At 63.0% G+C, this 57671-nt stretch carries 47 protein-coding genes and 1 tRNA gene (1 of these 48 running past the window's edge); 16 read left to right on the forward strand and 32 right to left on the reverse strand.

Going from position 1 to position 57671, the window contains the following annotated elements; all coding sequences use genetic code 11:
- The 4 genes from Q0030_RS12315 to Q0030_RS12330 all read right to left on the reverse strand — a co-directional run.
- Nucleotides 1-44: the start of an acyl-CoA dehydrogenase family protein gene (locus tag Q0030_RS12315; protein ID WP_298366987.1), read on the reverse strand. It extends 1138 nt beyond the left edge of the window; only the first 44 of its 1182 coding nucleotides appear in the window; its start codon is at nucleotides 42-44; its stop codon lies off the left edge, out of view.
- 12 nt (nucleotides 45-56) lie between these two features.
- Nucleotides 57-794 (reverse strand): SDR family oxidoreductase, encoded by a 738-nt coding sequence (locus Q0030_RS12320; protein WP_298366989.1) that lies wholly within the window; start codon nucleotides 792-794, stop codon nucleotides 57-59.
- A 51-nt stretch (nucleotides 795-845) separates the two neighbouring features.
- Nucleotides 846-2360 (reverse strand): class I adenylate-forming enzyme family protein, encoded by a 1515-nt coding sequence (locus Q0030_RS12325; protein WP_298367313.1) that lies wholly within the window; start codon nucleotides 2358-2360, stop codon nucleotides 846-848.
- A gap of 87 nt (nucleotides 2361-2447) precedes the next feature.
- Complete coding sequence (locus Q0030_RS12330; RefSeq protein ID WP_298366992.1) at nucleotides 2448-3086, reverse strand: 2-hydroxychromene-2-carboxylate isomerase; 639 nt, start codon at nucleotides 3084-3086, stop codon at nucleotides 2448-2450.
- Between the two features lie 208 nt (nucleotides 3087-3294).
- On the opposite strand from Q0030_RS12330, the gene Q0030_RS12335 reads away from it, so the two are divergent.
- Nucleotides 3295-3807 carry a helix-turn-helix domain-containing protein gene (locus tag Q0030_RS12335; protein WP_298366994.1) on the forward strand — a complete coding sequence of 171 codons (513 nt, stop codon included), beginning with the start codon at nucleotides 3295-3297 and terminating at the stop codon, nucleotides 3805-3807.
- On the opposite strand, the gene Q0030_RS12340 is transcribed toward Q0030_RS12335, so the two are convergent.
- The 3 genes from Q0030_RS12340 to Q0030_RS12350 form a co-directional block, all read right to left on the reverse strand.
- Nucleotides 3804-4688: a PhzF family phenazine biosynthesis isomerase gene (locus tag Q0030_RS12340; RefSeq protein WP_298366997.1), complete on the reverse strand. Its 885-nt coding sequence runs from the start codon at nucleotides 4686-4688 to the stop codon at nucleotides 3804-3806. The genes Q0030_RS12335 and Q0030_RS12340 overlap by 4 nt on opposite strands.
- A 25-nt stretch (nucleotides 4689-4713) precedes the next feature.
- Nucleotides 4714-5757: an alpha/beta hydrolase gene (locus Q0030_RS12345; protein WP_298367316.1), complete on the reverse strand. Its 1044-nt coding sequence runs from the start codon at nucleotides 5755-5757 to the stop codon at nucleotides 4714-4716.
- A gap of 103 nt (nucleotides 5758-5860) precedes the next feature.
- A complete protein-coding gene (locus Q0030_RS12350) occupies nucleotides 5861-8182 on the reverse strand; it encodes a molybdopterin guanine dinucleotide-containing S/N-oxide reductase (RefSeq protein WP_298366999.1) in 2322 nt (773 codons plus the stop codon).
- 420 nt (nucleotides 8183-8602) lie between these two features.
- On the opposite strand from Q0030_RS12350, the gene Q0030_RS12355 reads away from it, so the two are divergent.
- Nucleotides 8603-9262, forward strand: a complete 660-nt coding sequence (locus tag Q0030_RS12355; protein WP_298367001.1) for a hypothetical protein — start codon at nucleotides 8603-8605, stop codon at nucleotides 9260-9262.
- Nucleotides 9259-9525 carry an HGGxSTG domain-containing protein gene (locus Q0030_RS12360; protein WP_298367004.1) on the forward strand — a complete coding sequence of 89 codons (267 nt, stop codon included), beginning with the start codon at nucleotides 9259-9261 and terminating at the stop codon, nucleotides 9523-9525. Before Q0030_RS12355 ends, Q0030_RS12360 begins: the two co-directional genes overlap by 4 nt.
- 129 nt (nucleotides 9526-9654) lie before the next feature.
- Here Q0030_RS12360 and Q0030_RS12365 read toward each other — a convergent pair whose 3' ends face one another.
- From Q0030_RS12365 to Q0030_RS12380, 4 genes are all read right to left on the reverse strand, one after another.
- Nucleotides 9655-10122 carry a hypothetical protein gene (locus tag Q0030_RS12365; RefSeq protein WP_298367006.1) on the reverse strand — a complete coding sequence of 156 codons (468 nt, stop codon included), beginning with the start codon at nucleotides 10120-10122 and terminating at the stop codon, nucleotides 9655-9657.
- A complete protein-coding gene (locus Q0030_RS12370) occupies nucleotides 10119-10640 on the reverse strand; it encodes a hypothetical protein (RefSeq protein ID WP_298367009.1) in 522 nt (173 codons plus the stop codon). The genes Q0030_RS12365 and Q0030_RS12370 overlap by 4 nt, the downstream gene beginning before the upstream one ends.
- Nucleotides 10641-10909: 269 nt before the next feature.
- Entirely contained in the window at nucleotides 10910-13078 is a 2169-nt protein-coding gene (locus Q0030_RS12375) for a hypothetical protein (RefSeq protein ID WP_298367011.1), read from the reverse strand.
- Nucleotides 13079-13544: 466 nt separating this feature from the next.
- Nucleotides 13545-14510 (reverse strand): CarD family transcriptional regulator, encoded by a 966-nt coding sequence (locus tag Q0030_RS12380; RefSeq protein WP_298367014.1) that lies wholly within the window; start codon nucleotides 14508-14510, stop codon nucleotides 13545-13547.
- Between the two features lie 437 nt (nucleotides 14511-14947).
- On the opposite strand from Q0030_RS12380, the gene fabF reads away from it, so the two are divergent.
- A complete protein-coding gene (gene fabF, locus Q0030_RS12385; protein WP_298367016.1) occupies nucleotides 14948-16210 on the forward strand; it encodes a beta-ketoacyl-ACP synthase II in 1263 nt (420 codons plus the stop codon).
- 225 nt (nucleotides 16211-16435) lie between these two features.
- Here fabF and Q0030_RS12390 read toward each other — a convergent pair whose 3' ends face one another.
- A complete protein-coding gene (locus tag Q0030_RS12390; protein ID WP_298367018.1) occupies nucleotides 16436-17032 on the reverse strand; it encodes a TetR/AcrR family transcriptional regulator in 597 nt (198 codons plus the stop codon).
- 94 nt (nucleotides 17033-17126) lie between these two features.
- Here Q0030_RS12390 and Q0030_RS12395 point away from each other — a divergent pair, with 94 nt between their 5' ends.
- Both Q0030_RS12395 and Q0030_RS12405 read left to right on the forward strand, forming a co-directional pair.
- On the forward strand, nucleotides 17127-18422 hold the full coding sequence (locus Q0030_RS12395) for an MFS transporter (RefSeq protein WP_298367020.1): 1296 nt from the start codon (nucleotides 17127-17129) through the stop codon (nucleotides 18420-18422).
- Between the two features lie 363 nt (nucleotides 18423-18785).
- Nucleotides 18786-21095 carry a tetratricopeptide repeat protein gene (locus Q0030_RS12405; RefSeq protein WP_363323452.1) on the forward strand — a complete coding sequence of 770 codons (2310 nt, stop codon included), beginning with the start codon at nucleotides 18786-18788 and terminating at the stop codon, nucleotides 21093-21095.
- A gap of 234 nt (nucleotides 21096-21329) precedes the next feature.
- On the opposite strand, the gene Q0030_RS12410 is transcribed toward Q0030_RS12405, so the two are convergent.
- Complete coding sequence (locus tag Q0030_RS12410; RefSeq protein ID WP_298367022.1) at nucleotides 21330-21920, reverse strand: site-2 protease family protein; 591 nt, start codon at nucleotides 21918-21920, stop codon at nucleotides 21330-21332.
- A gap of 392 nt (nucleotides 21921-22312) precedes the next feature.
- On the opposite strand from Q0030_RS12410, the gene Q0030_RS12415 reads away from it, so the two are divergent.
- From Q0030_RS12415 to Q0030_RS12425, 3 genes are read left to right on the forward strand one after another with little or no spacing between them, the layout of a single operon-like run.
- Nucleotides 22313-23836, forward strand: coding sequence for a pilus assembly protein TadG-related protein (locus Q0030_RS12415; protein WP_298367025.1), 1524 nt, complete (start codon nucleotides 22313-22315; stop codon nucleotides 23834-23836).
- 11 nt (nucleotides 23837-23847) lie between these two features.
- Nucleotides 23848-24405, forward strand: coding sequence for a TadE/TadG family type IV pilus assembly protein (locus Q0030_RS12420; protein WP_298367026.1), 558 nt, complete (start codon nucleotides 23848-23850; stop codon nucleotides 24403-24405).
- Complete coding sequence (locus Q0030_RS12425) at nucleotides 24402-24953, forward strand: TadE/TadG family type IV pilus assembly protein (RefSeq protein WP_298367029.1); 552 nt, start codon at nucleotides 24402-24404, stop codon at nucleotides 24951-24953. The genes Q0030_RS12420 and Q0030_RS12425 overlap by 4 nt, the downstream gene beginning before the upstream one ends.
- A gap of 175 nt (nucleotides 24954-25128) precedes the next feature.
- On the opposite strand, the gene Q0030_RS12430 is transcribed toward Q0030_RS12425, so the two are convergent.
- On the reverse strand, nucleotides 25129-27912 hold the full coding sequence (locus Q0030_RS12430; RefSeq protein ID WP_298367031.1) for a UPF0182 family protein: 2784 nt from the start codon (nucleotides 27910-27912) through the stop codon (nucleotides 25129-25131).
- 526 nt (nucleotides 27913-28438) lie between these two features.
- Between Q0030_RS12430 and Q0030_RS12435 the strand changes: the two genes are divergently transcribed.
- Entirely contained in the window at nucleotides 28439-33271 is a 4833-nt protein-coding gene (locus tag Q0030_RS12435; protein WP_298367034.1) for an NAD-glutamate dehydrogenase, read from the forward strand.
- A gap of 89 nt (nucleotides 33272-33360) precedes the next feature.
- Nucleotides 33361-33717 (forward strand): hypothetical protein, encoded by a 357-nt coding sequence (locus tag Q0030_RS12440; RefSeq protein ID WP_298367036.1) that lies wholly within the window; start codon nucleotides 33361-33363, stop codon nucleotides 33715-33717.
- Nucleotides 33718-33838: 121 nt separating this feature from the next.
- Here Q0030_RS12440 and Q0030_RS12445 read toward each other — a convergent pair whose 3' ends face one another.
- The 11 genes from Q0030_RS12445 to Q0030_RS12495 all read right to left on the reverse strand — a co-directional run bounded on the left by Q0030_RS12445 (nucleotide 33839) and on the right by Q0030_RS12495 (nucleotide 44588).
- Complete coding sequence (locus Q0030_RS12445) at nucleotides 33839-34237, reverse strand: hypothetical protein (RefSeq protein WP_298367039.1); 399 nt, start codon at nucleotides 34235-34237, stop codon at nucleotides 33839-33841.
- Between the two features lie 101 nt (nucleotides 34238-34338).
- Entirely contained in the window at nucleotides 34339-34845 is a 507-nt protein-coding gene (locus tag Q0030_RS12450; protein WP_363323453.1) for a carbon monoxide dehydrogenase subunit G, read from the reverse strand.
- A gap of 14 nt (nucleotides 34846-34859) precedes the next feature.
- Entirely contained in the window at nucleotides 34860-35696 is an 837-nt protein-coding gene (locus tag Q0030_RS12455; protein WP_298367044.1) for an XdhC/CoxI family protein, read from the reverse strand.
- 1 nt (nucleotide 35697) lies between these two features.
- Entirely contained in the window at nucleotides 35698-36909 is a 1212-nt protein-coding gene (locus tag Q0030_RS12460) for a VWA domain-containing protein (RefSeq protein ID WP_298367046.1), read from the reverse strand.
- Nucleotides 36906-37778, reverse strand: coding sequence for a MoxR family ATPase (locus Q0030_RS12465; RefSeq protein ID WP_298367049.1), 873 nt, complete (start codon nucleotides 37776-37778; stop codon nucleotides 36906-36908). Before Q0030_RS12465 ends, Q0030_RS12460 begins: the two co-directional genes overlap by 4 nt.
- The gene (locus tag Q0030_RS12470) at nucleotides 37775-40201 is read right to left on the reverse strand and encodes an aerobic carbon-monoxide dehydrogenase large subunit (RefSeq protein WP_298367051.1); all 2427 of its coding nucleotides are present in this window, start codon (nucleotides 40199-40201) and stop codon (nucleotides 37775-37777) included. The genes Q0030_RS12465 and Q0030_RS12470 overlap by 4 nt, the downstream gene beginning before the upstream one ends.
- Nucleotides 40198-40698, reverse strand: coding sequence for a (2Fe-2S)-binding protein (locus Q0030_RS12475; RefSeq protein WP_298367053.1), 501 nt, complete (start codon nucleotides 40696-40698; stop codon nucleotides 40198-40200). The genes Q0030_RS12470 and Q0030_RS12475 overlap by 4 nt, the downstream gene beginning before the upstream one ends.
- Nucleotides 40699-40709: 11 nt before the next feature.
- The gene (locus Q0030_RS12480; protein WP_298367055.1) at nucleotides 40710-41573 is read right to left on the reverse strand and encodes a xanthine dehydrogenase family protein subunit M; all 864 of its coding nucleotides are present in this window, start codon (nucleotides 41571-41573) and stop codon (nucleotides 40710-40712) included.
- A gap of 172 nt (nucleotides 41574-41745) precedes the next feature.
- Nucleotides 41746-42960 (reverse strand): MHYT domain-containing protein, encoded by a 1215-nt coding sequence (locus tag Q0030_RS12485; protein ID WP_298367057.1) that lies wholly within the window; start codon nucleotides 42958-42960, stop codon nucleotides 41746-41748.
- A gap of 464 nt (nucleotides 42961-43424) precedes the next feature.
- Nucleotides 43425-43811, reverse strand: a complete 387-nt coding sequence (locus Q0030_RS12490) for a hypothetical protein (protein ID WP_363323454.1) — start codon at nucleotides 43809-43811, stop codon at nucleotides 43425-43427.
- Between the two features lie 702 nt (nucleotides 43812-44513).
- Nucleotides 44514-44588: transfer RNA gene (locus tag Q0030_RS12495), tRNA-Glu, on the reverse strand.
- A gap of 512 nt (nucleotides 44589-45100) precedes the next feature.
- Here Q0030_RS12495 and Q0030_RS12500 point away from each other — a divergent pair.
- The gene (locus Q0030_RS12500; protein WP_298367059.1) at nucleotides 45101-45553 is read left to right on the forward strand and encodes a (2Fe-2S)-binding protein; all 453 of its coding nucleotides are present in this window, start codon (nucleotides 45101-45103) and stop codon (nucleotides 45551-45553) included.
- Between the two features lies 1 nt (nucleotide 45554).
- Nucleotides 45555-47870 carry a molybdopterin cofactor-binding domain-containing protein gene (locus Q0030_RS12505; RefSeq protein ID WP_298367061.1) on the forward strand — a complete coding sequence of 772 codons (2316 nt, stop codon included), beginning with the start codon at nucleotides 45555-45557 and terminating at the stop codon, nucleotides 47868-47870.
- Between the two features lie 313 nt (nucleotides 47871-48183).
- Here the strand turns inward: Q0030_RS12505 and Q0030_RS12510 are convergent, their stop codons facing one another.
- The 3 genes from Q0030_RS12510 to Q0030_RS12520 form a co-directional block, all read right to left on the reverse strand.
- Nucleotides 48184-49914 carry a methanol/ethanol family PQQ-dependent dehydrogenase gene (locus Q0030_RS12510; protein ID WP_298367063.1) on the reverse strand — a complete coding sequence of 577 codons (1731 nt, stop codon included), beginning with the start codon at nucleotides 49912-49914 and terminating at the stop codon, nucleotides 48184-48186.
- 123 nt (nucleotides 49915-50037) lie between these two features.
- Nucleotides 50038-50685: a Rieske (2Fe-2S) protein gene (locus tag Q0030_RS12515; RefSeq protein ID WP_298367064.1), complete on the reverse strand. Its 648-nt coding sequence runs from the start codon at nucleotides 50683-50685 to the stop codon at nucleotides 50038-50040.
- Between the two features lie 126 nt (nucleotides 50686-50811).
- Complete coding sequence (locus tag Q0030_RS12520) at nucleotides 50812-51147, reverse strand: hypothetical protein (RefSeq protein WP_050402671.1); 336 nt, start codon at nucleotides 51145-51147, stop codon at nucleotides 50812-50814.
- 65 nt (nucleotides 51148-51212) lie between these two features.
- On the opposite strand from Q0030_RS12520, the gene Q0030_RS12525 reads away from it, so the two are divergent.
- Nucleotides 51213-52193: an RluA family pseudouridine synthase gene (locus Q0030_RS12525; RefSeq protein ID WP_298367321.1), complete on the forward strand. Its 981-nt coding sequence runs from the start codon at nucleotides 51213-51215 to the stop codon at nucleotides 52191-52193.
- A gap of 216 nt (nucleotides 52194-52409) precedes the next feature.
- Nucleotides 52410-53306, forward strand: a complete 897-nt coding sequence (rpoH, locus tag Q0030_RS12530) for an RNA polymerase sigma factor RpoH (RefSeq protein ID WP_021077401.1) — start codon at nucleotides 52410-52412, stop codon at nucleotides 53304-53306.
- A gap of 99 nt (nucleotides 53307-53405) precedes the next feature.
- Here rpoH and Q0030_RS12535 read toward each other — a convergent pair whose 3' ends face one another.
- The 4 genes from Q0030_RS12535 to Q0030_RS12550 form a co-directional block, all read right to left on the reverse strand.
- On the reverse strand, nucleotides 53406-53927 hold the full coding sequence (locus Q0030_RS12535) for a hypothetical protein (RefSeq protein WP_298367069.1): 522 nt from the start codon (nucleotides 53925-53927) through the stop codon (nucleotides 53406-53408).
- Nucleotides 53911-54765 (reverse strand): arylamine N-acetyltransferase, encoded by an 855-nt coding sequence (locus Q0030_RS12540; RefSeq protein WP_298367071.1) that lies wholly within the window; start codon nucleotides 54763-54765, stop codon nucleotides 53911-53913. Before Q0030_RS12540 ends, Q0030_RS12535 begins: the two co-directional genes overlap by 17 nt.
- 80 nt (nucleotides 54766-54845) lie before the next feature.
- Nucleotides 54846-56165 carry a glycosyltransferase gene (locus tag Q0030_RS12545; RefSeq protein WP_298367073.1) on the reverse strand — a complete coding sequence of 440 codons (1320 nt, stop codon included), beginning with the start codon at nucleotides 56163-56165 and terminating at the stop codon, nucleotides 54846-54848.
- A complete protein-coding gene (locus Q0030_RS12550) occupies nucleotides 56162-56791 on the reverse strand; it encodes a TetR/AcrR family transcriptional regulator (protein ID WP_298367075.1) in 630 nt (209 codons plus the stop codon). Before Q0030_RS12550 ends, Q0030_RS12545 begins: the two co-directional genes overlap by 4 nt.
- A 348-nt stretch (nucleotides 56792-57139) precedes the next feature.
- On the opposite strand from Q0030_RS12550, the gene Q0030_RS12555 reads away from it, so the two are divergent.
- Nucleotides 57140-57562 carry a hypothetical protein gene (locus Q0030_RS12555; RefSeq protein WP_298367077.1) on the forward strand — a complete coding sequence of 141 codons (423 nt, stop codon included), beginning with the start codon at nucleotides 57140-57142 and terminating at the stop codon, nucleotides 57560-57562.
- Nucleotides 57563-57671: the final 109 nt, after the last annotated feature.

Raw genomic sequence — 57671 nt, forward strand, 5'->3', positions numbered from 1 at the left:
TCGTCGCGAAACGCCGCGTCTTCAGGGGATAGCGCCAACTCCATCTGCGATGCTCCCTACCACTTCTCGCCGAAGGGCCGAATTTCCAGCTCGAAGGTCCAGGCACTCTTCGGCTGCTGGTAGAGCTGCCAGTAGGACGTCGCGACCGAAGCGGGCGGCATCAACAGATCGGGATTGTCGAGCGCGTTCGGGCCGAGCGCCTCGATGCGGCGCTGCCGCACCCATTCGGTGTCGACGCCGGAATCGATGATCAGATGCGCGACGTGGATGTTCTTCGGTCCGAGCTCGCGGGCCATCGCTTGCGCCACTGCGCGCAGGCCGAACTTGGCACTGGCAAAGGCGGCATAACCGCTGCCGCCGCGCAACGATGCTGTTGCGCCGGTGAAGAAGATGTTGCCTTCGCCGCGCGCCGTCATCAACCGCGCCGCCTCGCGTCCGGCCAGAAAGCCGGAGTAGCAGGCCATTTCCCAGACCTTGCGGAACACGCGCTCGGTGGTCTCCAGGATCGGGAAGTTGACGTTGGCGCCGATGTTGAAGATGCAGACCTCCAGCGGCGCATGCTTGTCGGCGTCATTGAGGAATGCGGTGATCTCCTCCTCCTTGCGCGCGTCGAGCGAGCGCGCATGGATCTCGCCGCCGGCGGCCTCGATCTCCTTGACCAGCGGCGCGAGCCTGTCGCCGTTGCGGCGGCCGGCGAAGACCGTAAAGCCCTCGGACGCGAACTTCTTGGCGATCTCGCCGCCGATGAAATCACCGGCACCAATGACGGCCACCGTCTTGTTTCTCTTCTGCATGGTGTACTCCGGTCTTGTTTGAGTGAACTGGCTTGTGGCGTCGGCTCAGCCTCAGCTGCGCAGCGACTCCGCCAGCTTGTGCTTCAGGAGCTTGCCCGTCGATGTCGCGGGCAGCGCGTCCATCAGGATAATCTCCGACGGGCGCTTGTACGAGGTGAGTTGCGGGGCAATATGGGCCATCAGGTCCTGCACGGTGGCGGTCGAACCCTTGATCAGCTGCACAAAGGCAATGACCTCCTCATTGCCCTCGACCGGCCGGCCGACCACGGCGCACTGCACAACGGCGTCGTGCGTGCTCAGCACCGCCTCGATCTCGGCCGGATAGACGTTGAACCCGGAGCGGATGATCATCTCCTTGGTGCGCCCGACGATGTAGAGGACGTCATTCTCGAAGCGGGCGAGATCGCCCGTATTGAACCAGCCGTCGGGATCGATCGCCTTGGCGGTCAGATCAGGCGCGCGGTAATAGCCGCGCATCACATTGGGGCCGCGGACATGCAGCTCGCCGACGTCGCCTGATGCAACCGGCTTGAGATCGCGGCCGACCAGTTTTGCTTCGAGGCCCGGCATCACGGCGCCGACCGCGTGGTCGGCCCGCGGGTTGTCGGGCCGAACACCGGAGATGCCGGGCGAGCATTCGGTGATGCCGTAGCCGTTGAGCAGCGGCAGCCCGAGCTCCTGCTCGACCCGGGATTTGAGATCGAGATCGAGTGGCGCACCGGCCACCGAGATCACCCGCAGCCGGCCGCGATCGAGCTGCGGCAGGCCGGCGTTGCGCCGGTATTCGAGCAGGCGCTGATAGGTGGCGGGCACGCCGTTCAGGATCGTGATGCCCTCCTCGGCCATCGCCTTGACCAGCGCGGCCGGATCGTACTTGGCGACCAGGCGCACGGTGGCGCCGACCATCAGGGTCATTGTCAGCAGCGAGATGCCGACGATATGCGAGATCGGCAGCACGCAATATTGCACGTCGTCGGCCGCCATCTTGCGGAAACCCGCGGTGCCCCGGGCGCTAAAGAGGAGATTGCGATGGGTCAGCATCACGCCCTTCGGCGCGCCCGTGGTGCCGGACGTGTAGATCAGGACCGCGACCTGGTTGGCGCCATCGGCTTCGACCGGCTCGGCCGTGGTCGCCAGATTCAGGCCGGTGACGGCAACGCCGCGGAGCGGGCCGACATCCTGCACAACAGCCTCATAGCGCGCAGCATGCGCGGCCGCCTCTTGGGATACATCGGCGGTCAGCAACACACGGCGGGCGCCGCTGTGATCCCTGATCTGATCCAGCTCACGCGGCGACAGCCGCGGATTGACAACGATTGACCAGACATCGAGCCGGCTCGCCGCCAGCAGCAGGCAGGCCAGCGAAATCGAATTCTCGCTCACGATCATCATGCGGTCGCCAGCGCGGATGCCCAGCGCCTGCAATGCCTCGGCGACACGGCCGACCGTTCGATCGAGCTCGCGATAGGTCAGCCGCCCCTTGTCGTCGATCAGCGCCGGATGATCCGGTGTCGCCGCGACGTGGTGATCGATCACCTCGTGGATGCGATTCGGCAAGCCTTCCACACTTCCTTCGATAATCCGGATCGGCGCCTGCACTGAAACCTCCCTGTCGCTACCCTTTGGGCTTGTTGTGTTAAGGAATTTTTCCGCTCAGGCGGTCTTGCGCTGCCCGGCAGCTAGCTGTGCGACGATCTCTTCCTCGACTTCGCGCACCTTGTCCTTGCCGAAGAAGATCTCGTTGCCGACATAGAAAGTCGGCGAGCCGAACGAGCCGCGCGCGACCGCGTCGCTGGTGTTTTCGATCAGCTTCTTTTTGACGTCATCCTGCTGGGCACGGGCGATCAGACGATCGATGTCGATGCCCGAAGACAGGAACGCCTCGCGGAAGACCTGCGGGTCGTCCATCTTCTTCGGCTCAACCCACATGTGCTTGTAGGCCGCGCGGAAGTAGGGCTCGAACACACCTTCGAACTGTGCGGCCACCGCGCCGCGCATCAGCGCCAGCGTGTTCACCGGAAAGAACGGGTTCATCGCGAACTTCGTGACGTTGTGGCGGCGCAGGAAACGTTCGGTCTCGAGCGCGTTGTATTCGGGCTTGTTCTTGATCCCGCGCAGCGATTCGCCGGGCGACATGTTGCCGGTTGCCTTGTAGACGCCGCCGAGCAGCACCGGGATGTAGTCGAACTTGACGCCGGTGCGCTTCTCGATCCCGGGCAGCGCGAGCTCGGCGAGATAGGCGTTGGGGCTTCCGAAATCGAAATGGAATTCGACCTTGAGCGGAGCAGCCATGGAACGCCCTTCCCTTCGATGGGCGGCAATCACCTGTCGCCGCCGGTTGATCGTGGCTCGGACCATAAGTTCTATTTTAGAACTGTCAATATGATATTTGTCATCCAATGATCGTGCGACGGGCCCTGCGTAGGCATCCTATTGAAATGACGTAAGTTCTGTTTTAGAATTTTATGTGCGATACCGCCGCAGATCGCAGGAGACGCCGATGAAATGGGATACCCTCGAGGAGGAGCCGTGCTCGCTGGCCCGCACGGTCGCTGTGATCGGCGACCGCTGGAGCCTATTGATCCTGCGCGAATGTTTCCTGCGCATCCGCCGGTTCGATGACTTCCAGGCATCGCTCGGGATCACGCGGCATCTGCTCGCCGACCGGCTGAAGAAGCTGGTGCGCTTCGGCGTGCTGCGCAAGATTCCCTATCAGGAGGCGCCGAAGCGCTACGAATACATCCTGACGCAGAAGGGCCTCGACCTCTATCCGATCATCATGTCGATCGTGCACTGGGGTAACGTCCACATGGTCGATGCGCGCGGCCGGCCGTTGCTGCACGAACACAAGACCTGCGGGAAGATGTTCGATCCGGTCATGGTCTGCTCGGAATGCGGCGAGCCGCTGAGCGCGAAGGCGGTCCATGTGCATCCGGGCCCCGGTGCTCGGAAATCGTCGCCGGTGCACGCCAGCGCGCGGGAGCGCGCCAAGCGCGCCGCTGAATCGAGCTAGCTCATTCGGGGTGACGGCGCGGCCATCAGCGCGACGTTGCCGCCGAGCAGGCACCCGACAGCACGGCCGCCGGCGAAGCCGATGCGGACGCGGATTTCCGATAGACGCCCCATCGCCCTGCCCTGCAGGATTCGGATCTCCTGGTCGTTCGCAGCGACAAGGCCGGCATCGAGCAACCCGAATGCCAGCGCCGCGGCCGCGATGCCGGTTGCGGCATCCTCGCGATAGCCGGACGAGCGCGGGAATTGCCGCGCCTCGAACAGGCGCGCCTCGCGGTCGATCACCGCGAACGGATAGAGCCCGGTCGATCCGATCCGGCCGCACACCGCTTCGACGGCCTCGGCCGCGGGATCAAGCGCATTCAGCGCCTCGGGAGAGCGCATCGGAATCAGGGTCTTGATCCGCGACGTGACCGCATTGCAGGGCGTAGCCCCGCCGATCGCATCCGGCCCGACCGCGAGCGCCCGCAGCACGTCAGCGCGTTGCGCATCGGTGAGCGGAACGGTCTTCCCGGCCGGCTGGGTGATTTCGACACGGGGCTCGCCGCTATCATCCCGGTTGATGAAGCCGGTGACGGGACCGCTGCGCGTCGAGATCCGGATCTTATCTCCGGGCAGCTTGCCATGGCGCGCCAGCAGCCAGAGCGCGCCGATGGTGGCGTGGCCGCACATCTCCATTTCGTGGTTCGGAACGAAGAAGCGGAACGTGGCGTCGAAATCGTCGCTCTGCGCCGGCAACACGAAGCCGGACTCGTGACCATGGCGGCGGGCGACGTCCTGCATGTCGGACGCGCTCATGCCGCTTGCATCGACCACGATCGGACAGGGATTGCCGCCCTGCCCATCCACCGTGAACACGCTGACCATCTCGGCTGTCGTCATGATGTTGCCCGCTCGTCTCGCGTTGCTACTTGACCAGCATCGCGCCGGTTTCCGGATGCTGCAACCAGCCGAGCAGCGCCGCGTGGAAGCGCGCCGGCGCCTGGATCTGCGGCGAATGGCCGAGGTCGGGGAATTCGATCAGCTGCGCATGCGGGATCCGCTTCGCCGCCTCCTTGCCCAGCACCGGATAATTGCCGAGCGTCTTGCGGATCTCCGGCGGCGCGGTGTCCTTGCCGATCGCGGTGGTGTCCTTGTCGCCGACAAACAGCAGCGTCGGCGGCTTGATCTGCTCGAATTCGTAGAACACCGGCTGGGTCGCGATCATGTCGTAGAGCCGCGCCGAGCTCGACGCCACGGCGGCGCGGCCCTCCCCGCGATACATGCCGGCCAGCATCTGCACCCAGGTCTCGTAGGACGAATCCCAGGTGTCGGCATAGTAAGTCGCGCGTTCATAGGCGCGGATGCTGTCCGCGGTGACGCGCGTCTCGCGCTGCATCCAGCCGTCGAGGCTGAGCCACGGCACGCCCTTGGCCTTCCAGTCCTCCAGCCCGATCGGATCGACCAGCACCAGGTGGTCGGTGGCCTCCGGATACATCAGCGCGTAGCGCATCGCCAGCATGCCGCCGGTCGAATGGCCGACCATGATCGCATGCGCGATCCCGAGCGAGGCGAGCAGCGCGCGGCTGTTGCCGGCGAGCTGCTGGAAGGTGAATTGATAGCGTTCCGGCTTGCTGGATTTGCAGAAGCCGATCTGATCCATCGCGATCACGCGATAGCCGGCGCCGCTGAGCGCCTTGATGGTGCCGTCCCAGGTCGCGGCACAGAAATTCTTGCCGTGCAGCAGCACCGCGGTCTGCCCGTTCGGCGTCGCCGGCTTAACGTCGAGATAGGCCATGTCGAGCTGCTGCCCCTGCGAGCTGAAGCGGTAGTGCTTGACCGGATAGGGATAGTCGAAACCCTGCAGTTCCGCCCCGTAAGCCGGCTCGGCGGCCGATTGCGCCCATGCGCTGGACGAACCGAGCGCAACGGTCGCAGCGACGGCGAGATGAAACAGGGTTTTCAGGTGCATCTTGGCAAATCCGGAACTCGGGGGCGACGTCGTGATGCCGTAGCCGAACGGCTGGGCGCCATCCAGCGCCAACAGATGATTTGTTCGTGATCCGGCGGTGAAATTACGCCGGATCGAACGCCCGGATCGGCGGCAGATTGCCGTTGAAGCGCTCCACCTCGACGGTGGTGAGCTGGCCGGTGCAGCCCTGCGCGAAGGATGACGTGCCGACGTCGCGGGTCAGCACGTTCGGATTGCCGTGCACGCAGAGCGGCGCCTCCTCCTCGGGGTCCATCGGATCGTACCAGGCGCCGGTCGGCAGCTGCACCACGCCGGGCGCGATGCTGTCGGTGACATGCACCGCGGCAAGGCAGGCGCCGCGCGCATTGAAGATGCGGATGATGTCGCCATCGGCGATGCCGCGCGCCTTGGCATCGTGCGGGTTCATGCGCGCGACCTCGCGGCCGCGATGCTTGGCCTCCAGCGAGTGCCCGCCGAAGTCGAGCTGGCTGTGCAGCCGCGTCACCGGCTGGTTGGCGACGAGGAAGCACGGCGAGCCAGATGTCGGCGTATCGGTCTTCGCGAGCCAGACCGGATGGCCCGGACAATCCGCATCGCCATGGTCAGCGATCTTCTGCGAGAAGATCTCGATGCGCCCGCTCGGCGTCGGCAGCGGCCGCGCGACCGGGTCCTCGCGGAAACGGCGCAGCGAGCCGCCGTCGTCGAGATGTTGCGGCACGACCAGGCTGCCGCGCGCCCAGAATTCATCGAAGTGAGGGGCCTCGAGCCCGCGCGCGGCGAGCGCCTTGCGGGTCGGCTCAAAGAGATGTTCCAGCCATTGCCGCGAGGAGCGCCCTTCGGTGAAGGGCTCGCGGGCCCCTAACCGCTCGGCGAGATCGGCGAAGATCTCGTAGTCGTCGCGGGCGAGGCCGAACGGCTCGGCGATGCGGTGCATGGCGACCATCAGCGGATCGTTGCTGGAATAGCCGATGTCCTCGCGCTCCAGCGTCATCGTCGAAGGCAGCACGATGTCGGCGTGGCGCGCCGTCGCGGTCCAGGCGAGCTCATGCACCACCAGCGTGTCGAGCCGCGCAAACGCCTTGCGCAGGCGGTTGAGGTCCTGGTGATGGTGGAACGGATTGCCGCCCGCCCAATAGACCAGCCGGATATCCGGATAGGTGCGCGTCTCACCATTGTAGCGATAGGCGGTGCCGGGATTGAGCAGCATGTCGGCGATGCGCGCCACCGGAATGAAGTCGGCGACGCCGTTGCGCCCCTGGCCGAGCGTCGGTCCGGGCACCGCATTGACGCGACGCCCGTAATAACCGATCGCGCCGAGCGAATAGGCATAGCCGCCGCCGGGCAGGCCGATCTGGCCGAGCGCTGCCGCCAGCACCATGCCCATCCACACCGGCTGCTCGCCATGCTCGGCGCGCTGCAGCGAGTGAGACACGGTGATCAGCGCGCGCCGCCCGGCAAGCCGTCGCGCCAGCGTGCTGATCGCATCAGCGTCGATGCCGCAGATCGCCGCGGCCCATGCGGCGCTCTTGGGCTCACCATCCGACTCGCCGGTCAGATAGCGCAAAAACACCGGCCAGCCCTCGGTGTAGCGATCGAGGAACGCCTGATCGTGCAGGCCCTCGCTGACCAGGGTGTGGACGATGCCGAGCATCAGCGCGGTGTCGGTGCCGGGTGTCGCCGTCAGCCATTCGGCGCCGGCCTCGACAGGCAGATCGTCGCGCAGCGGACTGACCAGGATGAACCGGCAGCCGCGCCGCTGCGCCGCTTCCATCGCGCCGCGCTCGACATGCTTGCTGATCGAGCCGCCGGCCACCATGGAGTTCTTCAGCGCCATGCCGCCGAACGCCAGCACGATGTCGGTCTCGGCCGCGATCTGCTCCCAGGTGACGTTGCGCTTGGTGATGTCCTCGTAGCCGGTCAGGATCTGCGGCAGCAGCACCGAGGACGCGCCCGAGGAATAGGAGTTCACCGAACGGACATAGCCGCCGAGTGCGACGTTGAGGAAGCGATGCACCTGGCTCTGCGCGTGATGGAAGCGGCCCGCGCTCGACCAGCCATAGGAGCCGCCGAACACCGCGCCCGGGCCGATCGTGTCGCGAACCCGCGCGAGCTCGCCGCCGAGCAGATCGAGCGCCTGCTCCCAGCTGACGGAGACGAAGTCATCGCGGCCACGACGATCGTCCGGACCGGGACCGCGCTCGAGCCAGCCGCGGCGGATCGCAGGCTGGGCGATGCGCGCCTGGTGGCGCAGCGCGCCGGGGAAGTTGTTGATGATGCCGTTCGGATCGGGATCGCCGCCATAGGGCCGGACCTCGAGGCCCGCCTTGCCGAGCCGCGCCGAGAACACGCCCCAATGCGAAGTATGCGGCTTGAAACCATCGGACAGATCGAGGCCGGGATCAGGGTAGCCAATGGTTTCGCTCATCGAGTTTCCTTCATCCGCGGGCCGGCGGTCAGGCCACGCCGGTCGCAACGCGTCGGCCAGTATAGTGATCCAATCGGCGCGCGGTACCCGCTGACCGGATATCGCCCCGTGCCTTGCCGGCATAACTGCGGCGACGGTGGCGGAGCACCCCGCCGCAGGGGCGCGCAGCCAAAATATCGAAAACAACCCCATGCACAGTAGCGGGCGGGCCGCCGGCGTTCGACAGGTCAACTTGACACGTCGGGCAACTCAGGGGTATTTTTCCAATATTCCGAAATCGTGCAAGCGCCCCCTCGCCCCCAACAACGGGGCGACGATTGCGCTTGCGACCGAAACCCCTCCCCACAATTCAAATCGCACCGGCACCCGCAGCGAGTGATCGCCTGCGCGCGTGCCGCGCGCGCTCCGGAGACCATCGACATGACCATTGCACCTGACATCACCGTGCCGACGATGCCCGCCGCCAACGGCCAGTGCCAAGCCGCCGCGACACCGCGCATAAAACTCTCGCGGCGCGGATTCGCCATCGACCACCCCGACCGGAAGCTCGGCGAAGCGCTGATGGCGAACGCGCTGGGCGCCGCCGATCGCGAGGCGATGGACGGCATCCTGCGGCAATTGGTCAAGGCCAGCGTGAGCGGCGGCAAGGCCTGCGAGGTCAACCTCGCCTTCATGATCTCGATGGTGAAGAGCATTGGCCCGCGGGATTCCGTCGAGGCCATGCTGGTGGCGCAGATGGTGTCGGTGCATGTGATGGCGATGCGCTGCGCCCATCACCTCGCGCATGCCAACGACCTCGCCCAGCACGACAGCGCCGCGCGGGCGCTCGGCCGGCTCACCCGCACCTTTCCCGCCCAGATCGACGCGCTGAATCGTTATCGCAGCCAGCGCGAGCCCGCCATCACCGTGCAGAATGTGAAGGTGGAGGACGGCGGCAACGCCATCGTCGGCACCGTCACCCAGCATGCGAGCGTGATCGTCTCCGACCAGACCCCGGCCTCCGCGGCGCGGGCACCGAGGCCCGCGGACGCCAGGCAACGGCAGGACGCTGCCGATGCCAGGCAGGACGCGCAGGCATGAGCGGTCACGTCAGAACCACCAGCCCGATGCGGGCGAGCCCGCGCTGCGGCGCCAAGACCCGCAGCAGTGGCGCGTGCCGCGCGCCGGCGGTGCACGGCAAGACGCGCTGCCGCATGCACGGCGGCGCCAAGGGATCCGGTGCGCCAAGGGCAAACCGGAACGCGCGCAAGCACGGCCTGTTCACCAGGGATGCGATCGAAGAGCGAAGGCGGATACGGGAGGTGTTGGGGGAGGTGCGGAAGGTGCTGGAGGGGATGAAGTGATTAGTTGCGGTGCGTGCGCTAACTATATGCGCGATTCAGAGATCGTCCGAGCGTGATCCGCCCGGCCCGGGTTGAACCGAAGCCGAGATTGAGATAGATCGCAGCGACGACAGATATTTGAGTGCACTGTCACCGCAGTTGCGGCAGATAATTGATCGCGCGAGCAATCGACGCCAACGTGTCATCGGTCCGGCCGTATGTGAATTCGTCAGAGAATACTTCGACGGTCCCGGAGTTCTTTGGATAACGAAACTGATGTTGCAGATGATATTCACTCAGGCTGTCGATCACCTTTATCGAATTCGGCGAGAGAATAAGGCCTGCGTCGACAGCGAGTTCAAGCAATTGATTTAGATTGTGCGCCAAGGGTGGACGATCGATCTTTTTCGTCTTATCGACGCCAGCGTATTGCAGGTATGCCTTGAGCCCGTTCTCTAGCGCGAATCCAATCAGCAAAAAGAAAGGAAGTATGTGTGGTCTGCGCGTGCTCCTGTGATGAGCAGCCGCGATCGCGGCTGCCCCCTCCATTAGGGATACGGCGTAGGCCAGACGATCTTCCGGATCTTGGGGCAACGGCTCCGCTGGCACTGTGATCAATTTCCCTCACCATCCGCTGCGATCACGTGAAACCACAGCCCTAAAGATTTCTGCAGCAGAAACTTCCGTTCATCAGTTTGAACACTGATCTCGTTGCCAACATCAAGTCCGCTCATCAACGTCGAGACGATCTTGCCGCGTGCAGACTCATTGAGCTCTGGCGTGGTTGCCGCAATCAGCGCGCTGTAACCGAGCAGGCATTTCGCGACATCCGCTGCACCTTGCGCGCCGCTGCAAATCATTGTGATCGCGACCACATTCTTCTCGCCCTTCTTGGATTCGACCATCATGCCAAGCACGCTGCCGATCTTGAAGTTGCAGACGGTTCGCTTGTCCTGACCTCCGTCTAAACAGCCAGCCGGAACGACGTCATCCTTGATAGCCATCTTTGCGAGTGACTTTTTAATGTCAGCTCGCACCGAGACAAAGGTGATTGGTTGGAGGCTGTCCGTGTCCGCCCTGGCTGAGGCGGTGAAAAACGCGACGCAGACGGCCGCAAAGATGATCCTGAAAACCATCGTGGTCCAAAAAATTGCGAACTGAATTACGATCTACTATAGCGAGCGCGCTTTTTTCGGCCAGTACTTTCGATTGCTCATCGCGACAAATGCACCAGATTTAGCGTTTCTAAATCACGGTAACAGTGCTGGACTGCACCCCGTAAGTGAAACACGCTAATCTCTGTGACAGGCAATTGCGGTCACAGTGTACTGAATCGCCAACGAGGAGTTTAAGTGCACTGTCACCGTAATTCGGGCCGGGTAAAACAGGCACAAATCGACAATCCTCAGTCCGCCTTGATCGCAGCAGGGGGCACACTGATCCGCCCATTCGAGAACTTCACTGCCTCGAGATTTACCGCTTCGGCAAGACCTGCCCTTTCCAACCTCCGCCTTAGAAAGATTCGGGCCAACCCGTCTAGAAGCGAGGCCAGACCAATCTTGGGCCGCTCCAACGCATTCATAACCCCGTGATAGATACCGAACAGACCAAGCAGGACGCCGAACACAATCGACAATGGCGAGGACTTAGTTAGCCAGCCGGAAAAATAGTTCAGCACCGCTCCTCCAGCGAATAGCAGAATGGTGACAGTTCCGATGAGGTCGAATATGCGCACTGTTCTAGTCGTCCATTTTGCGATAGCGTGCACACTAGCCTCTCGCGACGTTCGGAGCGACATAGCCGCATTGAGCGCCGAATCTCGCTGTAAAGCAATTATCTCGGCGCTCGCGCGCAGACTCTCTGCCTCAGCGGCACGTTCTTCCTCAACTCTGAGATGCTCTGCTCTTTGAGCAGCATCAAGTCTGAGATGCTCGGCTTCTTGGGCGGCCAGCTGTGCGTCAAAAGCTTTCTTCTCCTCAGCTATGGTAGCTTGCCGCATCGCCTCTAAAAGCTCTGCCGCATTGTCAGCCGTGACGACCTTCTCATTGTTGAGCGTTTGATCGGCCAAGCGGCGAAGACTACGGTGATCACTGATAAGGAGCTCAAATTCCTCCATCTTCTCAGGCGTAAACTCCTTCAAGCGCTCAGCAACCGCGTCCCGCACCTCGCCCCGAACCCGCAGCACGCGCTCGCATGCGGCCAGCAATTGTCCGCGAGGTATGCGTTCGGCGACACCGAGCCCCGTTCTTAGCCACGCAACTGTTGCCAGTTCACGCTGATGTATGACCGGATTTTCTTGAGTTTCGTACAGAAGTCGGCTTGCAAGACAATATTGGCGCGAGTGCTGCACGAAGCGCGGATTGCGCGTGACGAAAATGTAGCCACACTGAAAAATGTCACCGCTGTGCCTGCCTGTTCTTAGGCGCATAGTGAGAGCAAGGCTTGCCGCATCGTGCTCCCTCGGTGCAACGTCATGAACCCAATTGATTGAAGAAAAGTAATCTTCGTAGAGCGCGTCGGTGAAGTATCGGTGCGTGTCCGGTCGTTGCTTTAGGTCAATTGGCAGAACTGTGATACCCGCGCGGTCCAGCGCACGCTGCGGATCATTCGCTACAGCCTGGACGTATTCGGGCATGACCTCGCGCTTAAGAATCGCCTCGTGCGTATAGCCATGACGCCGCACATCAGGAAGCGAAAGCATGCTGGTGAGATTTCTGCGAATTTCATCACACGTTACTGGGAACACAACGAGGTTGCAGCCTATGCCCTTGAGAGCGTCGAAGATCATTCGCACGTCTTCTTTTAGAACTGTTCCTGAACACCCCAAAAAGTCGAGCGCTAATGGCGCGTCAACCGCTACTGTCAAATTAACGCGACCTTCAATTCCAACCGGTCTAACGAAATCCTCGACGACCTCGGTTAGCAGCCCAATGGACGCGAGCTGAGCCAAATTTGGCACCGCGTCTGCGCGCTTCTCGCAGATGTGCTGAACGAACCTTGCCGCCATATATCGGTCATCGCTCGGAAGGGGCTCGCCTCCCTCCTCAAGCTCGGCGAGTATTCGCGTATCGTCATTGTCGAGTTTGAGCCGTGCAAGCTCGTTGCTGAATGACGCCGGATTGTAGGCATCGAGCGAGACCAAGAATCGTATCAGAATATCAGTAAGGTCTTGCCGGGTTCGCTTGTAGTTCAGCAGCTCACTTAGATGTGGCGAGAACGTCTCAAACTCGTCGATGATTTCCTTTAGGACACGATCGATTCCAACCTCATCTGTCGCTTTGCTCTCGTACGTGACGATGTATGCGGCTTGCTGCCCCTTTCGAGCCGCCTCCTTCAAGTAGCCAGCTTTGAGCAATCGAGGCGTTAAGGTATTGGCAATGTCAGTGGTAAAGCGCCATCGATACACCTTTCGAACACCGAGAGCCAAAAGACGCGGGTCAAAAAAACGACCATTCATCTTCTCTAAGATGGGCTCAAAGAATGGAAGGATTGCATCAAGGACATCCTGCTGCCCCGGCTGCAATTCGCTGAGCGCAGCGTAAACGCGCAGTGCGCGCCTTGTTACTCCTGACATGCTTCCCCCAAGCCGCCGCGAGCGCCACGCCACCTCTACCTGACCGAGAGACGCCCACAGGTTGTCGAAATGATTGATTCGACCAGACGATAGCCACAGGCATGCAGACTTAACAGCTATGCGAAAGTGGAATCCCTAGGAATCCAAAAGCACGTTGCATGCAATCTAAAGGGTGATTTGCAGGATGTTCTTGGATTATCAGCGCTTTTGGAACCGCTGACGCACCACCCAGAATGAAGCTGCGACCTCATATATCATTGAAATCGTGATATAAAACTCGAACGGACCTGCCCATCGGCTCTGCCGCTCGCTGCTAGGCCCTCCACCCACCTCACCCCTTCGCCAGGCTCGCATCGATCAGCAGCTTGGCCACCGTCAGCGCCGACTGCGCCGGCAATTACGGTGACAGTGCACTAAATTGCCCGCGAGGGGTTAAAAGCAGTGTCACTAAAATTGAATATGTGGCTCAATCCTCGCTTGAGCTGCTGAGATATCGTTCAAGTTCGTTCTTGGCTTCGTCGTATGTGAGATGTCGCGCCACGGAAACCTCACTAACAAGTCGTCCGAACGCCGCCCTATACATCTCGTCGCGGCCACGCGACGGTCGCAACTCGCGGACGACATGGGAGAGTTCGACGATATCACCAGATTCGATGCGGCTTAGGCGCTGTGTCATTTGCTGCCGATGGTCACCATCGCAACCGGTCAAGACCGAAAGAGCAGCTTCAATCTGAGCTGAACTGGAAATCTTACGCATACCAACGTTTGCCACCTTGGCCGTTGGCACACGCAAGGTCATGCCTCCTTCCACGAAGCTGATGACGAACAATTCTAGCTCCGCCCCTGCTATGTTTTGGCTCTCGATTGCAACAATCTGGCCTACGCCATGGGCGGGGTAGACGATGAACTCATTGACGGCGAATCCGTTGCGCTCACGTATGGGTAAGCTCGGCACTTCTTTCGGTGCCGCAGTGGCAACAGCAGGCTTGCTGCTCGCTTTGAGGAGTTCCTGAGCATGCGCCTGTTCGCATAGACCTCGGAGTGTGTGCACGAGATTGGCGACATGCTCCTTTGGTAGGGAGGCAGTCAGACGTTGCGTGTAGGCCTGCAGTTCCAAGCCGTCATGGTGACACGCCGGGGCCACGATAGATACGGTAGTTTTCAGCTCCTCGTTCTTGCGCGCCACCAAGACGGCGTTCGCGGCGTAACTTCGCGCAGTGCTCGCCCATTGCGCCTTCGCAAGATAGCCGCCCAAGCACATTCCCGGAGAGAGTTCGACCAGAAATGGCGCAAGGAAATCGCTTCCACGTGCGTGCGTAAGCGCTTCAATCTCGTCGTTCCAGATCGGTTCACCCCACTCATCAAAAGGTTCACTCTCCAATCGGACCATATCCGCCGGAATCTCAGGTCTTTTGCGCGTCCAGCTAAACACGGTGCAGTCTCCTTCGTCGCCGCCGCAACCACCAGGCACAAGTATGCAAAACGGAATCACAGAGATTCCGAAACAAGCGCCTCGCGCCGGATGTTGATTTGATCTAAGTTGATCAGGCCCGTCGGCGCGCGCATCAAAACTACCGCCAAGGGCTCCTACTTGACGGCAAAGCGATAACTTGCGTGAAGTTTTTTGATTTATCAATGCTTCTAGAGGTCGGCTCTGGCGCTCCCTAGCGGAATCGCCCTCCCTACTTCAACCTTCAGAGAGCCGCGTTCTAACCGCCAGGCGAAGGGAGCGTTGAGAGAGAAGTCAGCACCTTGACGTCCAGCCTCTTGAGTCAATACATGACAATCGTCATATAAAATGGACCCGACGCCCGGGCAGTCTCGCGTCCCGGCCACGCCGGTTCACACGAAGGGCGCGACAGGAGCACCATGCGTCGAATTGTTGTGACGGGCCTGGGGACGGTGTCGCCGCTGGGCTGTGGCACCGAACTGGTGTGGTCGCGGCTGCTGGCGGGGCGGTCCGGGCTTGGCGCATTGCCCGAGTGGGCGGCGGCGCTGCCGGGGCGGGTCGCGGGACAGGTTCCTGACAAGGCCGCCGACGCCGAGGGCGGGTTCGATCCGGATTGCGCGGCGCCGCGCAAGGATCAGAAGAAGATGGACCGGTTCATCCTGTTCGCGCTGCTCGCGGCAAGCGAGGCCGTGGCGCAGGCCGGCTGGATGCCGGCCGAGGCGGATGCGCAGGCGCGCACCGCGACCGTGATCGCATCCGGGATCGGCGGGTTTCCCGCGATCGCGGACGCCGTGCGCACCGCGGAGAGGAGCGGCCTGCGCCGGCTGTCGCCGTTCACCGTTCCCTCCTTCCTGGCCAATCTCGCGGCCGGGCACATCACGATTCGATACGGCTTCAAGGGGCCGATCGGCGCGCCGGCGACCGCCTGTGCGGCGAGCGTGCAGGCGATCGGCGACGGCGCGCGGCTGATCAGGTCGGGCGAAGCGGACGTTGCGATCTGCGGCGGCGCGGAGGCCTGCATCGATCCGGTGAGCCTTGGCGGCTTTGCCGCGGCGCGGGCGCTGTCGACGTCGTTCAACGACACGCCGGCCCGGGCGTCGCGGCCGTTCGACCGCGACCGCGACGGTTTTGTGATGGGCGAAGGCGCAGGCGTGCTCGTGATCGAGGAGCTCGACCATGCGCTGCGGCGCGGCGCCAGGCCAATCGCCGAGCTCACCGGCTACGGCACGACGGCGGACGCCTATCACATCACCGCAGGTCCCGAAGACGGCGACGGCGCACGGCGGGCGATGGAGGCGGCGCTGCGGCAGGCCGGCTTGCAGCCCGACCAGATCCAGCATCTCAACGCGCATTCGACCTCGACGCCGGTCGGCGATCTCAGCGAATTAGAGGCCATCAAGCGCGTGTTCGGGCGCGAGGGAAGCGTTGCCGTCAGCGCGACCAAGTCGGCGACGGGACATCTGCTTGGAGCTGCCGGCGGCGTCGAGGCGATCTTCACGATCCTGGCGCTGCGCGATCAGGTCGCGCCGCCCACGCTCAATCTGGAAAACGCCGATCCGGCTGCCGAGGGCATCGACCTCGTCGCCAACGTCGCGCGGCCGATGGACATCGAACACGCGATCTCGAACGGTTTTGGATTTGGCGGCGTCAACGCCAGTCTGGTGTTTCGACGCTGGACGTGAGGCGGCCGGCGGCTCACCTCTCCCCGGCGGGGTCGAGACGAGCGAAGCTCGCTCTGCCGAGACGAGCAAAGCTCGCTCTGTCGAGACGAGCGAAGCTCGCTCTGAGGTCGATTTGCCGAGCAAATCGGGTGAGGGGCCGCAGGTCTCACGAGAGACCGTAACCCCTCACCCTGCGCTCCCAAGGGAGAGGTGAACCTTCGACGCAGCTCCAACGTCGCATCCCCCTCACGCCTTCGCCACGCTCGCATCGATCAAGAGCTTGGCCACCGTCAGCGCCGACTGCGCCGGCCCCTCTTCGGACTGCTGGCCGGTGACGTAGATGCCTTCGATGAGCAGCAGCAGGCCATCGCCGAGCACGGCGGGGTGACGCGCGCCCATGGCGGCTGCGAGCTCGCGCAGGCGCTTGCGAAACACCTTCTTGTGGGCTTCGGCGACCTGCCGCGCGGGATTGTCTCGCGCCGGATATTCCACGGTGGCGTTGCTGAGGCCACAGCCGCGATAGCCCTTGCGCACCGCGCGCGTCGACAGCACACGAATATAGGCGAGCACGTGCTCGCGCGCGTCGTGATAGGATTTTCCGCCGGGACTCTCGAACTTCTCCCAGAAATCCAGGTCGTAATCGCGCATATAGGCGGCGGCGAGATCGTCCTTGGACGCGAAGCTGCGATAGAGGCTCGGCTTGGTGACGCCGGCCCGCTCGACCACCTCATCGACGCCGACGGCGCGGATGCCCTCGCGATAGAACAGCTCGCTCGCGGAGGCGCGGATCCGGTCGGCGGCCCGGACCGGACGTTCCGCAGCGGGCTCTGTGGCTTTCTTCATGACGGCTCCTTACGGATTTTACACACGGCACGCTTGACAATGTTACTTACCGGTACGTATACATGCCGCATCGCAATACGTACCGGTAAGTAACATGCCAGACACCTCCATTCAAGCCGCCCCCACCTCGCGGCGGCCGTTCGGCCAGAACTTCGCGTTCGTCGTCGTCGCCGTGATCTTCCTGGCGCTGCTCGCGTCCGCCGGCCTGCGCGCGACGCCGGGCGTGCTGATGCTGCCGCTGCAAAAGGCCTTCGGCTGGGACGTCGGTGTGATCTCCTCATCCGCCGCGGTTGGCATCTTCCTCTACGGCCTGGCGGGCCCGTTCGCCGCGGCCGTGATGCAGCGCTTCGGCATCCGCCGCACGGTGCTGGGCGCGCTGGTGCTGACGTCGGCTTCGACCGGCGCCAGCTATTTCATGACCGCCCCGTGGCAGCTGTTCATGAGCTGGGGATTGCTCTCCGGCATCGGCTCGGGCGCGGTCGCCAACGTGCTCGGCGCTACCATCGTCAATCGCTGGTTCACCACCAATCGCGGCCTCGTCATGGGGCTGCTGACGGCGTCGACCGCGACCGGCACGCTGATCTTCATGCCGGGCCTCGCGGCGCTGGTGGAATGGGGCGGCTGGCAGCCGGTGGTGCTGACGGTGGCCGCGTGCTGCGCGGCGCTGATTCCGCTGGTGTATTTTCTCGTGCCGGAGCGGCCGGCGTCGGTGGGCCTGCGCTCGTTCGGCAGCCAGCACGACGATCATGCGGCGCCACCGGCGGAGGGCAATCCGTTCATCGCCGCGTTCTTAAACCTGGCGCGCGCCGCGAAGACGCGGGCGTTCTGGTTCCTGTTCGCCACCTTCTTCATCTGCGGCTTTACCACCAATGGCCTCGTCGGCACCCATCTGATCGCGTTCTGCGGCGACCATGGCATCGTCGAGGTGCAAGCGGCGAGCCTGCTCGCATTGATGGGGTTCTTCGACCTGTTCGGCACCACGTTCTCGGGCTGGCTCACCGACCGCTTCGATCCGCGCAAGCTGCTGTTCCTGTATTATGGGCTGCGCGGCGTGTCGCTGATCTACCTGCCCTACTCGGACTTCTCGCTTGTGAGCCTGTCGGTGTTCGCGGTGTTCTATGGTCTCGACTGGATCGCGACCGTGCCGCCGACCGTGCGCATCGCCTACGAGGCGTTCGGCGACAAGAACGCGCCGCTGGTGTTCGGCTGGGTGGTGGCAGGCCATCAGCTCGGCGCCGCCTGCGCCGCGTTCTTCGCGGGCTTCATGCGCTCGGCCCAGGGCGATTATCTGCAGGCCTTCATGATCGCAGGCCTCACCGGCATCGTCGCGGCCGCCCTGTCACTGATGATCACGAAACGGCCGGCGCAACCGGTGCTCGCCACGGCGTGAGCACGCGCCGATTGAGAACCAGCCCGGCTTTCCGGCGGACGCGCAGGTCGCCCATCACGAGTGGGCGTCCCACGCCCGCCGGTTGCTTTCGCGGCAAAACAGATATCAAGCGGCGGGCCGGCCAAGGACCACCCGCTTCGGCCCGACTATTCCTCGAATTATTCCTGGAAGCCGTTGCGCAATCGAGAGCGATCTGCCAGTTTTTCAACCTTTCATGGACGGGCGATCCACATCGCGGGGCATCCGACATGTCGGGTAGCGTGAGGGCCAAGACTTGAAGCTCAAGGCCTGAAGCTCTTGACCCGCTTGTTGCAACTGCTTTTGAAAACCCGGATCGGACCCTAGAGCGTTTGAAGAAGCCGGATGCCCGAAACAGGTGAAGCTCAAAAGTCCAGTTCGAGCGCCTTGCAGCTCGCCTTCGCGCAGGCCGTCGCGCTGCATCAACGGGGACAGCTGGCGGCAGCGGAGAAGATCTATGAAGACATTCTTAGGCAGCAGCCAAGCAACTTCGATGCGCTGCATCTGCTGGGCCTGATTTCCGCACAGACCGGCCGCAGCCAGCGCGGCGTCGACCTGATCCGGCGAGCGATCGGACTCAACGGCAACGTCGCGGACGCGCACAACAACCTCGGCAATGCGCTGCGCGATTTGCGTCGCATCGACGACGCGCTCGCAAGCTTCGACAGGGCGATCGCGCTCAAGCCAAACCTTGCGCCGGCGCTCTACAATCGCGGACTTACGCTCGCGGAGCTTGGACGCCACGGAGAAGCGCTCGCAAGCTACGATCGCGTGATCGCGCTGGTGCCTGACCATGCAGATGCCCATCGAAACAGGGGCGCCGCGCTGAGAAAGCTGGAGCGGCTCGAGGAGGCCCTGGCGAGCCTGGACAGGGCGATCGCGCTCAAGCCCAACGATGCCGGTGCACACAACGATCGTGGCAATGCGCTCAATGACCTCGAGAGGTTCGATGATGCGCTCGCGAGCTACGATCGGGCGCCGGGAATTGCCGGTGCGTGTTACAACCGCGGCAACGTGCTGATCAAACTGGATCGTCTCGAAGAGGCAATTGCAAGCTACGACAAAGCGATCGCGCTGCGGCCCGACTATGCCGAGGCCTACAACAACCGCGGCACGGCGCTGTTGAAGCTCGGGCATGTTGAGGCGGCGCTCGCCAGCATCGACAAGGCGATCCAGTACAAGGGCGACGATGCGGCTGCCTACGCCAACCGCGGCAAGGTTCTATCCACTCTGGCGCGCTATGACGAGGCACTCGCTGCCTATAACAAGGCTATTGGGCTCAAACCGGACCAGGCCGAGATCGAAGGCTATCGTCTACACGCCAAATCCCACATGTGCGACTGGGTCGACTTCGATGCCGAGTGCAGCCAATTGATCGAGTCGATCAGGAATCGGGACGCGACGACGCCGCCATTTCTGTTTTGTAGCGTTCCTTCATCGGCCGCCGACCAACTGCTCTGCGCCACGCGATGGACCGCAAAGAATCATCCACCGTCTGAAAGACAGCGCTGGCGGGGCGAGCGCTACCATCATGATCGAATTCGCATCGGCTATTTCTCGTCGGATTTTTGCAACCACGCGACATCGCTTTTGATGGCAGGGATGTTCGAGTGCCACGACCGGTCGAAATTCGAGACGGTGGCAATCTCGTGGTCGCCCAACGACCCTACGGAGATGCGCCGACGGCTGGAGGTGTCGTTCGATCGATTTGTCGAGGTCCGGGACATGAACGACGATGAGGTCGCCGACCTGATCAGACGCTTGGAAATCGACATCCTGGTTGATTTGAAAGGCTTTACCGCGGGATCCCGCACCAGAGTCCTCGGCCGTCGGCCTGCCCCCATCCAGGTCAATTATCTGGGTTATCCGGGAACGCTCGGTGCCCCGTTCATCGACTACATCATCGCCGACCGTACCGTGATCCCGGATCACCATCGCGAATTCTACAGCGAAAAGGTGGTCGCCCTGCCGGGCAGCTATCAGGCCAACGACGACAAGCGGGTCATTGCCGATCGCGTGTTTACGCGCGGCGAGGTCGGGCTGGCACCGACGGGCTTCGTGTTCTGTTGCTTCAACAACAACCACAAGATCACGCCTGACATGTTCGATCGGTGGATGAGGATTCTCGGCCGCGTCGAGGGCAGCATGTTGTGGCTGCTCGAAGGCAACGCCCGCGCTGCCGCAAATCTGCGCAAGGAGGCGGTCGCGCGTGGCGTCGCTGCGGAGCGCCTCGTGTTCGCACCGCGCCTGTCGATACCCGACCATCTCGCACGCCATCGCCTCGCCGGCCTGTTCCTCGACAGCACTCCCTACAACGCCCACACGACCGCCAGCGATGCGCTATGGGCCGGCCTGCCGGTTCTGACCATTCTCGGCGACACGTTTGCCAGTCGGGTCGCGGGAAGCTTGCTCCATGCGATCGGGCTGCCCGAGCTCATTGCGGAATCGCCGGAGGCTTACGAGCGCATGGCGGTCGATCTTGCGACCGATCCTTCGAGGCTCGCGGCGCTCAGAACCAGGCTGGCGGCCAATCGGCTGACGACACCGTTGTTCGATACCAAACGTTTCACCCGGCATATCGAGGCCGCTTACACCGCGATGCATGAGCGCCACCGGGCGGGCATGGCGCCGGACCATATCGTCGTCCCAGCGTGATCGTTGCTGCGTCGCCAACTTTCGCAGCCCTGGGTCGTCACTGCCCGAAGCGATAGTCAATCAAGCGCGGCGATCAGGGGATGGATTTGAGCGGCAGCTGGTGTCCTCAATCAAGAGCTCGTCGGGCTCCAAGTTTGTCGTGCATGCGCTGACCTCACGGCGTCCTATCCCGCCGAACAATGTCAGCTATTCGAGGAGGTGTCTGAGGGAGGCGGCGAGCGCCTGCGGGACAGATCAGCCGATTACCTTGAACAAGAAGAGGACCGACACGCCAGTGGTGCTCGCGAGGACTGACAAGCCGATCCGCAGCAGACGCTTCTCTTCTCTCTCGCCGACCCGCCTGCCGCGGACAGCTTCGAATGCGATGAGAAGGAGGCGACCTCCGTCCAATGGCAAGATGGGGAGGAGATTGAACAAGCCGACGGAAGCGGAGAACGCTCCAATCAGCACCTCCAGCCTCATATCGAGCGAGACAAAAGCAGACCCGCCCCCCTCAAAGTCGATCGCAACAAAATCGATCGCGGCCAGCACCAAATTGAGAAACGGTCCTGCCGCGTAGATCAATGCTCGTTGCGCCAACGACGCTGTCGAGAACGACCGCCGGTTGGCAGCATCGGAAAGCACGCAACTGCCTCCGATCGGCAAGGCTCCCATCTTCCAGCGCGTTCCCGATCGGTCAGTGTGACCAAAAATTTCGGGTCCGAGTCCAACGCTCAGCGCTGCCACACAAAATCCGAAAGAGCGCGCCATCAAAAGATGGCCAAGCTCATGGACGAGGAGGACCCCCAACGCTCCGACAGCCAATATCGAGCAATCCAAATACACGTGACCACGTCCAGTCCGTCGCCACCAGGAGGCCGTCAGGCCGAAGCAAAATAGGCACTGTTTTCAGGAGTTACAGCCACACGTCATTTTTGGCACCGTGAGCTTCGATAGATAGAATCGTGCCTTCCCTTAGAATCTCTTCCCTGACACTCTCATTTTCAGTTCTCGACATTCAGCCTTCGTTAATGAAGCCGCCTTGATTTGTGGCCTCTGATTTTTAGCGGCCCAATGTTCACGCATTGCAAGTAAGCATTGCTTAAGAGGGTATCCTAATATTGCAGCTCTGCCGAAACCGATCGGCGGATAAGAAGGCTGCGCTTTCTCCGGCCCTCTGTTTGCAAATGCGAGAAGCGCCTCTGCCGCAGCGACTGGTGGCAATTGGGACGAAGATTATGCTCCGCCGCTTGATGCTACGTTTCGCTGGAAACTGCGCGGCTAACGTCGCAGTGATCTTTGCGCTCGCGATGTTTCCGACTATCTTTCTACTCGGCATGGCGCTGGATTACACGCATGAGCAGCACATGAAGGTCAACCTCGACGCCGCCACTGATGCTGCCGCGGTCGCCGCGGTCACCTCGGCGATGATGCAACAGAGCCCGCAGGTCGCCCAGGCTACCGCAAAGAACGTTTTCAACATCACCGCCAATCCTCTGGTGAACAACGGCAACCTGGCCGGAAAGCCAACTCTCACGGTCGCGGTCAATTGCAGCAAACCCGACGCCACAACGGGCTACTGCACCTACGCCCCCTGCCCCGGCACGGACTCGGTCTATACTGACGCCGTCAACTCAAACAACCAGGTCGTTCGCAACGTCCAGGTCTGTTACAACGCGGCGTCAAGCAACGCCTTCCCGGCCGTGCTCCAGAAGGCGAACTGGCCATTCGCAGGCCAGTCAGGCACACGCAACCAGAGCGCACCCAACATCAACTTCTATCTCTTGCTGGACGCTTCGCCTTCGATGGCCATCGGCGCGACCTCGAGTGACATCAACACGCTGATCGCCAACACGCAAAAGCAGGTCGACTCAACCGGCACCAAGGGGTGCGGATTCGCGTGCCACGAAACCAATCCTTCCGCGGACAATCTGGGAAATCCGGGCGGCGCCAATCAAGACAACTACGCCCTCGCCCGCAGCCTCAGCCTCACGCTACGCATCGATCTGGTGACGCAGGCAGTCCAATCACTGATGAATACCGCCTACCAGATATCGAACATCAATAGAAATACTTACGGGGTCGCGATCTATTCGTTCGATTATCAGTTGAACAGTAGTTCGCCGATCTTCGCGCCTTCCGGAAAACCTGGAGTGGTGCGAACTCCCGTGACGCCCGCCTCGACGACGAGCTACACGGTGGCGACTATCCAGAATGCAGCCTCCAGTATTCAAGTCCTGCCCGTGTACAAGAACAACTGGCTAACATCGTCGAACAATAATAGCGACGCCGACACCAGCATCGCGGGTGCGCTGAGCGGTCTCAACCAGATCATGCCGACCCCGGGGAATGGCACCAACGTCGCTAACGATACGCCACAGGCAGTGGTGTTTCTCGTGACCGATGGCGTTGAGGACGTGAACATTTCGACCGACCCGTACACGGGCTCCTGCAACAAGACTCTCACCGGCAAGCGCTGCCAGCAGCCGCTAGACCCCACGATCTGCACCACCATCAAGAACAGGAATATCCGGATCGCGGTGCTCTACACCCAGTATGACGACGCGGCGCTCCATAAAAGCAACGCCTGGTACGATCAATGGGTCCACCCCTATAACGGGACGCCCAGCCAGATCGAGACAAATCTGCAATCCTGCGCCTCGCCGGGTTTGTACACCGAGGTCCAGACTGGAGGCGACATCACGGGCGCACTCCAGGCGCTGTTCCTTAAGGTCGCGTCCGACCCCCGTCTGACTCAGTAGAGAAAGCAGTCATGACCGCCACGCACGCCGCGCCCATGACCAAACGCCGCTGGCACACGTTCTTCGCCGACCGGAAGGGCGCAACCGCGGTCGAGTTCGCGCTAGTCGGGGCGCCGTTCATCGCCTTGCTGGTCGCCCTGATCCAGACCTTCGTGGTTTTCTTTGCCCAGCAGGCCCTGGAAACGGTGGTGATCCAATCGAGCCGGACGATATTGACAGGGCAGGCGCAGGCCCAGAACTTGACCCAGAGCCAATTTGCCCAGACGGTCTGCTCCAACGTTGTGATCTTGTTCAACTGCAGCAAGCTGATGATCGACGTCCAGGTGGCCGGCGCATGGACTTCGGCGAACGCGGGCGCGCCATCGCTGACCTTCGACAGCAACGGAAACGTGACGAACACCTGGCAATTCAACCCCGGCAATCCCGGTGACATCGTAGTCGTGCGGGTGATGTATCAGTGGCCGGTTGTCCTGGGTCCACTCGGCTTTAATCTGTCAAATCTCTCGAACGGCAACCGCCTTATAATGGCGTCTATGGCTTTCAAGAACGAGGCCTTTATCAACTCATGAGCCTGAGCGTTCATCGCGTCCGGAATTTATGGGTCGACATTCGCGCCGTGGCCGCGGTGGAATTCGCCATCGTGCTGCCGTTCATGCTGCTGCTCTTTGTGGGCGGCGTCGAACTCGGAAACGCGCTCGCGATCAGCGTCAAGGTCAGTCAGACCGCTCACACGGTCGCGGACCTGGTATCACGCAACGCATGCGTCACCGACTCGGCGCTGAGCACCATGCTTGGCGCGTCCTCGGTGACGATCGCTCCCTATTCCGCCGGGAGCGCAACGGTAACGGTGTCGGAAGTATCCACGGACGCCAATGGCAAAGCAACCGTGACCTGGAGTAAGGCGCTCAACGGATCCCCGCGGCCGGCAGGTCAGCCGATGACCTTGCCGTCAGCACTCGGCACTCCCTCGCCCGCCAACATATCGTTGATACTTGGCGAGGTCACGTTTCAATACACGCCCAACCTTGGCTATACGATTAGCGGGACGGTCCCGATCGCCGAGAGCTACTATCTGTTTCCGCGCGTTTCCTCCGTCGTTCAGTATCCGTGCAGCTGAGACATCGCGAGCCGAGGCGCGCCGATTCCGCCAACCTGCATTTTTTTCGCGATTTTATTCTGAATGGCGGGCCGTCCAGAACAAAACTGCGAACTCTTATGTCATTAAAATTGAAATGTAACCTTTAACCGCACCCAATTGAGGCGCGCGTCCGCGCTCACGATTCCCCGCGCCCTTAGTGACCGACGGAGCGCCGGTTCATTTCCTCCAGGGGCCCGCGCAGGGCATCGAACTGCGTGCCGAAACCCTTCAAGTCTCCGGCCTTCAATCGCTCCACCGCATGATTGTAATGGTCGAGCGCCTGCTGCGCCGGGCTCGCCGTCCCGCCCGCAGGCGACACCGTTTCCGTTGCGCTTGAAACCGCCGGCACCGCACCGGGCTCCGCGAACAATGCGGCCAGGGCATCAGCGAGCGTCTCCTTCATCACGACATGCTCACCGTAGGCTGCGATCACGCGTTTCAGCTCCGGCAGGTGTCCAAGCTCAGCGCGCAAATAGAGCGGCGAGACATAAAGGATTGAGTTCTCGATCGGGATCACCAGCAGGTTCGCACCGCGTATCACCCGCGAGCCCATCTGATTCCACAGCGTGAGTTGTTGCGAGATCTCGGTATTCTGATTGATCCGTGCCTCGATCTGAAACGGCCCGTAGACAAGTTTGTCCTTGGGGAACTCGTAGACAATCAGTTTGCCGTAGTCGGGCGCGTCGCAACGCGCCGCGAGCCACGCGATCATATTGTCACGACGGCTCGGTACCATGGGAAGCATCAAGAAGAACTCGGCCTGCGGCTCGCCGGGCAGCCGCATGATGATGTAATAGGGGGTCATCACCGAAGTGCCATCGCCGCCCGGCTGTCGCGGAAACTGCCAGAAGTCCTCTCGGTTATAGAAAGTTTCGGCCTGCTCCATGTGATAGGTTTGATACAGCCGCGCCTGAATCAGAAACAGATCTTCCGGATAGCGAATGTGCTTCTGCAAATCCGCCGGCATGGCCGTGAACGGCTTGAACAGGCTCGGAAAGATACGCTGGTAGGTCGCTGCAATGGGGTCGCGTGGGTCGATCAGATAGAAATCGACCGTCCCGTTATAGGCATCCGCAACAATTTTCACCGAATTCCTGATGTAGTTGAGACCGAGCTCCGGCACAGGCTGCGCGGAGGGGAAATAGGAGCTCGTGGTGTAGGCATCCTGCATCCAGAACATCCGCCCGTTGCTGATGACCAGATAGGGATCATGATCGAGCCTGAGGAATGGAGCGATCGTGCGCATACGTTCTGTGATATTGCGCCGGATCATGATCCGGCTGTCGGCCGTGATGTAGCTCGAGAGGACCAGGTTCGCGTCATTGAAGTAGTAGGCGAACAGCGTTCTCCATCCCAATGCTCCGATCGGCACGCCGTCGCTGCCGTCGTAGGCCGCATAGACGTTGTCTTTCCCCTTCGGATAATCGAACTCGGGGATGCTGGCCTTGACGATGACGTAGTCGTCGCTCTCTTCGCCGAAGTAGATGCGCGGTTCGGCGATCTTGGGACCGCCGTCCGCAACGGGCGGAATATCCCGCAAATAGAAGAACGGCAGTCCTTCTGTGGTCTTGCGGGTGACCGGGCTCATCACCGCGCCGTTGCCGTGCGTAAACAGCACGTGGCGGTTGACCCAGGTCTGCGCATTCGTGGGCAACAGCGAGGCCCGCAATTCGCGGGCCGAGAGCATCACGCTCTGGTAGGAGCCGTCGAGCCAATAGCGATCGACGTCAAAGTCATGGAATTTGTAGTAGGTGCGGATCTCCTGCAGCTGCGCGTAGGTATCCGACAGCGGCAGCCAGTCCCAGAGTCGTATATTGTCGATGGTGGCCCTGTTCGCTTCCAGCGTCTTGAAGGTCAGCCTCTGTTCGGCTGCAAACGGTTTGGCTGCGATCCGGTCGAGATTATAGGCCTGCCTGGTGAGAGCGATATTGCGTTCGATGTAGGGCTTCTCCAGCTGCAACTCCGTCGGTTTGACGACGAAGTGCCGGAACAGCAAAGGGACGATGCTCGATAGCACGACAGAGCCGACGCCGACGAGGATGAACCCGGCGGCAAGGAGCCGGTAGGTGCGGGCGCGCAAATTGGCCCATGCGACGAACGCCGCGATAATCGAAAGCCCGATCATCAGCCACAGAGCCGGCAGCCCCAGATGGACATCGGTGTAGCTTGCCCCGACCACGACACCATTGTCGCCGTAGAGCAGCAGATAGCGGTCGAGACCATAGGACCAGGCCTTCACCGCGAACAGAAGGCCAACCAGCGCCGAGCCATGCGCGATCACCGTCGACGAAATTGATCGGTTGTGAACATCGTACTCGATGTCGCCGCGCGCCCAGTAGATCGCTCCGGCAAACAGCGCGCTCAGGATGATTGCGAGCAGCATCCAGTTCTTGATCGCGATATAGGCGGGTAGTGAAAAGAGATAGAAGCCGATGTCCTTGTTGTAGAGCGGATCCTCCGCGCCATAGGGCACCTGGTAGAGAAACTGCAGGAAGATACCCCAATTGCCGGCTTCGCTTGCGGCAACCAGCACGCCGAGCAAACCCGCACCGAGCGCGATAAACCACGGCCGTGTTAGTCGATCGCGCAGCATTACGGACAGATCGGGGGGCGGCGCAACACCCGCCACGTTCCACGGCGCGGCTGGGTTCTGTGGCGGCCGCTGCATGGCAAACCGCGCCGCCAGCACTCCGTTCAGCCAGAGGACGACGGCGGTCGCCGCCAAGACGGCGGAAAAGACGATCGCCTTGGCGACTATCGCAGTCAAAAAAACCTGCAGGTAGCCGATCGAGGCAAACCACAGCCAATCGACCAGGAAGTCGCTCGCGAACGAGAGCAGGATCAGGCAAATCGTGATGACGACGGCCGCAACGATCAGCCTGACCACGCCACTTTGCCGTGGTACCTTCCGGCCGGGTCCGGTAATCCCGATCGTCATGGCTTGATCATAGCGGAAATGAGAGACGCCCGCCGCTTGATTCGTGGTCGGGATTGCCCCGCCAAGGAGCGATTCGAAGCTCCGTCGCCGGGACGGCGAATGAGCGCAAGGCGGCAAACCCTGCTGATGGGCCCGCACGATCAATCCGTTGTCGAGCAGGAAGACGCTCGCGGACGGAGTCGTGTCGGATAATGTTGTGGAATAGCGAACATTTGGCGCACCACTCAGAACAAAACTACGAACTCATACACAATTGAAATTGCTTGCGATTTTGTCCTACCCAATGATCCGGCGGCCGCCAGCGCCGCCTTCGGCCTCACGCGCTGCAGCAAGGCATCTCAGCACTTCTCACGACGGCATGCGCCTTGGATAGCTTTGGGATCGGAGTATTGTCGTCGGGAGTTGTCGCAGCTTTGAGACCGGGGATTTCGCGTACGCGCTCGATCGCGGTCAAGGCTGTGGCGCTCGAAGCGATGCACTCCAGAATCAAGCTGATGATCGCGACTGCGATCGGACGGCGCGGCCAATGGAGGACATTATGGCTTGGCGTGACGATAAGGCCCGTTCAACCCTGATCCGCGATGCAGCGGGAAGCGTGCAGCCGGGCAAGGCACCCCGGAGCTTTGCCGAACTTCTGTTCGGCTACACCAATGTCGAGGACCTCGCCAATCACGATGCCCTGTCGCTGGCCTTCCTGGCAGAACAAGCCTGGGAGCACGTGCAGCGGCGTACGGCCGGCAGCGCCGATATCCGCGTCGTCAATCCGATGATGCCGGACGGGCGCGAGATTTCCGTGCTCGAGATTCTCAACGACAACATGCCCTTCCTGTTCGATTCCACGACGGCGGAGCTGGCCGAGCAAGGCATCGAAGTCACCCTCGTCGCTCACCCGATCCTCGCGGTGGAGCGCGATGACCAAGGCAAGCTCCTGCGCTTCCACGGCGAAGCGTTGCCGGCCGGAGTAAACGGCACGCGGGAAAGCCTGATTCACCTCCACATCACCCGCCTGGACGCCGATGCCGATCGCCAGAAGCTGATCGACGGCCTCACCAGGACGTTGAACGACGTCCGCGCCTGCGTCACCGACTGGCGCGCCATGCGCGACCGGGTCGAGGACGCGATCAAGACCTTCTCTTCCAATCCGCCGCCGCTGCCGATCGACGAGGTCGCCGAAGCCAACCAGTTCCTGCAATGGCTCTGCGCGGACAATTTCACCTTCCTCGGCGTACGCGAGTATCGCTTCTCGCCCGACAGCGATGCATCCGACGACATCACGACCGGCAAAGGCCTCGGCGTCCTCCGCGATCCGGATGCGAAGGTCCTGCGCCGCGGTAGCGAAATGGTGGTGATGACGTCGGAAATACGCGAGTTCATGCACGACCCCACCCTGCTCATCGTCATCAAGGCCAACGTCTCCAGCCGCGTTCATCGTCGCATTCGCATGGATTATGTCGGCATCAAGCTCTATACGCCCGACGGCCGGCTGGAGGGCGAATTGCGGGTCGTCGGCCTGTTCACCTCGGGCGCCTATACCCGCTCCGCACGGCAGATCCCTTATGTCCGCCACAAGGTGACGCGAGTACTGCAACGCGCCGGCTTCGACCCGAACAGCCATTCGGGCAAGGCCCTCATGCATATTCTCGAAGAATATCCGCGTGACGAACTGTTCCAGATCGACGTCGACACGCTCTACAATTTCGTCATGGAGATCCTGATCCTCTATGAGCGTCCGCGCGTCCGTGCGCTGGCGCGGGTGGACAAGTTCGATCGCTTCGTCTCCATCCTCACCTTCATTCCGCGCGAGAAATACGACACGGACGTCCGCACGCGCGTCGGTGCCTTCCTGTCGCAGGTCTACAAGGGGACGCTGTCGGCCTCCTACGTTTCATTCCCTGAAGGGGCGCTAGTGCGCGTGCACTACATCATCGGACGCTATGATGGCAAAACTCCCGTCGTCGAACGCGCCACGCTCGAAGCCGGGATCAGCGCCATTGCCGCGACGTGGGCCGACAAGCTGAAGGCCGCGCTCACTGCCTCTACCGACGGCATGCGGGCACGCATGCTCACCAACCGATATGCCCAGGCGTTTAGCGGCGGCTATACCGAGGTGTTCGGCGCGGAACAGGCGATCACCGATATCGCCACCATCGAAAAGCTCACGCCGACCCGCCCCGTGGCGATCTCGGTTCACCGTGACGAAAGCGAGGCCGATCCCAAGCGCTTCGGACTGAGGGTGTTCTCGCACGGCGCGCCCCTGTCGCTGTCCTACCGCGTGCCCGTGATCGAAAATCACGGCCTGCGCGTGGTCAACGAACGCACCTACCAGATCGCGCCGCGCGCCACGCCGGCGCCTCCGCCGGTTTGGCTCCACGAGATGACGATCGAGACCAGCGACGGCCAGCCGATCACGATCAGCCCGGAATTCAGCCATCGGCTTGAAGCCTCGATCATGGCGGTGGTTCGCGATCACGCCGAATCCGATGGATACAACGGCCTGATCCTGCGCACCGCCCTGGGCTGGCGGGAAGTCTCGACCATCCGGGCGCTGTCGCGTTACCTGCACCAGATCCGCGCGCCGTTCACCCAGGATTATATGTGGGAGACCTTGCGCAAGAACGCCGCGATCACGGCCAGCCTCGTCGCGCTGTTCCAGACCCGCCTCGATCCACGCCTCACCTCAACGGATGCCGAGCGCTCGGCACGCGAGACGGCCCTGCTTGCCGAGGTCGAGGAGCAGCTCAAATCCGTCGCCTCGCTGGACGAAGACCGCATCCTGCGCCGTTTCACCAACCTGGTGCAGACGACGATACGCACCAATCTGTGGCAGATCGGCGAGGATGGGCATCCGCGTCCGGTGATCTCCTTCAAGTTCGACGCGCGCCGGATCGACGACCTGCCCGCTCCACGACCTCTCTACGAGATCTTCGTCTATTCGCCTCGTGTCGAAGGTATTCACCTGCGCTTCGGCAAGGTTGCTCGCGGTGGCTTGCGCTGGTCCGACCGGCCGCAGGATTTCCGCACCGAGATCCTCGGCCTCGTGAAAGCGCAGCAGGTCAAGAACGCCGTGATCGTGCCGGTCGGCGCCAAGGGTGGCTTCGTGCCCAAGCGCCTGCCGCCGCCTTCCAATCGCGACGCGTGGCTCGCGGAAGGCACCGAAGCCTATCGCATCTTCGTTCGCTCGCTGCTGGAGCTCACCGACAATCTCGACGGCGACATCGTCGTGCCGCCCGAATCCACCGTGCGCCATGACGGCGACGACCCCTACCTCGTCGTCGCCGCCGACAAGGGCACCGCCACCTTCTCCGACGTCGCCAACGCGATCTCGGCCGAGAAGAACCATTGGCTCGGCGATGCCTTCGCTTCCGGCGGCAGCCAGGGCTATGACCACAAGAAGATGGGGATCACGGCGCGCGGCGCCTGGGAAGCGGTCAAGCGCCACTTCCGCGAGCTCGGCACCGACATTCAGACCATGCCGTTCACCGCGGTCGGCGTCGGCGACATGTCCGGCGACGTTTTCGGCAATGGCATGCTGCTCTCGCCGGCGACAAAGCTTGTGGCGGCTTTCGATCACCGCGACATCTTCATCGATCCCTCGCCTGATCCTGCGATCAGCCTCGCCGAGCGCAAGCGCCTGTTCGACCTGCCGCGATCGAGCTGGCAGGACTACAACAAGTCGCTGATCTCGGCGGGCGGCGGCGTGTTCTCGCGCCAGCTCAAGGCGATCCCGCTCGCTCCGGAGGTACGCGCCCTGCTCGATCTCGACAAGCCGCAAGCGACGCCTTTCGAGGTGATGACGGCAATCCTGAAGGCGCGCGCGGATCTCTTGTGGTTTGGCGGCATCGGCACCTATGTCCGCTCCGCCGGGGAAAGCGACGATCAGGCCGGCGACCGCGCCAACGATCCAATCCGCATCACGGGCGGCGACGTGCGGGCCCGGGTGATCGGCGAAGGCGCCAATCTCGGCGTCACCCAACGCGGCCGCATCGAGGCAGCGCAGAAGGGCGTCAAGCTCAACACCGACGCCATCGACAACTCGGCAGGCGTGAACACGTCCGACGTCGAGGTCAATATCAAGATCGCGCTGGCGCGGCTCGAGCGCGAGGGCCGGCTTAGCCCCGCGGACCGCAACAGCCTGCTGGCCGCGATGACCGATGAGGTCGGCACGCTGGTGCTGCGCAACAACTATCTGCAGTCGCTGGCGCTCTCGCTCGCCGAACGCAAGGGCGTGGCCGAGACCGGCTTCCTCACGCGGCTGATGCAGTCGCTCGAGCAGCGCAATTTGCTCAGCCGCGCGGTGGAGTTCCTGCCCGACGACGCAGCGCTCACCGAGCGCACCCGGCGCGGCCAGTCCCTCGCACGGCCCGAGCTTGCCGTGCTGCTCGCCTACGCCAAGCTGACGCTTTACGACGACCTGCTCGTCACCAGCGTGCCAGATGATCCCTATCTTGCCCGAGAACTATCTCAGTATTTTCCGCGCGAGGTTCAGGACAAATACCCGAGAGCGGTCGAACTCCATCGCCTGCGGCGGGAGATCATCGCGACCAGCCTCGCTAATGCGGTGATTAACCGCGGCGGCCCGGCCTGTGTCGTGCGCCTGATCGACGAGACGGACGCCGATATCCCGACCATCGTCATGGCCTATGTGGCAGTCGACGAATGCTACGGGCTCAAGTGGCTCAGTGACGCGATCGATGCGCTCGATACCTGCATCGACGGGCAGGTGCAGCTGTCCCTCTACGCTTCTGTCCAGGACCTCCTGCTCTCCCGCATGGTCTGGTACGTGCGCAATGTCGATTTCAAGGACGGGCTGGAGGCCGTCATCGCGCGCTTCGGCCCGGCTATCCGCCAGATCGTCGCCGGGCTCGACACCACCCTGCCGCCGGACTTGCAGGCCGCGCGTGCCAAGCGTCGGCAGGACCTGACCGATGCCGGTGTCCCGGCCGGCCTCGCCGGCGAGCTCGCCGATCTCGACGCCCTGGTCTCGGCACCCGATATCGTGACGGTTGCGGAGCGCACCGCCCGCCCGATCGGCGACGCCGCCGCGACCTTCTTCGCCGCCGAAGCGAATTTCCGCCTCGACCGCATCGTCGCCGCCGCGCGCAGCGTGCCGGCAAACGATTATTTCGAACGTATGGCGATCGATCGCGCCGTTGAGCAGATCGCTGGCGCCGAAAGAAGACTGGCCGCGGATATGCTGGCAACCGGGCAGTCCGGCCAGCACGCTGTCGAGACCTGGCTCGCGGCCCACCCCGAAGCGGCGCGCATCCGCCGCTCGGTCGAGGAGATCGCGGCCAGCGGCTTGACGCTCGCCAAGCTGGCGGTGGCGGCGAACCTGCTGGGGGACTTGGTCAAAGCCTGAGCCGTGCGAGGCAGCGATGTGAAATTCTGATGTGAAACTCTAAAGAGCAACGCTGGCGCAGGTTGTTAGCCGGCGAACGGAGGAATCCGATGATCCACGCGACTTGCCATACCGCCGATAATGTCCGCTGCATCGAGTTCGATGCCACACCCTGGTTCAGCGAGGCTGGCGCTCCGAGCATTATCGATCTGGCCCAGCGCGGATGGGCCAGCACCGCGATTGCAGATTCCCTTGAGGGCCGACGAGGCTATGAACGCTTGCACGACCTCGTTGAGTATGCGGCGAAGCGACTGCAACCGGAATCCCTGGAGGACCCAACCTGGGAAACCTTCGCGTGCGTCGTCGATGGACCCGACGCCGTGGCCTGGCTCGAGGGCAACCGGCCGGAGGTTGTGGCAAGGATCCGGAACGCCACCGGAGGTGCCGATTGTGCCATCGCCGTTTGAGTCCTATTTCTCCAGAACTGCAAAGCCAGTTTCTTCCTGACTTGCCCGATGCGCCACACCAGACCGCGTCTCGCGCCGCTACTCCCGATCTTCGGTGGCTGCGCGGGCTTTTGCTCTCGTCCTAAGCCCCGCATCGTCGCTCCCACCACTCGGTAAGCTCGTCTCGGAAGACGAGGTCGATGGGGCGCATGCGGCGTGTCACGACGAGAAAGCTTCGTCCCTGCTCGCTGAGACGCCTGAGGGCGTTGTTCAACGTGTCGTGAACCGAACAGTAAGCTACGTGTCGATCTAACGCCACCTCGCCGATTGCCTGATCGAACGCTGTCCGGCGATGCTGGGAAATCGCTGCGATGAGGCTCGCCTCGCAGACTACGCCAGAGAAGGTGCCGTCCGCCCGGATGACCATTGCTGCCTTGTGGTCCAACTCCACGAGGCGTGCGACGGCAGAGCGCACGGAAAGAACTGCAGGCATGATTGGCGTCGGCCGCTTACGAATGACAAGAAGCTCGCCTATGTGCATAGCGGTTCTCCTCAGCAAGATGAGCATCTTCTCATCGCGGATAGCCGCCCGCGCCGTTGCGATCAGTAGTTGCGGTAACGCCTCCTGACCGCGGAGGCGACTCAGGTCGCGCCGGTCAGTCTCTTTAGCCAACCCCTCGCGGCCGTACCGGCTTGCTCGGCCGGTTCTGCAGGCTCTCCGACCACGGTTGCAAATGATGCAAAGAATTCTGCCGCGAGCTTCCTGGCGGTAGAATCGATCAGCCGTGCGCCGAGCTGGGCGAGCTTGCCGCCGATCTGGGCGTCGACCTCATAATGGAGCACCGTGACTTCGGGGCTCTCCGGCTCGAGTCGTACCGCGGCTCCGCCCTTGGCGAAGCCGGCGACCCCGCCGGAGCCCTCGCCTGAAATCCGGTAACTGTTGGGAGGATCGAGATCGGACAGCGTGACCTTGCCGCCGAAGGTCGCCTTCACCGGCCCGACCTTGAACACGACGGTCGCGGTCATTTCGGTGGGGGAGGACATGTCGAGCGACTGACACCCGGGAATGCATTGCTTCAGGATATCGGGATCATTGAGCGCCCCCCAGACCTTCTCTTGTGATGCCGGAATACGCTGTCTGTCATTCATCTGCATATCGGAACTCAGCTCCTTGCAACGGGGTTGGTGGCGCGCTGGCCGCGGCGGCGCTCGACGGTGATTTCGGCGAGGATCGACATTGCAATCTCTTCCGGGGTGATGGCGCCGAGATCGAGGCCTGCCGGCGCCTTGACGCGATCGATCGCGGCAGCCTCAAGGCCTGCGGCGATCAGCTTGTCGCGCAGCGCAGCCATCTTGCGACGGCTGCCGACAAAGGCGTGATAGGCCGCATTGATCGCCAACGCATGCTTGAGCGCAAGCTCGTCGCCCTTACCCTGCGTCGACACCACGACGAAGCGGCGGGCGTCAACGAGACAACGCGGCTCGAAGCCGTCGACGATGACGTGAGCATCGGGCGCAGCAATGATGTCTGACGCCGGCGCGGCGAGAGTCACGTGGTAGCCGAGCTGGCGTGCCTGCGCGGCCAGCGACAGCGCGACCGGGCTCGCACCAAGGATGACCAGCGACGGGTGCGGCAAGACCGGCTCCACGAAAATATCCATCGTGCCCTTGCTTGGGCACATGTTGCTGGCGAACCGCACGCCGTCCTTGCTCTCGCCGGGCCTGACCCCAAGCTCGGCGAGCAGGTTCTCCGGCTGCACCGAGACCATCCGCGGCTCGCCGTCGGCCAGCGCGTCGCGCGCGGCTTTCAGCACCGCGCCCTTGGCGCAGCCGCCGCCGATCCAGCCCGCGGCAATGGTGCCATCAGGCCGGATGATCGCCTTCGCACCGGCCTTGGCCGCCGTCACCGATACCGTGCGCACCACCGTCGCCAGCACGAAGGCCTGCTCGGCCGCCTTCATCTGCGCGACCAGATCCATCACCTCGACCTGCACACCCATCTCAAAGCCTCGCAAGATAAGGTTCGAGCGCGGTCAGGCTCGCAAGCGTGTTGGCCGGCGCGTACAGATCAATATACGGCAGCGCCGCCTTGATACCGCGCGCCTCCGCCGCGTAGCCCTGCCATCCCATCATCGGATTGAGCCAGACGATGCGGCGGCAGCGGCGGCCGAGCGCGGCCATCTCGCGGCCGAGCAGCGCGGCCTCGCCGGTCTCGTAGCCATCGGACACGATCATCACGCAGGTGCGCGAATGGATCACGCGCGCGGCATGCCAGCGATTGAACGTCTGCAGGCTCTCGCCAATCCTGGTGCCGCCGCCGGCGCCCTGCGCCAGGATCGCAAGGCGATCCAGTGCGCGGCCGGCGTCCTTTTCCTTCATCGCGCCGGAGACATGGGCCAGACGCGTGTGAAACAGGAATGCTTCGGCCTCGCGGAATTCATCGAGCACACCGTGGATGAAGCGTAAAAAGACACCCGTGTACATGCTCATCGAGCCGGAGGCATCGAGCAGCACCACCAATCGCAACGGCTTCGGCTTGCGCTGCCGCTTCACGAGGCTGATCGGCACACCGCCATGGCTGATATTGCCGTGAATGGTGCGGCGCAGATCGAGCCGGGCGCCACGCCTTCGCGCCAAATCGCGCCGCGTCAGCCGCGTCCGCATCGCGCGCGCCAGTTGCGCAGCCGCGAGGTGGGCCTGCGCGACCTGTTCGGAATCGGCCATGTAGCGGAAATCGACCTCGGCGAGGTTTTCCGTGCGCGAGGCGCCTTCCATGCGTCCCTTGCCCGAAAGCTCATTCTCGGTCCCGTCGACCGAGGGCACCTGATCCATCGCCGTCTCAGGGCCCGCGCGAGGCTCAGCCGGCTGGTTCGGCAGGCTCTTCAGCGAAGGATTGTTCGCCGCCTTCGCAACACCCGTGACGACGGAGCGCGACCGCACCCGCTTGCCGAGCCAGAATGCATCAAAAATGCCGTCAAATTTCTCCCAATCGGACTTGCGCGCCGAAAAGAGATGCTTGAAGGCTGAGCGGAGCAGGCCCGGCCGCGCCGCATAGCCGGCGGCCATCAGCGCGGCGGCGTCCTGCCCCTCGGCGAGACCGACGGCGAAGCCGCCGTCGCGCAAGGTCCGCAAGAACGTCGCGAGCCTAGTCGAGACGAGACGGGACACCTCGTTGATATCGTCGAAATCGGGAGATGCGCCGCAGCAGCTCATGCAACCTTCCCCAACAAACGTTCGCTGACCTCGCGCGTCACCCGCGCCTTGTCCTCCTGCGTCTTGAGCAGGCACATCAGGGTTTCGTGCACGATCTCGGGCGCGTCGTGCAGGTCTTTCACGTCAAGCCCGACCAGCGCCGCCGCCCAATCCAGCGTCTCCGCCACGCCCGGCACCTTGCGGAGTTCCTCCTTGCGGATGCCCTCGACCATGCGCGCAATCTGCAGCGCCAGCGAGGCGCCGGCGCCGTCAATACGCGTCATGATGATGCGCGCCTCGCGCTCGACGTCGGGGTAGTCGACATAGTGGTAGAGGCAGCGTCGGCGCAGCGCATCGGAGAGTTCGCGCGTGCCATTCGACGTCAGCACCACATGCGGGATCGCGGTTGCGTTGATCGTGCCGAGTTCGGGGATCGAGACCTGGAAGTCCGACAATAGCTCGAGCAGGAATGCCTCGAACTCGTCGTCGGCGCGGTCGATCTCGTCGATCAGCAGCACCGGCGGCTTCGCGCGACGGATCGCGGCCAGCAGCGGCCGCTCCAGCAGATACTTTTCCGAGAAGATCTGGTGCTCGACCGCATCAGCATCGGTGCCGCGATGCGCCTGGATCGACAGCAATTGGCGCTGGTAGTTCCACTCGTAGAGCGCTGCCGACTGGTCGAGCCCCTCGTAGCATTGCAGCCGGATCAGTTCGGTCGCGTGCACAGCGGCCAGCGCCTTCGCTACTTCGGTCTTGCCGACGCCCGCCTCGCCTTCCAGCAGAAGCGGACGCCGCAACAGCTGCATCAGCGAGATCGCGGTCGCAAGCTCGCCGTCGGCGATATAGCCGGCGTCGCCGAGTGCTTGCGCGATCTGGTCACGGGTCTTCATGCTGAAGCGAACACGCCGAGGTTCTTCGCCGCCTGCCAGTTCCGCCAAAAATCATGCGGCATCTGGATGTGAGTCGAGCCGAGGAACGAGAACGCGTCGTTGACGGCGTTGGAGAATGCCGGCACGCCGCCGACATTCGGGCTTTCGCCGACGCCCTTGGCACCGATCGGATGGTGCGGCGACGGGGTGACGGTGAAGTCGGTCTCCCAATGCGGCGTCTCGACCGCGGTCGGCATGAAGAAGTCCATGAACGAGCCGGTGACCACGTTGCCCTCGGCGTCGTATCGGATCTCCTGCCCCATCGCGATCGCGAAGGCCTCGGTGAGGCCGCCATGCACCTGGCCCTCGATGATCATCGGGTTGATCCGTGTGCCGCAATCGTCGAGCGCATAGAAGCGCTTGACCTTGTAGACGCCGGTGTCGACATCGATGGTCATGACGCAGATATAGGCTCCGAACGGATAGGTCATGTTGGGCGGATCGTAATAGCTGACCGCCTCCAACCCGGGCTCCATGCCGGGCGGCACGGAATTGTACGCGGCCCAGCAGATGTCCTTCATCGACATGAACTTCTCCGGCAGACCCTTGACGCGGAAGCCGTCGATGTCCCACTCGAGATCGTCTTCGTGGACCTCGAGCTTGTAGGCGGCGATCATCTGCGCCTTGGCCTTGATCTTGCGCGCAGCCATCGCGATTGCAGCACCTGCGACCGGCGTCGAGCGCGAACCGTAGGTGCCGAGCCCGTAGGGCGCGGTGTCGGTGTTGCCCTCCTCGACCATGATGTTGTCGGCGGGAATGCCGATTTCGGTGGCAATGATCTGCGCCCAGGTCGTCTCGTGTCCCTGGCCCTGGCTCTTGGTGCCCATCCGAGCGATGCCGGCACCAGTCGGATGCATGCGAATCTCGCAGGAATCGAACATTGCGATGCCCAGAATATCGCAATTCTTCGAGGGGCCGGCGCCGACGATCTCAGTGAAGAAGGAGACACCGATGCCCATGATCTCGCGGGTCTCGCCCCGTTTGAACGCGGCGCGCATCTGCTGCTGCTCCTTGCGGAGCTCGGCGTACTTTACCGTCTCCATCGCCTTTCGCATGGCGGTGCCGTAGTCGCCGGAGTCGTATTCCCAACCGAGCGCGGAGTGGTACGGGAACTGCTCGGGCTTGATGAAGTTCTTCAAGCGCAATTCGGCGGGATCCATGCCGAGCTTCTGCGCCAGAATGTCCATCGCACGCTCGATGCAGTAGGCTGCCTCCGTGACGCGGAACGAGCAGCGATAGGCGACACCCCCGGGTGCCTTGTTGGTATAGACACCGTCGACCGCGAGGTGAGCGGTCGGGAAATCATACGACCCGGTGACAATATTGAAGAAGCCCGCCGGCCATTTCGACGGATCGGCACAGGCGTCGAACGCGCCGTGATCTGCGAGCACATGGACGCGCAACCCCGTAACCTTGCCCTCCTTCGTCGCGGCAATTTCCGTCGTCATGTGATAGTCGCGGGCGAACGAGGTCGCGGTCAAATTCTCGATACGGTCCTCGACCCATTTCACCGGCTTGCCGGTGACGATCGAGGCGACCGCCGCGCAGATGTAGCCGGGATAGGCGCCGACCTTGTTGCCGAAACCACCGCCGATGTCCGGCGCAATCACATGGATCTTCTGCTCGGGCAGTTTCGCGATCAGCGCCACCACGGTGCGGATCACGTGCGGCGCCTGGAAGGTGCCCCAGATCGTCAGCTCGCCCTTGATCTTGTCGAAGGAGCAGACACACTGGCAGGTCTCGAGCGGCGACGGATGGGTGCGGTGATAGGAGATCATTTCCTTGATCGTCACCTCGGCCTTCTTGAAGGCGGCGTCCGTCAAATCCTTGTCGCCGACGGTCCATTCGAAGATGTGGTTGTGATGCTTGCGCGGGCCGTGCGCACCCGCGATCTTTCCGGCGAGATCCTCGCGCAGGACCGGCGCATCCTTGTCCATCGCCTTGAACGGATCGATCAGCGGCGGCAGCGCCTCGTACTCGACCTTGACCTTGTTGATGCCGTCATCGGCAGCGTAGCGGTCGGTCGCAACCACGAAGGCGACTTCCTGATTCTGGAACAACACCTTGCCGTCGGCGAGCACCATCTGCACGTCGCCGGCGAGCGTGGGCATCCAGGCGAGGTTGACGGTCTTCAGCGTCTCCGCGGTGATGACCGCGAGCACGCCCGGAACCTTCAACGCCTCCGTGTCGTCGATCGATTTGACGCGCGCATGGGCATGCGGCGAGCGGACGAAATCGCCATGCAGCATACCCGGCAGTTTCACGTCGTCGACGTAATTGCCCTTGCCCTGGGTGAAGCGGATGTCCTCGACCCGCTTACGCTTGCAGCCCATACCTTCGAGCGCGGCGGTGCGTTGTTCCCGCGTGGGAGTCATGTCGTTCATTCTGCGGCCTCCCGGAATTCCACGCCGTTGATCTTGGCGGCGGCGTATTGAATGGCTTTGACGATGTTCTGGTAGCCCGTGCAGCGGCAGATGTTGCCGGAGATGCCCATCCGGATTTCGTCCTCGCTCGGTGATGGGTTCTCCTTGAGAAGCCGCTGCGCGCGCATGATCATGCCCGGCGTGCAGAAGCCGCATTGCAAGCCGTGCATCATGCGGAAACCTTCCTGCAGGGCGGAGAGCGAGCCGTCGGCATTGGCCATCCCCTCGATGGTCGTGATGTCAGAGCCGTTGGCCTGCACCGCGAACATGGTGCAGGATTTCACCGACATGCCGTCGATATCGACGGTGCAGGCGCCGCAATGCGTGGTCTCACAGCCGATGTGGGTACCGGTCATCTGCAAATTCTCGCGGATGAAATGCACGAGCAACGTGCGCGGCTCGACGAGGCCTTCGACCTCGGCGCCGTTCACCTTCATGGTGATGTGCGTTTTTGCCATCTGTCCCTCCCCTAGCTGGCTTTGGCTGCGGCGCGCTGCAACGCGCGCGTGACCATGATTCCGCCGACATGCTTGCGGTATTCGACCGGGCCGCGCGCATCGGCGGCGGGGGCCATGATCGCTTGCGCCGCTGCAGCGGCCTTCTTCAGGGTGGCCGCATCGAGGCTGGTGCCGATCACCGCCTTGGCGGCCGCATCGGCCAGCAACGGGATTTCCGACAGATTGGTGAGCCCGATCGCACAGGTCGTGACCTTACCGCCGGACATGGTCAGCACCACCGCAGCCGCGGCGGTGGCGTAGTCGCCGACCTTCCGCTTCAGCTTCTCATAGGCATAGCCATGGCCGGCCGCGGGGACCGGAATCGAGATTGAGGTCAGAAGTTCGCCGGGTTCGATCGCGGTGAAATAGGCGCCCTGATAGTAATCGGTCGCCGCAACCTCGCGCGCGCCGTTCGGACCGTCGAGATGATAGGTGGCCCACAGCGTCATCATCAGCGCCGGCATGTCGTTGCCGGGATCACCGTTGGCGACGTTGCCGCCGACGGTGCCACGGTAGCGCACCTGCGGATCGGCAATGAGGAGCGCCGTTTCGTGCAGGATCGGGATGGATTTGGCGATCTCATCGGAAGCCAGCAACTCGTGCTGGGTGGTCATGGCCCCGATCACGACCTTGTTGCCATCGCGGCGGATGCCTTTCAGCCCGGCGACGTTATGCAGGTCGACGAGATGCTCTGGCGTCGCCAGCCGAAGCTTCATCATCGGAACCAGGCTGTGGCCGCCGGCCAGCGGCCTTGCCTCGTCGCCCAGGGTCGAGAGTAGTTTGACCGCGTCGGCGACCGTCGCCGGCCGGTGATAGCTGAATGGGCCAGGTATCATGGGTCTCCTCCGTTCGTTCTTTGGCGCTTGGGAGGCGCGGACGTTGGGAGGGAGGCTGTTCCCGGTTGTTTTCGCGCGCAATCGCGGGGGCACAAAGTCGGGAAATGCGCACGAGTTGCGGAACTCCGCGCACGAAATGCGTCAGCGTTGCGGACCTAATACGTGGCTGAAGCTAGGCGTGTCGCCGGGCGAGGCCCAATCGCGCCTTCACCTCGGCGATCTTGGCGCGGCTGACCGGCACGCAGTGCGGCGACGGGCCGTCGAGTTCGATGATCGCGCCGTCGCCTTCCTTGCGGACGAAGGTGACGTGGGGGATCGCGACGATATGGCTGCGGTGCACCCGGACGAACAGGCCGGGGTCGAGCTGGGCTTCGGCCTCCGAGATCGACCACGGGCACATCCGCTCCCGGGTGCCGTCATGGACCTTGGTGTAATGGGCGTCGGCCCGCACGCTTCTGACATCGGCGGTATCGATGAAGTGGGTGCCGTCGGCGCCTTCGACCGGCAGCCGGGGCGCGGGTGCGGCACGGGGCGGCTGGCCGATGCCGCCGAGTGGGGTCGGCCGCAGCCGCGGGCTGGTGGGCGCGCTGCTCGCGTCCGCCGATGGCACATCTGCCGCGAGGCGGTCCGGGTCCGCAACGGCGGCGACCATATCGGCCGTCGGCCCGGCCTTCTTGCGCGGGTCGGGCACCAGCGACAGCAGAAAACCGGCCGCGATCACGAAGCAGAGCAGCGCCACCACCAGCGACAGCATTTGCGACGATGCGGCCAGTCCCTCGATGTGATGATGCGATCCCTCCGACGGCGCGACCAGATGCATGCCGGCCATCGCGGTATAGTGCATGCCCGACACGGCGACCCCGAAGGCGACCGCGCTCAACGCCAGTTGCACGCCGCCTTGCCGCGCCAGGAAGGCGCGCAGGCCGCCATAGGCCGTGACGATCGCGATTGCGACCGACAGCACCACCATGGCGCCGTCATGCGCCATGGCAAAATTACCCGACAGCCCGTGCATGCCGACATAATGCATGCTGACGATGCCGAGCCCGAGCAGGACCGCCGACGATGCCACCCGTAGCATCGACGGCTCGCCGATGCTGACAAAGAATAACGAGATGCCGACCACCAGCGCACAGATCAGGAATGAGACGATGGTCGGAAGCACCAGATAGACGGTGCCCGCCGGCAATGGCGCCGCCAGCATGCCGACGAAATGCATGGTCCAGATGCCGACGGCGAGGAAAAATGCTGCGCCCGCGAGCAACACGCGATGGCTCGCATCAGGCGTGCCGCGGATGCGCGCAGCCAAGCCGAAGCCGGTGTACCCTCCCAGGATCGCGATCACCACCGAGAGCGCGACGAGATAGGGATCGTGTCCTTCGAACATGATCGTCTCGGCCTCCCCGTCGTCACGGGCGGGCCTCCTCCCGCCGCCGAGTTTACAGGCGCGGCGGCGGAAATTACAATCAATCGATCGTGGCGCGCCGAACCGGCGGGAAGATCGGAAGCGACAAAAGCTCTTCAAAACCTGATCGAGCGGGTCGTTCTCTGCCCTGGCCCCAAGGCGGCGAAATGCACGCAACACTGTATGGCGAATTGGGGACGATCTTGGCTGGATGGCTCGCCAGGACCACGGAAAGTCGGTGGTTGCGCAGACACACAACCATCTCAAATTGCTATTTCAGGCGGTCGCTTAGCGTTGCCCTCCGAAGACAAAGGTCACACGTTCGAAACGTGTCGGGTGCGCCACGTTCCCGCCATTCAGAACAAAACTGCGAACAATCCTTTCTTCTTGCCGTCCCCGCGAATGCGGGCCGACCGTAGGCACGGCTCCATTTCCCGGCCTGCTTTTCAAGCTCGTATCGGTGTGGCGACGACGATGACGGGGTAGCGATTACTCAGCTTGTAGAAGCTCAGGCGTTGGACATCGTTCAGGGGCGATTTGAAATAATAGGCCCCCGCAGCAGGCCGCTCTCGAAGATTCCTGAAGAGGGGAGCGCCGGACAGGTCACGGCCCGTGTAGCTGCCATCATCCGGACTCCGCGCGAGGATGAGGATAATGCCGTCCGCGCTAGCAAGAGCGATAGAGCCGTTAGGACCGATGTCGAAGCCGCGATAGAACTGCAGAAAATAGGCGACATCGATCGTCGTGAGAGCCACACCGGCAAAGCTGCCATCGGGATGATTGAATCGTCTTGACGCCGTGATGACCCACCGGCCACCGGATCTGCTCTTCACTGGATGTCCAATATAGGTCCCCCGGTCAGCACCGTGCGGATGATGCCGTGGTGGGCGGACCAGTTCGACCGGCTACGGGAGCACGGTCGTGTCATCAAAATGAGTGCCTGAGGAAAAGCGCGTTGAAAGTGCGGTTGCTCCCTTGAGTCGCCCGTCCGTTAGTTCGACATGTTGGTGTCAAGGAGCGCCAGAAGTGAGCGCACCACGACTAGTCGCCGACGTCCGATCGTTGTCGTGACGATACGCCCAGCTCCTATCAACTCGTAAAGCTTCGTGCGTTCGCATGCATCGTCAACCGTGCAGGTGAGCCGCTGGGCGAATGGCATCGTGCTCGGTTCCGCGGCTTTTGGAGCGGATAGACTGACTTGTGACTGTTGTCCGCCAGTTTTCTCTCGTCGGGCCCTCCTGTTCGCACAAAGCTCGACAGGACAAGCGTTGATTGTGCGACGAGCAACGTCAATGCGAGCATCCGAAGGCGCTCGCGTACGACAGCGCACGTCAGCGGCGGTTTGAATATTTCCGGACACCAAGGGCGACGAGGAAATTTTTCGGGAATGCGCCAGCCACAGTGAGGCATCGCGCCGAGGCTAGTCCGCGAATGTCGGCAGCAAATTCCGCAAGCGTTCGCCGCTGTTCACCAGCGTGTTATTCAACCATTATTCAACGAACGCGGCTGATGGCTACCTAAGTGCCTGAGTTTGCTGGCGCTCCCTAGGGGAATCGAACCCCTGTTTCAGCCTTGAGAGGGCCGCGTCCTAACCGCTAGACGAAGGGAGCGTTGCGGGGGAAGGCAATAGCCTTGAAATCGGCCTGCCGCAAGATGGCTTGTGCATTGCGGCGGGGATTTTGTCATCCATGCTTACCATGCCGTGCCGGCGATTTCGGCAACGGCAGCAGCCCCGGAACGCCCCCCGCGCCCTGCGGGGCCTCAGCGCACCGCCCCGAACGGACCAGCGATGCGGCCGCGCGCCGCTCGCATGACGGCCACCTCCGGATGTCATGTCTCGGTCCTGCACGGCCCTGCTTTCGCCAAACGGAAATGCAAAACACCTGGCTGTGAAGTCACCCGACGACCTGCCTCTGCTAACATCGCAGCTCTTCACCATGCTGCGCCGGGCAAGGCGCTCGAGACGCGAGAGGAGTGCTTGGAACAAAGCGCAAGCCCGCAGGCACGACAATTTGGCTCACGAATATCTTGGCAAAAACAAACATCAACGCGGCCGCAGGCAATGGAAGACGTTCCGCCCTGCCCGCACCGGTCAATAGCTTAGGCAGAGCGAGGAAAGACCATGATCAAACTAAAAATCAACGGCCAGGAACAGAATTGGGACGGCGACCCTAGCCTTTCGCTGCTCTGGTATCTCCGTGACGAAGCCGGCCTCACGGGCACCAAGTTCGGCTGCGGCCAGGCCCTGTGCGGCGCCTGCACCGTGATCGTCGACAAGGAAGCGGTGCGCGCCTGCATCACCTCGGTCTCCGACGTCGTCGGCCGCGAGGTCACCACCATCGAGGGGCTGCACCCGACCGGCGACCATCCGGTGCAGAAGGCCTGGCGCCAGGTCAATGTTCCGCAGTGCGGCTACTGCCAGGCTGGCCAGATCATGCAGGCCGCGGCACTGCTGGACCAGAACCCGAAGCCCAACCACGACCAGATCCGCGAAGCCATGTCGGGCAATATCTGCCGCTGCGGCTGCTACCAGCGGATCGAGAATGCCGTGCATCTCGCATCGACGGGGGTGTGACATGAATATCCGCACCAATCCAAGCAAGCTTCGCGGCTTCGAGAAGCACGTGAAGGTCGAGAACCTTTCGCGTCGCAGCATCCTCAAGGGTCTCGGCATCGCCGGCAGCTTCGTGCTCGCCGCGCCCGTGATGACGAGGCAGGCGTTCGCCTATGAGACCGGCGCCGGCAAGATGCCGCACGGCGTCGTGGTCGATCCGCGCGTGTTCGTCGCGATCGCCCCCGACGGCGTCGTCACCATCCTGGCGCACCGCTCCGAGATGGGCACCGGCGTCCGCACCAGCCTGCCCTTGATCGTCGCCGAGGAAATGGAGGCCGACTGGTCGCGCGTCCATGTCCAGCAGGCGCATGGCGACGAGGTCAAATTCGGCAACCAGGACACCGACGGGTCGCGCAGCACGCGGCACTATCTGATCCCGATGCGCCAGATCGGCGCCTCCGCGCGCGCGATGCTGGAAGCCGCCGCTGCCAAGAAATGGGGCGTGCCGGCAACAGAAGTGAAGGCGCAGAACCATGAGGTGGTCCACAGCGCGAGCGGACGCAAGATCGGCTTCGGCGATCTTGCTGCCGATGCCGCTAAGGAGCCGGTGCCTGATATCGGAGGCCTCAAGCTCAAGGATCCGAAGGACTTCCGCTATCTCGGCAAGGGCCAGGTCTCGATCGTCGATCTGCACGACATCACCACCGGCAAGGCGCATTACGGCGCCGACATTCGCCTGCCCGGCCTGAAATACGCTGTGATCGCCCGTCCGCCGGTCACCGGCGGCAAGCTCAAGTCGTTCGATGACAGCGCAGCGATGAAGGTGCCCGGCGTCGAGAAGGTGATGGAGGTCAAGGGCTGGCCCTGGCCGTCAAAATTCCAGCCGCTCGGCGGCGTGGCCGTGATCGCGCGCAACACTGGCGCGGCGATCAAGGGCCGCGACGCGCTGAAGATCGTCTGGGATGACGGCGCCAACGCCAACTACGACTCCGTCACCTATCGTGCCTCGCTGGAAGAGGCCGCGCGCAAGCCTGGCCTCGTGGTGCGCAAGGAAGGCGACGTCGATGCCGCGCTGAAGAGCGCCGACAAGGTGATCGTGGGCGAGTACTATCTGCCGCATCTCGCCCATGTCAGCATGGAGCCGCCGGTCGCGGTGGCCGACGTCAAGGGCGACAAGGCCCAGATCTGGGCGCCGGTGCAAAGCCCCGGCGGCACCCGCGAGGATGTCGCCAAGACGCTCGGGATCCCCGAGGACAATGTCACCGTCAACGTGACGCTGCTCGGCGGCGGCTTCGGCCGCAAGTCGAAATGCGATTTCGCGCTCGAGGCGGCCTTGCTGTCGAAGGAACTCGGCGCGCCGGTCAAGGTGCAGTGGACCCGCGAGGACGATGTGCATCACGACTTCCTGCACACCGTCTCCGTGGAACGGATCGAGGCCGGTCTCGACAAGAGCGGCAAGGTGATTGCGTGGCGGCACCGCAGCGTGGCGCCGACCATCGCCTCGACCTTCGCCGCCGGCGCCAACCACGAAGCGGCGTTCGAACTCGGCATGGGCCTGATCGACAACCCGTTCGAGATCGCCAATCTGCAGTGCGAGAATCCGGAAGCGGCCGCGTTCACACGGATCGGCTGGTTCCGCTCGGTGTCCAACATCCCGCGCGCGTTCGCGGTGCAATCCATGGTCGGGGAAATCGCGCATGCGACGGGTCGCGACCAGAAGGAGATGCTGCTGGAGCTGATCGGCAGCCCGCGGATCGTCAACCTGTCCTCGGTGAAGGATCCCTGGAACTACGGCGAGCCCTATGACAGCTACCCGATCAACACCGCGCGGCTCCGCAAGGTGGTCGAACTGGTCGCCGAGAAGGGGGAATGGGGACGGACCGTGCCGAAAGGCCATGGTCTCGGCATCGCCGTGCATCGTTCCTTCGTCAGCTACATCGCGACCATCGTCGAGGTGGCGGTTGACGACAAGGGCAAGCTCACGGTGCCGCGGGTCGACACCGCGATCGATTGCGGCACGTACGTCAACCCGGAGCGGATCGCCTCGCAGATCGAAGGCGCCGCGATCATGGGGCTGAGCCTCGCCAAATATGGCGAGATCAGCTTCAAGGACGGCAAGGTGCAGCAGAGCAATTTCGACGATTTCCCGGTGATCCGGATCGACGAGTCGCCTGCGATCACCAACGTCTACATCGTGCCGCCCGGAGCGGACACCCCGCCCAGCGGCGTCGGCGAACCCGGCGTGCCGCCGTTCGCACCGGCGCTAAGCAACGCGATCTTTGCCGCCACCGGAAAGCGCATCCGCGCCCTGCCGATCGGCAAGCAGTTGGAGACGTGAGGCAGGAACGTTAGGCGAAAAGACCAAACGCCCGCGATCTTCGCGGGCGTTTTTCTTTGAAGGCACCACATCGTCATTGCGAGGAGCCCACGACAAAATTGCAAAGCAATTTTGCGCTGAAGCGACGAAGCAATCCATCTCTCCGGTTGTGGCGCTATGGATTGCTTCGCGGAGCCTGTCATCGGGCGCGCATTCGCGCGACCCGTTGGCTCGCAATGACGTGGAGATAGACCGACCGGAAGCGGACCGGGAAGCGGCGGGCTCCCCCCTCGCCGCTTCCCGATCGCATCGCCCCCTATCGGTGGTTCGCGCCTTACTTCTTGTTGAGCGCGAACACCCAGATCACGCCGCCTTGCGGCACGTTGTTCTCGAAGCCCGCGACCTTGCCGGCCAGCGCGTCCTGGATACGCTGCGCGTCGACGCCCCAGCCCGACTGGACCGCGATGTATTGCGTTCCATCGACCTCATAGGACATCGGCATCGCCATGATGCCGGAGTTGGTCTTCTGCTCCCACAACAGTTCGCCGGTCTTGGCATTGAAGATGCGGAAGGCGCGGTCGTTGGTGCCGCCGGCGAGAACGAGATCGCCCGCAGTCGCGGTCACCGCGCCGAACAGCTGCGAGGTCTTGTAGTCGTGCTGCCAGACCTTCTTGCCGGTGGACGGATCCCACGCCTGCAACTCGCCGAAATGATCGGCATTGGGTGCGGGCGTCAGTCCGATGTCCTCCGGCTTGGTGCCGAGCCAGAGCTGGCCGGGAACCAACGGCTGCTTCTCGCCGGTGAAGCCGCCGCAGAAGTTTTCGTTGGCGGGAACGTAGACGAGCTTGGTGTTCGGGCTATAGGCCGCCGACGGCCAGTCCTTGCCGCCCCACAGCGACGGGCAGAACTCGACCCGCTTGCCGAGCACGGGCTTGTGCTCGGGATCGAGGATCGGCCGGCCGGTCTCCGCCTCGATGCCCTTCCAGACATTGGTCTTCACGAAAGGCCAGCCGGCGACATAGTTGATCTTGTCCGGCTTGCGTTCCAGCACCCAGAAGATCGCATCGCGGCCGGGATGAACCAGGCTCTTGAACGACCGCCCGTCGCGCTGCATGTCGATCAGCATCGGCGCGTCGACTTCGTCCCAGTCCCAGGAATCGTTCTGGTGATACTGGAAGTGGGTCTTGATCTTGCCGTTGTCGGGATCGAGCGCCAGCACCGAGCTGGTGTAGAGATTGTCGCCGGCATGCATCGAGCCGGGCCACGGCGCGGCATTGCCGACGCCCCAATAGACCGTCTTGGTATCCTTGTCGTAGGTGCCGGTCATCCAGGCGGATCCGCCGCCCGACTTCCAGTCGTCGCCGCTCCAGGTCTCGTGACCGGGCTCGCCTTCGCCGGGGATGGTGAAGGTGCGCCACAACTCCTTGCCGCTGTTGGCGTCGAAGGCGACGACGTAGCCGCGCACGCCGAACTCACCGCCGGAACCGCCGACGATCACCTTGCCGTCGACCACCAGCGGCATCAGCGTCATGTACTGACCCTTCTTGTAGTCCTGGACCTTGGTGTCCCAGACCACCTTGCCGGTCTTGGCATCGAGCGCGACGACGTGGTCGTCGGTGGTGGCGAGATAGAGCTTGTCCTCCCACAGCCCGACGCCGCGGCTGGTCGGATGCAGCTGGAACAGATCGTCGGGAAGCTGCCGCTTGTAGCGCCAGTACTCTTCGCCGGTCTTGGCGTTGAGCGCGATCACCTGCCCCATCGGGGTCGCGACGAACATCACGCCGTTGTTGACGATCGGCGGTGCCTCATGGCCCTCGATGACGCCGGTCGAGAAGGTCCAGGCCGGCTTGAGGTCCTTGACGTTGGATGTGTTGATCTGGTCGAGCGGACTGAAACCCTGTCCGTCATAGGTCCGGCGATAGAGCATCCAGTTGCCGGGTTCGGGATTTTCGAGACGTTGAGACGTCACCGAACTGTAGTTTTCGATCGGCCCTGCGACGGCGTAGGTCGAAATGAGGCACGTGAATGCGACACAACTCGACAGTAACCACTGCTTGCTTGTCATGAGATGCTACCTCCCTGCTCTGTTTTGTTTTTTCAGTTTTTGTTTTGAGCATGATCTCTTCGGAAAACCGCTTCGCACTTTTCCGGATCATGCTTTAGGTCGTGCAGAAATCCCGATGTGGCCTCATCCTCCCTGCTGAGCACCCACCTTCCCGACGAATGGCGCTGCGACCGTGATCGCGCCGTCGGCAACCGTCAGCGGCAACGCCGCGAGGCGACGTGGCGCCGGCCCGAACACGACCTGCGCATTCTGCCGCGGATCGTATTCGGAGTTATGACAGAGGCATTTCAGAACGTTCTTGTCGCCCTGATCTTCCTTCAACCAGGCAGTGATCGGACATCCGGCATGCGTGCAGATGACCGAGTAGCAGACGATGCCGTCAGGTGCGCGGGCGCGCGTGGCATCGTCGAGTTCGCTCGGATCGAGCTTGACGAGCACGACCTCGTTGAGCCGCGAACCCTTGCGGACGACGGAACTCTTCGGGTCCTGCGGCCAGGCGCGAATGGGCGGTCCGCCCAGCTTCAAATCATCCGACTTGATGACCTGGCCGGCCTTGTCGCCTTCGGCGCGCACAAGCACATCGGCTTTTTGCGGTCGCTCACTGGCGCCCGGCTGTTCGTCATCGTCGGCGGCCGCGGGCTCGATCGCGGCAAGACAGGCGCAGCCCGCAAGCGCGGTCAACACCGCGCGACGCGTCGGATCGGTCCACGACCCTGTCGCATCGGATTCACCGGATTGTTCGACGGAAGCGCTGGGGTTGGACTCCGACATGGCGCAAGCTGAGCGTGCAACTCGGCCGAAAAGATGGCGGCACACATTCTCGATGCGCGAACGCATGCGCAAAATATACGCTGCAGCTTTTGGTTGATCGACCGCGCGCCTTCGCGACTGCTTCGATCAGGGCTCGTTGACGAAGCTCAGCCTGCCGACAGGTTTCAGTGTCTTTGCATCAAATGTGCGGATCTCTGTTGCACCGCCGATATCAAGCGTGAGGACCAGCCGTTCGCCGGCGACGCCGGTTGCGACGATGCGGGCGCCCTTCGGCAGCGCAGCAGTGACGTCGGATACGGAAACGGGGCTTCCCTCGCTGCGATAAAGGCGGTAGCCGATGGCAATCAACACGACGGCCACGGCCAATGCCGAGGTCAGGCCCGCGATCAGCATCATGCGCCGCACCCGCGCGATCAGCGCGGCCTGGTCGGGGGTCGGTTCGGTCACAGCGGTGTCGGTCATCACAAGGCTCTATATCTTTGCAACAGGTCGATTTGAATCAGGTTTCTTCGAATGGCGGTCGGAAGCTGGAGGTCATCGTCGCAGGCGACGAGGGCTCGGCCCGGCTTGACCGCGTGCTCGCACAGCACACTCCGGAGCTGTCGCGGTCCCGGCTGAAGGCGCTGATCCTCGCCGGTTCCGTCGCCGTCAAGGACGCCGTGGTGCGCGACCCCGCTTATCATGTCGCCAAGGGCGATACGATCATAATCGACGTACCGGAGGCCGTGCCCGCCGAGCCGAAGGGCGAGGACATCGCGCTCGATATCGTGTTCGAGGACGACGACATCATCGTCATCGACAAGCCCAGGGGCCTCGTTGTGCATCCCGCGGCCGGCCACGCCTCGGGAACGCTGGTCAACGCGCTGATCGCGCATTGCGGCTCCAGCCTGTCCGGCATCGGCGGGGTCAAGCGGCCGGGCATCGTGCACCGCCTCGACAAGGACACCACGGGGCTGATGGTGATTGCCAAGAACGACCAGGCCCATCAGTCGCTAACCGCGCAATTCGCCGACCACGGCCGCACCGGCCCGATGGAGCGCGGCTACATGGCGTTCGCCTGGGGTGTGCCGAACCGGCCCCACGGCACGATCGACGCGCCGATCGACCGCCACCCGCATGCCCGCGAAAAAATGGCGGTGCGCCAGGGCGGCCGCGAGGCGATCACCCATTTCGACGTGCAGCAGAGCTTTGCCGGCCGCGACGGCAAGCCGGTCGCCTCGCTGCTGGCCTGCCGGCTCGAGACCGGGCGGACCCATCAGATCCGGGTGCACCTCGCGCATCTCGGCCATCCCCTGATGGGTGACAGCGTTTACGGCGCGCACTTCAAGACCAAGGCCGGGCAGCTCAGTCCGGAAGGTAAGCACGCACTTACCGCCCTCGACCGACAGGCCCTCCACGCCTATCTGCTGGCTTTGGAGCACCCCCGGACCGGGGAACTTTTGCACTGGGAGTCGCCCTTGCCGGAGGATTTGCTTCTCCTGCAGCGGGCGCTGGCAGCGGCGGTATGACGCACCCCTCCCGGAAAAGCCACGTCATGACAACAGGTTATACCTGCCACACGGGGACGTGACGTCAGCAATCCTTCCCTATCACGGACAGTTTGGTGTATGTTGCACCTGCGTTGAATATCCAACGCGGAACATCGCAGCATGGCCGGCTTTAACCCAGCGGCCACCTGCCGGGCCCGCCGCTATCGGGGGCCTGAACCACTGGAGGGCGCTCAAATGGCCCGTACAGCTACGTTGCCGGTCCTCAATGGAGAATCCGGCCTTTCACGTTACCTCGCCGAGATCCGCAAGTTCCCCATGCTGGAGCCCCAGCAGGAGTACATGCTCGCCAAGCGTTGGCGGGAGCATGACGATCGCGACGCGGCGCATAAGCTTGTCACCAGCCATCTCAGGCTCGTGGCCAAGATTGCCATGGGCTATCGCGGCTACGGCTTGCCGATCTCCGAGGTCGTCTCGGAAGGCAATGTCGGCCTGATGCAGGCGGTGAAGCGATTCGAGCCCGAGAAGGGCTTCCGTCTCGCCACTTACGCCATGTGGTGGATCAAGGCGTCAATACAAGAGTACATTCTGCGTTCCTGGTCGCTCGTGAAGATGGGCACCACCGCGAACCAGAAGAAGCTGTTCTTCAACCTGCGCAAGGCGAAGAGCAAGATCTCCGCGCTGGAAGAGGGTGATCTCCACCCCGACCAGGTGAAGCTGATTGCCAAGCGCCTCGGCGTGACCGATCAGGACGTGGTCGACATGAACCGCCGCCTCGGCGGCGACGCGTCGCTCAACGCCCCGATCCGCGACGACGGCGAAGCCGGCGAATGGCAGGACTGGCTGGTCGACAACTCGCCCAACGCCGAAGCCTTGATGGCCGAGAGCGAGGAATTCGATCATCGCCGCCAGGCCCTGAACGGTGCGATCGGCGTGCTCAACCCGCGCGAACGCCGCATCTTCGAGGCGCGGCGTCTGGCGGATGAGCCGATGACGCTGGAAGACCTCGCCGCCGAGTTCGGCGTGTCGCGCGAGCGCGTGCGGCAGATCGAGGTCCGCGCGTTCGAGAAGGTGCAGTCGGCCGTCAAGGGCACGATCGCCCGGCAGGAAGCCGCACTCGAAGCCGCGCACTGATCGCACGGCGGCAAGCCAACAGACACGAAAGCCGGCGGCAACGCCGGCTTTTTTGTTGCCATCGATGGCGCGCGATCGTTTGGCTAAAGCGCAATGAGATCAGGTTGAATCGTCATCGCGCTCCGTGAAGACGCCGACATCCTTGTGTCGGCCGAGCCTGAGCAGCACGTGGCGGGTTGGTGAATCCATCAGCACCAGCGACATCGAATCGACACGACCTTGCGGATCGGCCCGTTCCCTTTCCATGCGCGATTGCTCTCGGACTTCGACAGGCACATGACGCGAAATCACCTGCGGCTCGTCGAGCGGCAAATTACGTACGGTCGCCAGCCGCTGCCAGGACGCGACCTCGGGCGCATGGAACGGGAGGGGCTCCAGCCAAAAGGGGGCGATGCCGACGCTCTTTGTAAGTATGGTGTCGCCGCTGGCCAGGTCGGTCATGCCCAGAATAACGCCCTGGCAGCGAAACATCTCCTTGAGCTCGACCAGCGTCGCATCCCAGAGGCCGGGGTCTAGCGCGCAATCGTAGATCGCGCCAATGAGCGCCGAGACCGCCTCGATGGAGGGCAGGTCGTGGGCTTTTTCAGTCCGGTTCTCGAAGGGATCAGACGATTTCTGCATGGTGGCGCGACAGGACCGTCTGGATTTTTTCCCAGACGCTTCGAGGCTTCGGAACGTCGAGGCCGAAGATCGTTTCGAACGTGTCGGCAAGATGATCCGCGCTCGTGATGCACTGTTCGTCGACGCTGTCTGCCGTCACGCTGCGCAGACAATCGTTGTGCAGGGCGATGTAGCCGTCCGTGGTGTGGCGCAGGACCGCCAGTGCGTTGGTGAACGGCGAGCCGGGATCCTGCGTCAGCCAGCCAAGCGTAGCGGCTATGGCGGCCTCGTCGCTGTGATCAGGCTGGAAGTCGAAACTGTGCGCCATGCCGCGCGCATGGTTTCTGAAACGCAGCCAGCCATCGTCTGTCGGCACGATCGAAAAATCAAAACCACGTTGGCTGATCGGTCCGACTGCAAGAGGTACAGGTTCCACGATGGCGTCGGACACACCAACGTCGGCAAGGTACGCGCGGTCGAGATCGACACGCAGGGTCAGATGGTTGCCCATGACGATGTCGCCCAGCGTTTCGCGATTGACGCCGCCGCACAGGCGGGTCACGCGGAAGCCGAGCGCGGCGAGCGCCGCGCCGAACAGGCCGTTCATCTCGTAGCACCAGCCACCACGCTTGCCCTCCACCATTTTTGCGAAGGCGGCGGCCGGCGCGATCGAGGACGGCCATCCCATGAAAGCATCCAGCGCCTCCCAGGTAAAAGCCATAACATGGGCGCGGTGCAGTTCCGACAGGCTTGCGACGTCGAGAGAAACCGGGCGGCCGACCCCGATCCTTGCGAGATAGGCGTCCAGTTGGCCGGACGTCAGGGTCATTCCACTTTCGCTAGAAGAGACGTGCGTCATCCTTCGGTCTCCTTTCGATGAACCGTTCTCGAGGTTTTCGATGCCGTGTTTCGGGGCCTGCCGCGATCAGCGGGTGCCAGTCACGCGGCGGATCGAGCTCTTTGGGAAGACCTCAGTGCGAAGTCCTCGATTTCTGCGACGAGCCGCGCCGGCCCCGGACCTTCCTCGGCAATGGCACGCCCAAGCGCCACCGCCCGCTCGGCGAAGCGCGGTTCTGAAAGGACGCGCCGCACGGCCTCGCCGACCACTTGCGGAGGCACTGAAGGATCGAGGCACAGGCCCGCACCGTGATAGTCCACGCGCGCGGCGTTGTCGTTCTGATCGCGCCCCATCGGGAGGACGACGAGGGGGACGCTGTGGCTCAGCGATCGTATGACCGTGCCGTGCCCGCCATGGGTGACGACGGCGCCGGCTTTGGCCAGGATGTCGTCATGCGCTGCATTGGGAAGAATGGTGACATTCGCCGACGACTGAAGGCGAAGCCCCTCGAGTGCTTTGCCGAGGGTGACGACCACCTCGACCGGCTCCCTGGCCAAACCGGATATCACTCGCTGGAGCACATCGGCCTGCCCCTGATTGGTGGTGCTGAACGATACGAGCACGAGCGGCCGTCTCTCGCGCGATGGTGGGCTTGTCCATGGTTCGTGGGCCCAACTCGGCATCTCCAGCAGTGGCCCCACATAGCGCACACGGTCTGGCAGGTGCTCGGTGGGAAAGTCGAAGCTGCTGCTGGTGGCGAGGAGATGGCGGCCGGCGCTCAAGGGCTGTTCGTGGACATGGGCCAGCGGCGCAAGGCCGAAATGAGCACGGGCGGCGTTGAGGCGAGGCAGGAAACCGTCCCATAATTGCTCGGCCGTTGCCGAAACCTCGGCGTCGCGTGCCCTGTCCGCCGCCGACCGGGCGGGCTGAAAGCCCGGACCGAACGGCGGATGTCCGGGGAGCGGCCAGAGCGAGATGTTGCTTGCGAGCAGCGCTGTCGGAACTCTCGCAACTTCGCCGGCAAGCATGCTGCCGAACAGCATATCCGAGCCGAGAAGGATATCGGACGGCTCCGTTGCCAGTGCTTCGAGAATATCCTGGGCATAGGATTGCGCTGGTCCGACGAAGACCCGCTCGCACCCTCTTTGGAAGCCGGCCAGGGGATCGGTGGTTTCCCAATCACGCACGAAGCAGCTCTCAGGTGAGCGATCAGGACGGTTCGGGGCGCGCTTCCATGGCAGGAATCGAGCCCCCGCCTCGATCGCCTCCACGCGCATCGTGTCGTCGGCGATCAGGCGCACGTCGTGGCCCCGCCCGGCGAGGGCTCGGACGGCCGCGAGCGTCGGCGGCACGTTGCCGCCGCCTTCCCAGCAGGCTGCCAGGATGCGCAGATGCGGCGCCACATCTGTCGTCTTGATCATTGCCTTGGTCCTTTCTCGATGGAGACCGGATCAGTCGTCGTATCCTCACGCAGCAGGCGCTCGATCGCCTGCGTCATGAGCCGGTGTGTCTCCGCCGCTGAATGTCCTTGCGCCCTGCGCAGCAGATGCCAGATCCAGACATCGGTCTGCACCAGCAACTGCGCGAGCCGATCGCCGCGGGCCCGGCCGTCGAGCTTGTCGAGCCAGGCTTTGAACATGTCCTTGATCCACTCGCGATGACCTTTGCGTCCGCGATCGAGGACAGCGGCGAACTCTGGAATGCGCGCTTCCTGCCCGAGCGTTCGCACGATGATGTCGCCGGTGCGTTCGTAATCGTCGATCAGGAGCGTGACGATCTCCGCCACGCTTTGCGCCGGCGTGCTCCAGCGTTGGGACTGGATCGAGACATCCATCTGGGCTGCCATGGCGCTGAGCACGCCGGTCTTGCTGCCGAACCGCCGTATCACGGTTTGGCGGGTGGTGCCGGCCGCGGCGGCGATGTCGTCGAGAGTGATCTCGTCGAACCAGCGCTCTGCGAGGAGCGCGTTCAAGGCGCCGACGATCTGCTGCTCGGTGTCCTGAACCGCATTGGCGCGCGCCGACTGGCGATAGGCTCGCGGAGACATCGTGTCGCCCCCAATTTCATGTTACACAATGTAACTCTAAATTGAGGGCATGTCAAACGGGAGCTGGCGACGCGCGGCAAGCCAACAGACGCGAGAGCCGGCGGTAACGCGGCTCTTTGTTGCCATTGATGGCGCGCTGCCACGCTTGTCGCAGGACACTTGCTGGTGTATGTGCTGCCCCCCCGCGCAATATCGCGCCTTTTCTGTTCAGCGCTCACAAGGGAGGCGGCATGAAATCCAGATCGATACGTTCCGACCGCCACCGCCCATCTGTGATCGGCTAGCGGTCACGCGCTGAACGCCGCTTCGCGGCAGTTCATCCATTCATCCAATTTGGCTACGAGGGGCGTGACGCAACACGGCGTCGCGCCGTGTCGTCATGTATTTGCGGTTCGTTACACCGCTCATCCACCCGCACAGCCGCGTGGAGAGCGGCTTCTTTCGTGCGTCCTGGTACATCCACCGGAACGGCTGTCCGGATTGGATCCGGCAGGAGCTTTCGGAGCAGTTCAACTGGTTCGGACAGCATCTGCCGATTCCGGGCCGCATCGCGCGGCACTTCAAGCGGCGCGACTCGATCTGGGGATTTGCTGGTTCGATCCCGACGCCCGCGAGGCGATCAGCCGCGCGCGCTACTGTGCGTGGCTGCTCGAGGAGGGCGGCCTGCCGGTGCGAACGATCACCACGTCGCGCCAGCGCGAAGTGCTCTGGCGCGACGCGCACCAGATCGTCACCAAACCGTCAGCCGAACTTCCCAAGGCCTTCGCTTGAACAAGGCATTCTCCTGAACAAGGCGTTTGCCTCAACAAAGACCTTCCCCTCAACAGGGGAAGGTCCCGACCGCGGAAGCCGAATCCTCTCCTCGCTGCCGCAAGCAGTG

It is taken from the genome of uncultured Bradyrhizobium sp., assembly GCF_947648125.1.
Classification (GTDB): Bacteria; Pseudomonadota; Alphaproteobacteria; order Rhizobiales; family Xanthobacteraceae; genus Bradyrhizobium.

Bases quoted from the DNA above. Each gene is read 5' to 3' on its own strand.
- Q0030_RS12320 (WP_298366989.1), bottom strand. From the start codon at position 794: ATGCAGAAGAGAAACAAGACGGTGGCCGTCATTGGTGCCGGTGATTTC.
- Q0030_RS12330 (WP_298366992.1), bottom strand. From the start codon at position 3,086: ATGGCTGCTCCGCTCAAGGTCGAATTCCATTTCGATTTCGGAAGCCCC.
- Q0030_RS12335 (WP_298366994.1), top strand. From the start codon at position 3,295: ATGAAATGGGATACCCTCGAGGAGGAGCCGTGCTCGCTGGCCCGCACG.
- Q0030_RS12340 (WP_298366997.1), bottom strand. From the start codon at position 4,688: ATGACGACAGCCGAGATGGTCAGCGTGTTCACGGTGGATGGGCAGGGC.
- Q0030_RS12345 (WP_298367316.1), bottom strand. From the start codon at position 5,757: ATGCACCTGAAAACCCTGTTTCATCTCGCCGTCGCTGCGACCGTTGCG.
- Q0030_RS12350 (WP_298366999.1), bottom strand. From the start codon at position 8,182: ATGAGCGAAACCATTGGCTACCCTGATCCCGGCCTCGATCTGTCCGAT.
- Q0030_RS12355 (WP_298367001.1), top strand. From the start codon at position 8,603: ATGACCATTGCACCTGACATCACCGTGCCGACGATGCCCGCCGCCAAC.
- Q0030_RS12360 (WP_298367004.1), top strand. From the start codon at position 9,259: ATGAGCGGTCACGTCAGAACCACCAGCCCGATGCGGGCGAGCCCGCGC.
- Q0030_RS12370 (WP_298367009.1), bottom strand. From the start codon at position 10,640: ATGGTTTTCAGGATCATCTTTGCGGCCGTCTGCGTCGCGTTTTTCACC.
- Q0030_RS12375 (WP_298367011.1), bottom strand. From the start codon at position 13,078: ATGTCAGGAGTAACAAGGCGCGCACTGCGCGTTTACGCTGCGCTCAGC.
- fabF (WP_298367016.1), top strand. From the start codon at position 14,948: ATGCGTCGAATTGTTGTGACGGGCCTGGGGACGGTGTCGCCGCTGGGC.
- Q0030_RS12390 (WP_298367018.1), bottom strand. From the start codon at position 17,032: ATGAAGAAAGCCACAGAGCCCGCTGCGGAACGTCCGGTCCGGGCCGCC.
- Q0030_RS12395 (WP_298367020.1), top strand. From the start codon at position 17,127: ATGCCAGACACCTCCATTCAAGCCGCCCCCACCTCGCGGCGGCCGTTC.
- Q0030_RS12405 (WP_363323452.1), top strand. From the start codon at position 18,786: ATGCCCGAAACAGGTGAAGCTCAAAAGTCCAGTTCGAGCGCCTTGCAG.
- Q0030_RS12415 (WP_298367025.1), top strand. From the start codon at position 22,313: ATGCTCCGCCGCTTGATGCTACGTTTCGCTGGAAACTGCGCGGCTAAC.
- Q0030_RS12420 (WP_298367026.1), top strand. From the start codon at position 23,848: ATGACCGCCACGCACGCCGCGCCCATGACCAAACGCCGCTGGCACACG.
- Q0030_RS12425 (WP_298367029.1), top strand. From the start codon at position 24,402: ATGAGCCTGAGCGTTCATCGCGTCCGGAATTTATGGGTCGACATTCGC.
- Q0030_RS12430 (WP_298367031.1), bottom strand. From the start codon at position 27,912: ATGACGATCGGGATTACCGGACCCGGCCGGAAGGTACCACGGCAAAGT.
- Q0030_RS12435 (WP_298367034.1), top strand. From the start codon at position 28,439: ATGGAGGACATTATGGCTTGGCGTGACGATAAGGCCCGTTCAACCCTG.
- Q0030_RS12440 (WP_298367036.1), top strand. From the start codon at position 33,361: ATGATCCACGCGACTTGCCATACCGCCGATAATGTCCGCTGCATCGAG.
- Q0030_RS12445 (WP_298367039.1), bottom strand. From the start codon at position 34,237: ATGCACATAGGCGAGCTTCTTGTCATTCGTAAGCGGCCGACGCCAATC.
- Q0030_RS12450 (WP_363323453.1), bottom strand. From the start codon at position 34,845: ATGAATGACAGACAGCGTATTCCGGCATCACAAGAGAAGGTCTGGGGG.
- Q0030_RS12455 (WP_298367044.1), bottom strand. From the start codon at position 35,696: ATGGGTGTGCAGGTCGAGGTGATGGATCTGGTCGCGCAGATGAAGGCG.
- Q0030_RS12460 (WP_298367046.1), bottom strand. From the start codon at position 36,909: ATGAGCTGCTGCGGCGCATCTCCCGATTTCGACGATATCAACGAGGTG.
- Q0030_RS12465 (WP_298367049.1), bottom strand. From the start codon at position 37,778: ATGAAGACCCGTGACCAGATCGCGCAAGCACTCGGCGACGCCGGCTAT.
- Q0030_RS12470 (WP_298367051.1), bottom strand. From the start codon at position 40,201: ATGAACGACATGACTCCCACGCGGGAACAACGCACCGCCGCGCTCGAA.
- Q0030_RS12475 (WP_298367053.1), bottom strand. From the start codon at position 40,698: ATGGCAAAAACGCACATCACCATGAAGGTGAACGGCGCCGAGGTCGAA.
- Q0030_RS12480 (WP_298367055.1), bottom strand. From the start codon at position 41,573: ATGATACCTGGCCCATTCAGCTATCACCGGCCGGCGACGGTCGCCGAC.
- Q0030_RS12485 (WP_298367057.1), bottom strand. From the start codon at position 42,960: ATGTTCGAAGGACACGATCCCTATCTCGTCGCGCTCTCGGTGGTGATC.
- Q0030_RS12500 (WP_298367059.1), top strand. From the start codon at position 45,101: ATGATCAAACTAAAAATCAACGGCCAGGAACAGAATTGGGACGGCGAC.
- Q0030_RS12505 (WP_298367061.1), top strand. From the start codon at position 45,555: ATGAATATCCGCACCAATCCAAGCAAGCTTCGCGGCTTCGAGAAGCAC.
- Q0030_RS12510 (WP_298367063.1), bottom strand. From the start codon at position 49,914: ATGACAAGCAAGCAGTGGTTACTGTCGAGTTGTGTCGCATTCACGTGC.
- Q0030_RS12515 (WP_298367064.1), bottom strand. From the start codon at position 50,685: ATGTCGGAGTCCAACCCCAGCGCTTCCGTCGAACAATCCGGTGAATCC.
- Q0030_RS12520 (WP_050402671.1), bottom strand. From the start codon at position 51,147: ATGACCGACACCGCTGTGACCGAACCGACCCCCGACCAGGCCGCGCTG.
- rpoH (WP_021077401.1), top strand. From the start codon at position 52,410: ATGGCCCGTACAGCTACGTTGCCGGTCCTCAATGGAGAATCCGGCCTT.
- Q0030_RS12535 (WP_298367069.1), bottom strand. From the start codon at position 53,927: ATGCAGAAATCGTCTGATCCCTTCGAGAACCGGACTGAAAAAGCCCAC.
- Q0030_RS12540 (WP_298367071.1), bottom strand. From the start codon at position 54,765: ATGACGCACGTCTCTTCTAGCGAAAGTGGAATGACCCTGACGTCCGGC.
- Q0030_RS12545 (WP_298367073.1), bottom strand. From the start codon at position 56,165: ATGATCAAGACGACAGATGTGGCGCCGCATCTGCGCATCCTGGCAGCC.
- Q0030_RS12550 (WP_298367075.1), bottom strand. From the start codon at position 56,791: ATGTCTCCGCGAGCCTATCGCCAGTCGGCGCGCGCCAATGCGGTTCAG.